Raw genomic sequence first — 57671 nt, forward strand, 5'->3', positions numbered from 1 at the left:
TGAGCTTCAAAGCCAAGATCAAGCATACGGTCTGCTTCATCAAGGATTAGCATTTCCAAGCCATCTAGGTACGTGCTGCGGTGTTCAAGGTGATCAGCCAAGCGGCCTGGTGTTGCAATCACAAACATCGGATCTTTGCGTAGCGCTTTGACCTGATCGTTAAAGTTCTCACCGCCCACAATCAGTGCACCATCATATGGCGTACCGGCATTCAAAGTACGTAACTGAGCAAAAACCTGTTTAGCCAGTTCACGGGTTGGCGTCAAAACCAATACACGAGGATCACGGCGTGTAAATGGTTTACTACGATACATACGCTGCATAGCTGGCAACAAAAATGCCAGTGTCTTACCAGAACCTGTTTTTGACGAGGCCAAGATATCTTTGCCTAGAAGACCTACAGGGATTGCTGCTTTTTGAATTTCAGTTGGTTTATCGAACGCCAAATGGTGAAGTTTTTTAATCAGGCGCTGGTCTAATCCAAGATCGTTAAATTGCAAAGTGATGCTCCGGTAATTGCCCAACTATGAGCAAGAATAATACAGTTCAAGCCTGTGTGACAGTAATCACACAGCGCTAAATTTGGTTAGCTGGCCATTATACCACATTTCAAATAGCTAGCACCTAATTGATATAGATTTATTGCCTTTTCATAAAGATAACCTTGTATACCTTCCGACCGACCAGTCAATTGCAGTCAAGAAGCATAACTTGTCGCTAAATGACCTACACTCTGGCAGCGGTTTCTTTTAACTTGTGCACTCAAATATACCAAGCAAAAACAACCCCTTGAAATGAAGCCGATGAAAACTGAAACACCTTGGAAAGATTTCCTTTTGGAAAAGGTACTTGAACCTGCCGAAAGAAAAAAACGTAGTCCTGGCAGGCCAAAACAGTCTTTTACTCAACGGCGCTTAATAGCTGCCAAATCAAGATTTGGCGAGTTGGCACACAAGCACCGTTTTTTAATCATCGAGACTGGGAAACCAGATATAGAGCTAAAATCACCACCGAAAAGCCGAGGCATTGCTGAAATTACTTTATATTATGAAGATTGTGTCGCGAGACTCGAAACCGCGGTAGCAGTCCTTCAAAGAACAAAGGAAGATAATATTAGTTTGGATTGTAGTCATACAAACTAGTCATCGGTTCAGTTTTCCGCCCCTTTCTTGTGCTAACCTTCAGAACAGATGCATTCATGTACGATACTGAATTAATGACACAAATTCGTAGCCATGCCATACCTGTCACAGCTTTTGTAGTTGTCACCCTGATCATCATTTGGTCTGGCTTGGATCCTGTATTCCCGGATGTTTGGCTGGCGGAAATCATTCCAGTTGTCCTTATCTTTGCCCCTTTGCTCATTACCTATCGCTTTTTCCAGTTTTCGAACACGGCTTATATCCTGATTGCCATTTGGATGGCTCTGCATACCATTGGTGCCCATTACACCTTTGCCAATGTTCCTTTTGATTGGTTTAACGATTTAATTGGCTCCCAGCGTAATAATTTCGACCGTGTCGCGCATTTTTCTATTGGCCTATATGCATTTCCAATCGCTGAGTTCATGGTTCGCAAAGGCCATTGCAAACCATTAGTGGCGACTATTTTTGCCCTAGCAACCATAATGGCCATTGCTGCCGGATACGAAATAATAGAATGGTGGTACGCTGCACTTGCCGGCGGTAATGCTGGCACAGAGTTTCTTGGCAGCCAGGGGGATATCTGGGACGCACAGAAAGACATGATGATGGATACACTTGGCGCAATCAGCAGTTTGATACTCTTTCATATCATCAAACCATACCATACTGACTCGCTGCAATCTAAATGAGCCTATGTTATTCCTTTGACCATATACAAAGAAGCCCGCTTATACAGCGGGCTTCTTATTTTTATAATTATTCTACGTGGTTACAAATCTGGATAACCTGTTGGGTTAGCAGACTGCCAACGCCAAGTATCTGCTGTCATATCTTCAATGGTACGTGTAGCTTCCCAATGCAGCTCTGCTTTGGCTTTAGCCGGATCTGCCCAGCATTCCGCGATATCACCAGGGCGACGCGGTGCAATTTGGTATGCTACCTCGACACCCGCAGCTGCAGAAAAGGCTTTGACCATTTGCAATACGCTAAACCCATTACCTGTACCTAGGTTATAGGTATGTAGACCGGCTTCTTTGCCTTTGTGGTTCAAAGCGGCCAGATGGCCATCCGCCAAATCAAGTACGTGGATATAATCACGAACACCGGTACCGTCTACTGTTGGGTAATCGTCACCGAAAACAGACAAGTATTCACGGCGGCCGACCGCTACCTGAGATATAAATGGCATCAGGTTATTTGGGATACCCTGTGGATCTTCACCCATCTCACCACTTTGGTGTGAGCCAACCGGATTGAAGTAGCGCAGCAGAGTAATGCTCATTTCAGGATGTGCTTTTTGAATATCAGTCAGGCACTCTTCAACCATCAACTTACTGCGGCCATATGGATTAGTCGCGCTAGTCGGAAAGTCCTCGGTAATTGGCACACTCGCCGGGTCGCCATAAACCGTAGCCGATGAGCTAAAGATCAAGCTATTCACACCGGCGGCACGCATTGCTTCAACAAGCACCAATGTCCCGTGAACATTGTTGTCATAGTATTCCAGTGGTTTTTCGACCGACTCACCCACCGCTTTTAGCCCCGCGAAGTGAATAACCGATTCTACTTCATTCTCAGCCAACACCTTGTCAAGAAAAGCACGATCACGAATATCGCCTTGATAGAACGCAGGGGTAACACCCGTTAGTTTTTCAATTCGAGCCAATACTGACTTCTTACTGTTGTATAGGTTATCGACAATGATTGGTGTCATACCTGCTTCAATCATCTGAACACAAGTGTGGCTGCCAATGTAACCCATACCACCGGTGACGAGAACTCGCATGCTTTTCTCCCTTTGAGTGAGGATTTACTCAAACAATCTTAGTTAAACTGGGCATAAAGTATCATAACTATCTGGAAAATAAAGCAAGGATCACATTACATGTGCAATTTGCGAGCAATAATTTTTTATACTTTAGCTGATAATAAAACAGCGTATAATAGATTCGTCCAAATTTCTGGGAATGGAGAAGTTCTCGTGCTCGCGCAGTTAAACCGCCAACTTATTAAGTTTATTACCATATTTCTTGCACTCATGATCCTCAATGGATGTGAGCTGGTGCAATGGAAAGAAAACCATGACCACGACCAACTGTATGCTCAAGGCTTTCAAGAGCATATCCTCAACCTAAATGAAGGTGGTCAACTCAAATACTGGGTTGGTGGTTCGGGTAAGCCTTTGTTGTTGATTCACGGATTTGGCGGTACTGCAGTCGCGACCTGGAAAGAAGAAATGCTTGAGTTAAGCAAACATTACCAAGTTATTGCCCCTGATCTTGCATGGTTTGGCCAATCTTACAGCATGGGCCCCCCTAACCTTACAACGCAAACTGACACCATTTGGCAATTACTGGATGCACTTAAGATTGATAAAGTGAATGTGGCGGGAATTTCTTACGGTGGCTTCATTACCTACAACATGATGATGCAACCAGAAAGAGTGGAAAAAGGGGTGATCATTGCCAGCCCAGGTCCACTCTTTAGCGATGAAGATCTCGAAGAGCTATGCCAAAGAGCTGGTGTAGAGAAACCTGAACAGCTTTTTGTTCCGACCAATAGTGATGAAGTTAGACGCCTGTTCGACAATGTTTTCTATGAGCCGAAAAAAATGCCTGATTTTGTCGCCAATCAAATTTACAGCAGCTATTTTTTCCCTTACAAAAAAGAAAAAGTAACTTTAATACAATCTCTTGTGGATGACAGAACGCGAATCGCCAATGCCAACACTGAAGACTTTCCGCCTACAATGATAATTTGGGGTGATAGCGATAATATATTCCCGCTGAAAAATGGTATCGAACTAAGTAAACATCTAAGTTCTGCCATTGTCGTTCTCCCTGAAACGGCTCATGGCGTCACAAACGAGCAACCCGGCACTGTATCTAAACTATTGAAAATATTCATTAGTTAGATAGCGCAAGCAAGGATTCTCACAGGTCAACAAATTACATTTTTTTCTATAAAAAATTAGACAGGGCTCTCACCTTCAATTAAGCTAACCCAGTCATTGCGCATGGTTGCGTATTGACTGGATTTTCGCTTTACCAAGGGATAACCTTTTGCCATGACTATGGTTTTCAAGAGCCACCAACTACAATCTGATAATCACGCCTATATCGAACTTAGCCAGGAAACACTGAAAAGGCCGTTGTCCATCCTCTTTCCCCTCGCAGGTATCATTTTTCTTATTATTGCCTTGAAACTCATACAAGAGCTCTAAAACTGGGGCAAAGATCAAATTGCGATCAGCTAACAAAGCACTTACGCTAGATACAATTTCAAAACGGGTACTCAATGATGACAACAAAAACCCTTTGCCAATGGAAATGTTTCTCTGTTGAACAATCTAGCCACACTTTACCCGACGGGAGGGAAATTGAATTTACCACTGTCATACATCCTGGAGCGGTGATCATCGTGCCCATTGATGAGGCGGGTAACTTGATTATGCTTAACCAATATCGCCCCGCGATCAAGGATTGGATACTCGAATTCCCTGCCGGCACACTCGAAAGCAATGAAGATATTTTAGGCTGCGCTCAGCGTGAACTGGCTGAAGAAACACAATTGAGTGCGCGACATTGGCATAACCTCGGTGAGCTTTTCCCTGTTCCAGGTTTCTGTGACGAGGTACAATATTTATTCTTAGCGACACAGTTGAAGCCTTGCCAAGCGCAATGTGATGATGATGAAGTTATCGAAGTGGTCAAAATGACACCGGCAGAATTTCTTAGTAAAGTCGCTGAAAATGAGATCAAAGACGCCAAAACATTAGCCGCTTTCCTCAAACTTCAATCCATGGGGTTATTACCTACTACGGCCTAGTTTGACTCTATCCGTCTCAAGGTGCCACAGCTTAGCGAATTATAATGAAACATTGCTAATGAGAATGCACTATCGCATTTTACTGCTAGCTGTGGCATCTTGCTGCCAAATACATTCTTATGATGATATCAGCTATGGATAAACTCTTTTCACTTCTCAATAAGTTCGCTTCGATCGTTGCAATGCTTATGTTCGTTATTGGCGGCGGCATGGCGCTATTCGTGTTCTTTTATGGCCCTTAAGTAACAGACACATTTTTAAGGCCACTACATCCGCATACCGCCATCAATTTCTAGAACACGTCCGGTAAAATAGTCGTTTTCAAAAATGTATTTCACTGCGTGGGCTATCTCACTTGCCTCCCCCATACGACCAACCGGTATCATGGATTTGAGCCTTTCAATGGCCTCAGGTTTAAGCTGAGTGGCCATTGCTGTTTCTACCACGCCAGGCGCAATCGCAGCAGCTCTGATCCCATAGCGAGCGAGCTCTTTCGCCCAGCAGACAGCCATGGTTGCAACCGCCGCTTTTGATGCTGCATAGTTGGTTTGTCCAATATTGCCTGCTCTTGCGACACTGGATATGTTAATGATTGCGCCCTGGTTACCCGCTTTCAACATGTTAGCGGCAGCTTCCCTTCCACACAAAAATGTCCCAGTGACATTGACATCCATGACAGTTGAAAACTGCTCGAGAGACATTTTCTCTATGTTGTCATCTTTGGCTTTAACCAGTAGCCCATCCCTCAGCACCCCGGCATTATTCACCAAGCCATTAAGCTGGCCAAAGTCCTCCATGATATTTTCAAACACCGCAATGACTTGCTGCTCATGGGTCACATCAGCCAAGTAGGTTAATGTTTTGGCACTGAGCATTTGGCACTGCTGTTTAGTTTCATGCAGCCCGTCTTCATTCATATCAATCAATGCAAGTTCGGCACCGGCCTGTGCTAGGCTTATCGCCATCATTTGACCAAGGCCTTGCCCTGCACCAGTAATGGCAATCACACTCTGTTTTAAGTCCATATATCCCCCCAAGCGCTTTATTCTTTTGATTGCTTGCGATAGAACTCAAACAAACTAGAGAAGTCTTTTAATTCGTTTCCTTCCGCGTTATGAAAAGCATATAAATTACGGGCTAGTGTCCCCATAGGAATGGGCGATTGACTGCTTGTTGCGGCTTCCAGCCCCAAACCTAGATCTTTGAGCATCAACTTAGCCATAAAACCGGGCTGAAATTGGTTCGAAGCGGGCGCTTTCTCCATAATTCCTGGGCATGGGTTATAGAGTTCGAGCGCCCAATTACGGCCTGAGCTTTGTAGCATGATCTCTGATAACACTTTAGGATCTAATCCGTTATCCATGCCCAAGCTCAATGCTTCACAAGTGCCAGACATTAAGATCCCCAACATCAAGTTGTTGCAAATCTTCGCCATCTGCCCATCACCCGCCTTACCGGCATGGAAAATATTCTTGCCGACAAACTGAAGCACAGCTTGTGCTTGTTTGAAACCATCATCCGTACCGCCAACGATGAAGGTTAGCGTACCTGCTTGCGCCCCAGCGACACCGCCGGATACCGGCGCATCAACAAATTCAAACCCTTTGGAGCGTGCTTCTTGAGCCACCAACCGTGCAGAAGCCGGGTCAATTGTGGATGAATCAATAAGGAAAGTGCCTTCATCAACCATTCTCAGTAAGCCAATACCACCATCATGGTCGCCAAGGTAAACCGCCCTGACATGCTCGCCCGCCGGCAACATAGTCATCACCGTTTCTGCCCCTTTGACACATTCTTCCATGGTGCTGGCAACCGCTGCGCCTTCAGCTTTCAATGACTCAGCCGCTACGGTATTGATATCAAACACTGACACCTGACAACCGGCTTTGAGCAAGTTCAACACCATTGGGTGGCCCATGTTGCCAAGGCCAATAAAAGCAATATTCATCATTATGCTCCTTCAAGTGAATCATCAAGCCCCAGACGATATAGCGGGTGCTCATTATCCGCCCATAGTGGGGTAAACAAAGTGTCAATCACTGCTGGATCAACACTGTCGATATTAGGGAAGAGCCATTCAGGTTGGTTCGTTTTCTCAATGAGCCGAGATTTAACGCCCTCATAGAATTCACCCAACTCTCCGCTGCGAACAGATAAAGTCAGTTCGAGCCTGAAGCAATCAGCCAACGATTCATAATGGAATTGAGTGAGTTGGCGGTAACAGATATGAGCCGTGATAGGACTCCCTTCTTTCAAAGTCTGTTTTGCCCTTCTAAGCCACTTTCCTTCCCCTTCATCAACGGGCTCAGCCATGGCTTGAATTTGGTCATAGATCTCCGATAAAGACCCGTATTGGCATGCAGCTTGGATCGCAGGCAAAAAAGGTATCAGCTCATTACTCGGGTGTGAGTACATCGCCTTCTTACCGAGCTGTTCGAGCAACTCAGTCACGCCTTGATGTGGTTCCACATCTTCCCAGCTCATTTTTTGAAGGTTTTCAAAAAGTGCCGCTTTCTGCTCAGGCAATAAAATATGCTCTGATAGTGACAGCGCAAGCGCATCGGTGGCATTGACGGTTGCCCCCGTTAAACCCAGAAATAAGCCGACGCCTTGCGGTAAATGATTAAGAAACCAAGTGCCACCAACATCTGGGTACAAGCCAATACTAATTTCTGGCATGGCGAGCTTTGTCGTCGGGGTAGTGATCCTGTGGCTAGCACCGATATATAACCCAATGCCGCCCCCCATCACGATCCCTTGCCCCCATACAATGACAGGTTTGCTATAGGTGTGAATGAGATAATCAGTCTGATACTCAACGGTGAAGTAATCCGTCAAATAACCAGTAGCATGAAACTTACTGTCAGGGTGATCGGAAGACTTTGCCTCATGCATAACGTGGTACATCGCCCTGACATCACCACCAGCACAAAAGGCTTTATCACCCACACCATGGATCACGACGCCAACAATATTATGATCATCCTGCCAATGGCGAAGAGCCTCATTGAGCACAACCAACATCTCATAAGTAAGTGCATTTAAAGATGCGGGATTGTCTAGTTCCGCCACACCAAACTTGAGCCCGCCACCACAATCCAATTCGCTGATATTCACCATGCCTGACATCTTTTTCCCCTTAAACTTGTCAATTCCCCTTAAACTTATAAATCGCCTCTGATTATTAGCGGTTCTTCCACTCAGGCTTTCGCTTCTCTAAAAACGCTTTCACCCCTTCGTTTTGATCCACTGTGTCAAACAGCTTCACAAATAACTCACGCTCTTTAACCAAGCCATGCGTCAATGGTGAATGGCGACAATTTTGAATAAGCGCCTTGCACGCTGCCACTGAAGACGGCGATTGATTTTCGACATCAGTAGCCATTTGCAGTGCACATTCCAGCGCCTGACCTGACGCCACCACTTCTTCGACCAAGCCGATCTCCAAAGCCTGTGACGCTGTCACTCTCTCACCACAAAGAATAATGCGTTTTGCCCAGCCTTCGCCGACTAACCAAGTCAGGTTTTGAGTCCCACCCGCACAGGGCAACAAACCAACTTTTGCTTCAGGCAATGCCAAGCTTGCATGTGCTTCTGCGATACGGATATCACACGCCAACGCCACTTCTAAGCCTCCCCCCATGGCGTAACCATTAATGGCGGCAATTGATACCCCGCGAAACTGGCTTAGCGATTCAAAAGCCTCACCGAATGCCTGCGCCATACCTAAGGCAACCGCTTTATCCCCATCAGCAAACAGGTTCAAATCCGCGCCAGCAGAGAAAAACTTCTCCCCTTTCCCCGTAATTACCAGTGCATAAACAGCCTTATCCTCATTAAGCTTGGAAACTGTGTCCCTCAAAAAGTTAAGGCTCTCTTTTGTCCAGGTATTGGCTGGTGGGTTATTCATGGTCAATACGGCAGTGTGGCCACGTATTTCAACGTCGATGACATTGTCTGAGTTAGCTTGATCTGACATGAGGTTTATCCCTCTTGTTAAGCAATTAAAGGAGTCGGCAGCCTTCGCTGAGTACCCGGCGGGCAATAATTAGCCGCATGATTTCGTTGGTACCTTCAAGGATTTGATGCACCCTGACATCTCGGAAGTAGCGTTCAAGCGGATATTCCTTAATGTAGCCGTAACCACCATAGAGCTGTAGAGCATGGTCACAGACTTTAAAGCCGACGTCGGTAGCAAACCGCTTAGCCATTGCACAGTAAGCCGTCGCTTCTGGCCCCTGTTGATCCAGTTGATAAGCGGCGTAACGCACTAACTGCCTGGCGGCAACTAGTTCTGTTGCCATATCTGCAAGCTTGAACTGTACCGACTGAAAATCTGATAATTTTTGGCCAAACTGTTTACGTTCACCCACATACTGAATGGCTTGGTCTAGTGCCTGCTGAGCAGTACCGATTGAGCAGGTTGCAATATTGATCCGCCCTCCATCCAACCCTTTCATTGCAAACTTAAAGCCATCCCCTTCATTACCGAGTAAATGGCTAGCGGGTATTCGGACATCATCAAAGGTCACGGCTCTGGTCGGCTGACTATTCCAACCTAATTTGGGCTCTTTGCGCCCATAGCTGATCCCCTTCGCATCCGCCGGTACCACAAAAGCTGAAACGCCAGACGCTCCCTTTTGGTTGATATCCGTTCTTGCCATCACAACTAGTACTTCGGTATCCCCCGCGCCAGAGATAAACGCTTTCGCTCCCCTAAGTACATACTCTCCACCTTGTTTAGTTGCCGTCGTTGTCAATGAAGCGGCATCTGAACCTGCATTTGCTTCTGTTAGGCAATAGGAGCCCAAGCTGTCACCTGTAACCAGCAACGGGCAATATTGTTGTTTGACTTCATCAGAGGCAAAACTGGCTATCATCCACGACACCATATTGTGGATGGTCATATAGGCGGTTGTTGATGTACAGCCCATCGCGAGCTGTTCAAAAATAATTGAGGCATCCAATCTAGGAAGCCCCATACCGCCATGCTCTTCAGGGACGTACAGACTTAAAAATCCCATTTCACCGGCTTCTTTAAGTACGTCTTTGGGAAAGATTTGCTTTTCATCCCACTGGGCAGCATTAGGGGCGAGTTTGTCTTGTGAAAACTGACTCGCAGCTTCTGCAAAGGCGCGTTGGTCTTCTGTCAACGAGAAATCCATATCAGCTCCTTATTAAAGGCACTATTGACTGGTTAAGAGTCAATGGAATTAGCGAAGGTGTATAGTCATGTTTGGCCCGTCAGGAATGTCTTCATCAAACCAGCGTGCAGTCACCGTTTTGGTTTCGGTGTAAAACCGTACGGCTTGTTTTCCGTAAGCGTGCAAATCGCCATAAAAGCTGCCTCTCCATCCTGTAAATGAAAAAAAAGGTAGAGGAACCGGGATCGGCACATTGACCCCAACTTGGCCTACTTGAATTCGATGCTGGAATTTTCTCGCCGCCGCGCCACAGGCCGTAAAAATCGATGTGCCGTTACCATAAGGGTTGTTGTTTATTAAGGTAATTGCTTCATCTAGGGTTTCGACGCCAATACAAACCAATACAGGTCCGAAGATTTCCTGCTGATAAATCGCCATATCCGTCGACACACCACTAAACAAGGTTGGCCCTAGCCAGTTACCGTCTGGGTATCCATCTACCTGACAATGTGAACCATCGACTTCACAGGTGGCACCTTGCTGCTTACCTTGTTCAATAAGATTTAGCACACGCTGTTTAGCTGCAGGGCTTATTAATGGCCCGTATGCTGCATTACTATCATCGGAGACACCCGGTTTGACTTTTTGCATCGCTGCTTTTAGTTCAGGAATGATTTCACTGGCATTACCCACCAGCACGGCAACTGAGATCGCCATACAACGCTGCCCCGCAGCGCCAACCGAAGAGCCAACCAAGTGATTGACGACCTGCTCCATTTTGGCATCAGGCATGACCACCATATGGTTCTTTGCACCTGCAAAAGCCTGAACCCGTTTAAGGTGCTGAGTGCCGGTTTGGTAGATGTGCTTCGCAACAGGTACCGACCCGACAAATGATATGGTGCGAATGTCCGGGTGTGCCAGCAGATAATCCACTTGCTCTTTGCTGCCGTGAACAATTTGCAGTACACCCTGCGGCGCTCCGGCTTGTTCAAACAGTTCAGCAAGACGCATCGCGGTAAGTGGAACTTGCTCTGACGGTTTTAGGACAAAGGTGTTACCTGCAGCAATTGCCATCGGGAACATCCATAGGGGGATCATTGCCGGGAAGTTGAACGGGGTAATACCGCAACACACCCCAAGCGGTTGGATCAAAGAGTAGCTGTCTATATCACTGGCAACATTCTCGACTGTTTCTCCCATCATCAAGCTGGCAATATTGGCAGCTTGTTCAACCACCTCAATTCCCCGCCAGACATCGCCCTTAGCATCAGCAAAATTTTTGCCGGTTTCACTGGAAAGCAGCTGCGCCAATTCATCATGATGGTCTTTCAACAGCTGCTGATATGACAACATCAGACGGGCACGATCGGGGACAGGTACTTCTTTCCATTGTTCGAATGTGGCACCCGCGCTGGAAATCGCGGATTCTATTTCAGATTCAGTCGTACATGGAACATTAGCGATAACAGCATTGGTTGCAGGGTTTGTCACCTCAATCCATTGATTAGAAGACGAATTAACGAATTCTCCGTTGATATACAGCGGAACAGGAGAAATAAGATTTGCATCGTTCATATCTGTTCCTCACTTACTCAGCGTTTCCGACCTCAATAGCAATCGCAGTCGCTTCCCCACCACCAATACAGCACGAAGCTATACCTCGTACCGGGCGTCCAATACTCTTGTGCAGCCGGTTCAAACGATGGATCAAGGTAACGATGATTCTGGCCCCACTCGCGCCAATTGGATGACCCAGAGCGCAGGCACCGCCGTCAGGGTTGACTCGCTCAGGGTCAATGCCTAGCTCTTTGGTCGCAATTTGAGTGACCACTGCAAAGGCTTCGTTTAACTCCCAACTATCCACCTGTTCTGGTGACCAGGCGAGCTTATCCAATAGCTGGCGAATGGCGTACACAGGGGCAATGGTAAATTCAGACGGAGCACGGGCATGGCTAGAATGCGCCGCTATAACCGCTAATGGCTTGTGCCCCTGCTGCTTTGCAAGGTCACCATCCATTAAAATAAGCGCTGCTGCCCCATCAGAAATGGAGCTGGAGTTACCCGCCGTGACCGTACCCCCTTCAGCAAACGCGGGGCGCAAAACCGGTAATTTGGTGAGGTTAATTTCGTTAGGATGTTCATCCCGGCTAACGACCACATCCCCCATTGGGTTTTCCACTTTAACGGGAATAATTTCACTCTCGAACCAGCCTTGCTCTTGAGCAATCAAAGCACGCTCGACAGATTTAACCGCCCACTTATCCATACTCTGACGGGTGTAATGACGCTCATCGGCAATTTTCTGAGCATAGACGCCCATCAAATCACCTTCATAGGCATCTTGCAGACCATCCAGGAACATATGATCGTGCAAGGTACTATGACCCAAACGTAGACCAGAGCGAATTTTGCTTTGTAGATACGGGGCATTACTCATGCTCTCCATCCCCCCCGCCACAACCGTTTGATTAGTCCCAACCAAAATCGCATCGTGGGCCAACATGACGGTTTTCATGCCCGAACCACACACTTTGTTAACGGTGGTACAGCCGATATTTTCTGGGATACCCGCTTTTAGTGCAGCCTGCCTTGCTGGAGCCTGTCCACAGCCGGCGAGCAATACATGCCCCATCAATACTTCATCAATCATTTCTGCCGAAAGACCGGAATGCTGTAGTGCGCCCTTAATGGCTACACTACCCAGCTCGGAAGCACTTAGTGACGATAGCTCTCCTTGAAAACTACCAATAGGTGTACGGTTTGCCGCGATGACCCACACTTCCTTACTCATAACAAAGCCCTCTTGGTGTGCTCTATCTCTGCAGGCGATTTCTTGACGTTTACGTAAGCATAGCACTAACATTTACGTAAACGTTAAGAAACAACTCTAATACACATTGCAGCTGTGAAGCCATTACCTAAGATTGGGGGCAAAGCAAGGTGGAAACGTTCAAAATAAGCGAGTTAGCCAGAGAATTTGACATCACCACCAGAAGCATCCGTTTCTATGAAGATGTGGGATTACTGCAGCCCCAAAGACAAGGTAGCACCCGTATCTATCATCGCCGCGACAAAATACGACTCAAGCTCATTTTGCGAGGCAAAAGGTTGGGGTTTTCCCTAGCAGAAATAAGAGAGCTATTTGATTTATACGACACCAACCAAAGCTCTTCACAGCTCAATAAAATGCTCATCATCATTGATACCAAGCAAGCTGCCCTGCAACGTCAGCTTGAAGACATCAATGTCGTGATGACCGAACTTCAAATTGCTAAGGACAGATGCAATCAAGCATTGAAGTCCCAGTCCCCTGGCGAGTAACACGAGTCCAACCTCGACAACTGGAGCGCTTATGAAAGATAGCTTCACCCCTTTAAATTATGGCCTAGGTGAGACCATTGACATGCTACGGGAGCAAGTTAATGGCTTTGCAGAGCAAGCTATTCTCCCTCTGGCCGCGGACATCGATAAAGACAATCAGTTTCCCAATCACCTGTGGCCATTAATGGGTGAAATGGGCTTGTTGGGTGTTACGGTCAGTGAGGAATATGGTGGTGCGAATATGGGTTATCTTGCCCATGTAATCGCCATGGAGGAAATCAGCCGCGCTTCAGCGTCTGTCGGGCTAAGTTATGGCGCTCACTCTAACCTTTGCGTCAATCAAATTTATCGCCATGGTACCAGTGAGCAAAAAGCCAAGTACCTACCAAAGCTGATCAGTGGTGAGCATATTGGCGCGTTGGCAATGAGCGAGCCCAATGCAGGCTCCGACGTGGTTAGCATGCAACTTAAGGCAGAACTTCAAGGGGATCACTTCGTGCTTAATGGTAGCAAGATGTGGATCACTAATGGCCCCGATGCCGATACCATCGTTGTATACGCAAAAACTGCTCCGGATGCAGGTTCACACGGTATCTCGGCCTTTATTCTCGAGAAACGCCTTCCCGGCTTCAGCCACGCTCAAAAGCTAGACAAACTCGGTATGCGAGGTTCAAACACCTGTGAGCTAGTGTTTAACGACTGTATCGTCCCAGCGGACAACCTACTCGGTGACCTCAATAAAGGTGTACAAGTTTTGATGAGCGGGTTGGATTACGAACGCGTCGTCCTTGCCGCAGGGCCGCTAGGGATCATGAGAGCCTGCCTGGATATCGTTTTGCCCTATGTGCATGACAGAAAACAGTTTGGCCGCTCGATTGGCGAATTCCAGTTAGTTCAAGCCAAAGTCGCTGATATGTACACCCGAACCAATGCCGCGCGTGCCTATGTCTATACCGTTGCAAAAGCCTGTGATCGGGGTGAAGCGACCCGTAAAGATGCTGCTGGTGTCATTCTATATGCAGCGGAATTGGCCACTCAACTTGCGCTAGACACAATCCAATTACTCGGTGGCAATGGCTATATCAATGAGTTTCCAGCAGGACGCCTGCTTCGAGATGCCAAGCTCTACGAAATCGGTGCTGGCACATCTGAAATCCGCAGAATGTTAATTGGACGCGAGCTATTCGAGGAATCCAAATAAGGAAAGGAAATGGCAATCATTAAGTCGACAGTCAATCGTGATGACACATTTTTCGCTAACAACTACAAAAATATGGCCGAAGTTGTCGACAAATTGCAGACAAACATTGAAGCCATAAAACTCGGCGGAGGTGCCAACGCACATAAAAAACAACAAGAGAAAGGCAAACAGCCTGTAAGATCTAGGATTCAATCACTATTGGACGCTGACAGTGAATTTCTTGAAGTAGGTCAGTTTGCGGCGTGGGATGTCTACGCTGAATCGATACCAAGTGCAGGCGTCGTTGCTGGTATTGGCCGCATTGAAGGGATTGAATGCATGGTGGTGGCCAATGATCCTTCAGTAAAGGGGGGAACCTATTACCCTCTGACAGTAAAGAAACACCTCAGAGCACAAGAGATTGCAGAAAGATGCCACCTTCCTTGTATCTATCTTGTCGACTCTGGCGGTGCCAACCTGCCCCATCAAGCCGATGTGTTCCCCGACCGTGATCATTTTGGGCGTATTTTCTATAACCAAGCCAGAATGTCCGCCAAAGGGATTCCGCAAATTGCGGTTGTGATGGGCTCTTGCACCGCAGGCGGGGCTTATGTTCCGGCCATGGCCGATGTCTCCATCATCATCAAAGAGCAAGGCACTATTTTTCTTGCCGGCCCCCCACTGGTAAAAGCGGCTACCGGCGAAGTCGTCACCGCTGAAGAGCTTGGTGGTGCCTATGTTCACTGTAAGACTTCTGGCGTTGCCGATTATTTTGCCAATGATGAGCAACATGCACTAGAGCTGGCAAGGCAAGCGGTGGCTAGCTGTGCCCTCTCTTCTTTTGATCCTTTGGACCAAACTGCAGCTGCTCCGAGGTATCCCGCTGACGAGATGTTTGGCATTGTAGGCACCGATTTGCGCACACCATTTAATGTTAGAGAGGTCATTGCCCGAATTGTCGATGACTCTGCATTCGACGAATTCAAAGCCCTGTATGGAACAACGTTAGTATGCGGCTTCGCCAGCATCTACGGTCAGCAAGTTGGGATTGTGGCCAATAACGGCATCCTGTTTTCAGAGTCGGCGCAAAAAGGCGCACATTTCATAGAATTGTGCTGCAAGCGAAAAATCCCGTTGTTATTTCTTCAAAACATCACCGGATTTATGGTGGGTAAGAAATGTGAATCAGAAGGCATTGCCAAACATGGTGCCAAAATGGTGATGGCGGTGGCATGCGCTGATGTGCCAAAGTTCACAGTCATAATCGGTGGCTCCTACGGTGCAGGAAACTATGGCATGTGCGGCCGCGCTTACAGCCCAACCATGATGTGGATGTGGCCGAACGCTCGTATATCAGTAATGGGCGGCGAACAAGCCGCAGGGGTATTGGCGCAGGTAAACGGAGACAGCAAACGACGGCAAGGTGAACAATGGACCCATGCAGACGAGGAGGCGTTCAAGCAGCCTATTCGTGATCTCTATGAGCAACAGGGCTCTCCCTATTATGCCAGTGCCAGGCTTTGGGATGATGGCATTATTGACCCAAGAGATACACGGCATATTGTCGGATTGGCACTGCATGCTAGCCAAAGAGCCCCCATCGCTGAAAGTACTTTTGGAATCTTCAGAATGTAGGGCTATAAATGAAGTGCGAGGCAAGTTTATGAATCAAATTATCAGTAATAGCTCAAGCACTAGTCCCACTCCCGAAAAACAAGGTGTACTTTTTCACATCGATGAAAACGGTATTGCCACTATTACTCTAAATCGCTCAGAAAAGAAAAATGCCTTCGACAACCATACTATTGAGGCTTTACTGGCTATTCTGCAGCAACTGAAAGAAAGCTCCGAAGCTAAAGCGCTTGTGTTACGGGCAAATGGGAGCCATTTCAGTGCTGGTGCCGATCTCAACTGGATGCAGTCTCTTGCCAATTTCAGCATGGACGAAAATATCAAGGATGCAGAAAACCTTGCTGAATTACTTCATCAACTAGACACAATACCTTTACCGAGCATCGCCTTAGTCCAGGGAGCAGCGTTTGGGGGAGCACTCGGTTTAATTTGCTGCTGTGATATCGCGATTGCCAGTAAAGATACCCTGTTTTGCTTAAGTGAAGTAAAGCTCGGCCTGGTACCGGCCACAATTGGACCTTATGTTTGCCGTGCCATGGGCCAACGCCAGGCCAGACGCTACATGCTAACCGCTGAGCTTATCAGTGCCTATCAAGCTAAAGAGCTCAATATCATTCATAAGCTGGTATCAACACCGCATGCCTTAGCGCCATGCCTACAAGAGCTGCTAAAACAACTTTCACGAAATAGCCCTAATGCCATCAGAGAAGCCAAAGCACTCTGCCAGCTTTGTGAGTCATCCCTCTTAGACGCATCGTTGAGGAAACAAACATCTGAGCTCATTGCGGCGCTGAGAGTCTCACCTGAAGGGCAAGAAGGTATTGGCGCATTTTTGGATAAGCGCAAGCCCAACTGGAAAATCTCATATGATTAAAAGGCCCGATTGTTCAACCGACTTTCCCGAAAAAGTCACTCTCTATGAAGTGGGTGCACGTGACGGCCTGCAAAATGAAGCGCCTTTACCTTCGCAGACCAAAGTTGATTTCATCAACTTGCTCTCTCTGTCAGGACTAACCCATATTGAAGCGGGGTCATTTGTCTCTGCCAAACGCGTTCCGCAAATGGCAGACTCTCTCAACGTCATGCGTGCAATATCACGCAAAGAAGGTATTACCTATTCTGCCCTCACCCCAAATATTCAAGGTTTCGAAATGGCACTCAGTGCCCAAGCCGATGAGGTTGCTATTTTTGGATCTGCTTCTGAAGGATTCAGCCAACACAATATTAATTGCTCAATCGATGAAAGTCTCAAACGCTTTGAACCGGTTATGGCTTTGGCACAACTGCACAATATTCCAGTTAGAGGCTACCTATCATGTGTTATTGACTGCCCTTATGACGGTCCTACTGATGCAAATCAGGTAATGGACGTCGCAAGAGCGCTCATAGACATGGGGTGCTACGAAGTTTCACTGGGGGATACTATTGGCACGGGAACCCCAATTAAAGTTGCCCGGCTCATTGAAACAATCAATAGCCATATTCCGCACCATCAGATAGCGGTTCATTTCCACAATACTTGGGGGCAAGCTCTACCGAACATCTATCAAGCTTTATCGATGGGTATAGGCACGATTGATGCCAGCGTTGCCGGATTAGGAGGCTGCCCTTATGCGCCGGGAGCAAGTGGGAATGTGGCAACTGAAGATGTTATCTATCTTTGCCAGCAACTCGGGATTGAAACAGGCGTTAAGCTAGAAAAAATAGCAGAGGCCGGTTGGTTAATTACAGAAGCTTTGGGTATCCTCCCTCGCTCAAATGTATCGCTAGCAATGAAAGCAAAGAAACTCCAGTAGCTTTGAAATAAATTTATTTATGTGAAGACAAAGAAAAAGAGTGGTAACTACCCGTGAAATGATAATTACCACTAACTCACCAAAAGCTACATTCCTATCCTCTCAGCACCTTTCAATAAGCTAATAGGTTTCAGATCGAAGAAATCGTTGTTCTGCCTCGAGCTCATTTACCGCACGCCAAAGCTTTTGCTCTCGCTCTTGCAATTTATCGTACAATACGCTGCCAGGCTTGACCTTTAACGTTTCACTAGGGCCAATATACTGGTCTGCCTCATTATTGAATAATTGCCGAAACTCTTCCATTGTCGGTAAACGGTTGTTGTCCTCCTCAAAAGACTCAAAGATATCAACGACTTTATGTGACACATCCCTTTTGATCCCTTCAACATCGACACTATCCATCAGTTTCTCCAAATTTTTAGTCTGAGGTGTTGATCAATCTAGACATCTAAAGTGTAGCTGAAGATGTTTAGTTTATTCGCCAATAGGAAAATCATGTGTAACAAAATATTCTTGATACTAAACTTATGTTTTATAAAAATTTCGCTCCAATCGAACACCTTACATATAATATCTGTGCCTGTTTTGTTTCAAATTTTTAGAATTAGATCTCATTTTCATAAAAACCCTTTATTTGTATGTCACCGATATATCTGCAGTCTATACTTATCAGTATAAATAATTACTTATTCGTCATATGGTTATAGGGGATATGGGATGTGGCTGTACTCAATTATCTTTGACTACATGCGCAAGCCTATTTCCTTTATGGCAATCCCTTGTGCAATATTCCTCACTCCGCTAAGTATTTTTGCTGGTGAAGTAAAAGAAGATGCCTATGATATTCATTACGACAGATTGCATTCTGATCTGAATAACGAAGATGGCTTTCAGGATTGGGTGGACGATACTCAAGATTTTATTTCAGACTCGGTACACGACTATAGCTCATCGATTGATCACTTTATGTCAAAAGACGACGATGAACTCCCCATGCTGAATAGCAGCTATCTCAAAATAAAGCTCGAAGGCCGTTACACCCACAGAGAAAACTTTGACCCTGATGGTAGTGTTAAGCTCAAGATCGATCTTCCCCATACCGAAAAGAACTGGAAAATTATTCTCGACACAGACCCCTCTGATTTCGACCGACTTGAGGACAAACAGCGTGGTATTAGCAACCGCTCGGATGATGGCTTGTCTGGTGCTCTGGGAGGGTTTCGGCTCCAGGGGCAACAGTTAGGAAAATGGAAAACCAATTTAGATCTTGGTTTAAAAATAAAACTTCCAATTGATCCCTTTGCACGTGCCAATTTATGGCGTGTCGATAAACTCAGTCATACTTGGACTAGCCGTATCAACCAGGAAGTGTTTTATTTCGATTCAAGGGGGCCAGGCGCACTCACCGAATTGGATTTTTATTTTTCATCCCTTGAAGACCCAACAACTATTTTAAAATTAGGCTCAAGTGCACAATATTTAGATAACGATGACAATTGGGAATTCGTTCAGCAAGCTGAGGTATTTGACAGAATTAATGATGATAATTTATTGAGATATGCTATTGGCATCAGTGCTGACTCAACACCCAATTACTCTATTACAAACTCTTGGCTAGAAGTTGCTTGGACCCACCGTCTGTATAGCAATTGGCTCTTCATGACGATTACCCCTGAACTCGATTTTCAAAGTGAATTTCAGTACAAAGTTAATCCCGGCATTATGGTTGAACTAGAGCTATTTTTCACCGCCAATCGGGGAATTGACAGGCTAATGAGGTCTATTCCTTTGCCGACAAATTGATAACATCACAAGCATAAAAAACTCGGTAAGCCCATTTCAGACTATCCGAGTTAATTATCTTTAAACTGCTTGCTCGTTAAAGATCTATTTCCCATCGGGAAAACGGATTATCTTTGCTAATTCCCTTTTTTCCCCAGCGATCGATAGGATCAATGATCATAACCCGATGAGAGTTGGGTAATTGGGCCTTTAGTGTTTTACTCAACTTACGAGTTGTTAATATCCAAACGCTCTCATCTTCTGTTAATGTCTTTACAAGCGCTTGTTTTTCATCTTCTGTCCAGTCCATTTCAGGCTTGGTATAACGCCCGACAACAAACAATTGGTTGCCTGAGGCAAAATCTTCAAGCTCCTGGGACAGTAATATCACCGTATCAACTTCAGCATCAAACAACGCTGCTTGCTGCTTGTTGATGAGTGCGCGGACATCAATCATCAGCGTCTGTTGGTTTTCAGCAATCTTGGCTGCATGCTCAGGCCACAATTGTTGAAGATCCTGGCTGACAATCGCCGCCATTCGGGTCAAGTTTGCAGGATTAAGCCAAGGGAATGGTGATAAAACACCATTCTCTAACCTCAGAGCTGCCACTCCCTGCGCCCTTGGTGAAATGGACTGTGAGGCATCAATTTCTACAATGCGGATATTTCCCTGCCGAGTATGGACATAGAGTGGGTCTTGTGGCCATACCGCACCAATAGTCACAACAGCAGTGGCATTATTGGCAGCACGCGCAGTACTTTCTGCCCCTTTACTAGAAAACCAGTTTGGTAAACGCATCATACCGTATCGTTTGGGCGGCAAGTATTGCGTTTCAATCCCTGTTCCCTTCGTCAGTTCAGACGAGATCATATAAGTCACTGGTGTCGCTGTTAGGATATCTTTTGCTTCAACCATCGCCGCAGAGAACATTACTGAGCAAAGCCCAAGTAAACCCAGGGCATTTTTCGCCTTTATATTCATCGGAATCCCCATCTCATTACTAGCTTTTACGTACAATGCGGTAGCTTGTCGCTACCAAGAAGAAGAAAGCTGAAACAATAATGATTGCCGCGCCAGAAGGTACGGGCAATTCTAGCTCCATCGGCAAAATCGTTCCGACCAAACAGCTCACCGTTGCCAGTAACGCCGATACCAACACAAAATCACCCATATTTTTAGTCAGTAAACGTGCCGTCGCCCCCGGGATCAGCAACAAAGCACCGACCAGCACAGCACCGATAATCTTGACTGAAGCAATAGTGACCAAGGTGATCATCATGACAAACAGGTAATCATAAAAGTGCGTTACATGGCCGCGAACACGGGCGATATCCGGGCTTATGCATGTCAGCAAAATGCGATTGAAGGTCGGGATCAATACCAAGATGATCAGCAGGCAACTCAGTCCCAAAATCATAATATCTTGGTCGGTAACCGTTAGGATCGAACCAAACAGTACATTCTCCAACATATGGATATTGATCTTGCGCGCAACGTACATCAGCAATGCAGCACCCACAGCAAGAGCTAAGGCCAAGAATACCCCAACCAAGGTATCGTAAGGTACATTGGTGCGGTTTCTCACAAAATGCAGCAGTAACGCGAATACCATACAGAAACAGAACAAGCCAATAATAGGGTTTTCAGGCGGCTCGCCCAATAACACGCCCAAGGCAATACCGGTCAACGCAGCGTGACCAACAGCCTCGGAAAAAAAAGCCAAGCGCTTGGCAATGACCAAGGTCCCCAAGCCACCTAACAACGGGCCGACCAGCAATGCAGCCACAACCGCATTAACCACAAAGGCATAAGAGAAGCTTTCACTTAACCAACCAGCTTCAACGCAAGACAATGCCAATTGACGAATTGATTCCATCATGCTGCTTTACCTTTTTTCGCCTTTACATCATTGTTTGAACAGGAGTAATGATTAAATAGCCTCTCGATTTTTTCAGGAGTCAATACATCCTGTACCGTACCGCTATCAATCAATTGGCGGTTAACAACATGTACTTGGGCTTTTAGACGCCTAACGGCAGAAACATCATGGTGTACTGCCAATAAGGTTTTGCCTTCAGAAACCAAGTCCAAGATCAGCGATTCCAAATAGCGGACACCCTGCTCGTCCATACCTGTGGTTGGTTCATCCAATACAAGCAAATCTGGGTTGTCCAACAGAGCTTGTGCGAATAGCACACGCTGCTGCTCGCCACCTGAGAGCTGTCCCATCCGGCGGTCAGCACGCTCCGCCATACCCACACGGTCAAGTTGCTCAAGAGCAAAGCGACGTTGCTTAGACAAATTACGCCAGCGTGCCCAAAACAATGGTGTTCGGCTCTGGTTGAGCAATATAAAGTCCATTACCGTCAGCGGTAAGCTTGATTCAAATACCGCTTTTTGTGGTACGTAACCCACTTTCCCCTTGCTATCAGGCCAGTGAATATTGATATCACCTGTGAATGGCGTTAAGCCAAGAATCGATCGCAGCAGCGACGTTTTACCGCCACCGTTGGGCCCCATGACAACATGGCATTGCCCAGCTTCAAATTGGTGGTTTATGTCATGAAGGATTTGATTGTCGCCATACTGCAAATTAACGTTTTGAAGTGAAATGCTCGGTCCAACCATTAGCTTGCCTTCCTTGTCGCGACAAACTGCATGGCTTCAATTAAGGTATCCAGGTTTTCTTTCATTTCCTTTTCGACCTTGCCTGCTTCATATGGGCCGTGCGTCATGTGCGAAAAGCGGTAAAGCTGGACGCCTGTTGCTTTCTCAATGGTGTCAACATAGCGGTTAGGCATGTTCAGTTCATAGAACAACACATCGATACCTGAATGGCGGATCTTTTCAATTGTTTCTTGAAGCTGGCTGGCACTTGGCTCCACACCGTGCGCGGGTTCGATAACCGCAGCAACATCAACGCCAAACTCTTGCAGCAGGTAACCATACGCATTGTGCGTAGTTGCCACGACCATACCGCTAGTGTTCAAATCACCCAGTTGAACCATCGCCTCGTGTTTGAACTTACGGAAAGCGATGGAGTATTTGCGGGCATTAGCTCGATAGAAGCGTGCATTTTCAGGGTCTAGTTTGGATATCTCATTGGCAATGGTATAGACCTTCTGAATCGTAGTAGAGAGGCCAACAAAGGTATGAGGGTTCACAGCACCATCCCCTACCGATTGTCCCATCGCTGGAAGCAAAGGCACATCTTTGTTTGCCTCGATAACAACCAAGTCTTTTCGATTTGCTGCGGCAATCACCTTCAATGCAAAATCATCGTGGCCAATGCCATTAACGACAATGGCATCCATCTGTTTCAAACGGCGCAAATCATTTGGCTGTGGTTGATAGTTATGTGGATTGAAACCGGCATCAACAAGAGGAATGATACTGGCTTTATCGCCTACAACAGCTTTAACGTAGCTATAGTAAGGCTGCAGTGTAATACCAATGTTCATTTTTTCAGCGGCATAACCCTGTGCCGATACAGCTAGCATCAATGCTGCTGATAAAAGCCCTTTTAGGCTGATATTTACTATTTTCATCATTTATTCCAAATAGTCAGTTGCTCGCTATTTAGTGGGAATGCTGTTGCTTGTTTTCTACAAAAGACACTTGAAACCAGCCAGATTTCGCCAGTGCTGAAGAAGAGAATTTAGAAGGTGTTTCAATAGCATTTGGGGCTGGGAATGGCTTAAACCAAATGTTAGGTTCAATCTCTGTGCTGATTAACAGTACCGCAATTACAGTGTCATCAGAGCCCTTCACCTCAGGAACACCTATGTACGCGCCGCCTTCAACGAGCTGCCAGCGATGTCGGCCTTTGTGCTCCCAGCTTTTGTCTTTGATAAAAGGGGGTAACCAGAGAGATTCTAGTTCTGCCACCTGTGGCCAGAGCGGGTCATCACTGGAAGTTTTATCTGCAGGAAGTAACTCTGAATTATCATGAAACACATTCCGGATTTCCTCATGAGCCAGCCGTAGCTCGGCTATCATAGAGAGTTCATTTGCAGGCATATCCTTGATTGAAACCTGATACGCTTCAAGGTCGAGCTCACTATGGCCGGCTTGGTGAAAAGGCAATGAAAGAAAACCGATAGCTAAAATAACCGCAATTGCTAGGGCAACCCACTTGCCTTCGGTACCACCGTCATCTGCTTTTACTGCTTCAGTGATCATTTCTCTTCAATCTCAACAACATCGACTTCAACTGGGCTCTCATGCCCTGCATCGAATACCAGATAAAAGTCATCTTCAGGCATAGAAAACTCTGCAATAGAGCGTTTATCTGTTGTCACGCGATCTATTAGGTTGTCATCGTAATCAAACATCTCGACGTCATAGTCAACTGCCTCACTGCCATCACTGTATCCAGCTTGGCATACCACCTTTTCAGCTTCGAACCAACAGCTCATTAAAGGGAAATGTGCGTAAGCACTGCCAACATTCATTAAACTAGCGGAAACGGCTGCACCAATAAGTAGGTTTTTGGGTAATTTCTTCATTACAATTTCATCTCAAGAAGAATGGCCTGCAATGAGATACAGACCATAACTAATACTTTATTGCTCAGTTTTAAGGCCTATAACTGCACTTACTGCAACACGGCTTCAAATGTCAGGTGAACATTGACGCTGGCACGATCAGCTAGCGCATTGTTTTCAAGATCACCTTTATAATTGGCCTTCATCAACCAACGGCCCGCATGTTCAGGGACAAAGGTCACCATGCCCTGCTCGTCACTCACAACATCAATCTGCTCTTGGTGGTTGCGGTAAAGCGTACCCTCACGCGTAATTTCGGCTGTTACGCCCTGCTGAGGTTCACCGTTGAAGAAAAACTGGAAGGTCACCTCTTCACCCTCAACGATATCTGCAGGGTGTGTGACAGGTACAAGCTCAAGGTACTTGCCTTCAATCTCAAACGCTTTTTCTGTTGGCTTACCTACGGTCACATACGTTTCAGCACGCGTATAACTGATTTGCGTAATAACATCGCGAGATTTCTTAGGTAGCACTTCATCACGCTCGGCTTTGTGCGCCTTGATCCACTTAACGGTATCGCGTCGGCCGGCTTTATATTGGGTGTAGTATGAAGGCACGTTATTTACGCGAACTTTGTGGGTACCTTCCTCTTCAAAGTAGAAATCAAATACCGAGCGGCGCTTTCCCTTTGTTACATAAGACGGGTACTGGATACGACCATCTGGCATGACGATTTGGCCTGTTTCACTACCTGCCGGCTTATCAAACACAAAAGTGCCGTGTGACGCGGTCACATCAAAAGTCAGCCAATCACCACCTTCTTTTGAAACCGTAAAGTGGGAAGGCAAAATCCAGCGTGGGTGGGCATTAGCCGTGGCACTTACTGCCATGCCAGCGACTAAAGCACAGGCAATAGTTGCTGCCTTAACTTGCGAAGATTTAATCATTTTATAATTCTCGAATTGTGTTGAATCTTTATTTCACTGTGTACTGAAGTCGGATATCTCCCGTCTCTTCAGTAGGCTTGAGGTGATGAGTAAAACTGGCTTCAGCCAAATTGATTTTTTGGCGTAGGTAATTACGACCACCGTGTTCACGTACAACTTCGACGTAAAAGGTGTAATCGCCCTGCTCAACTCGGTTGCCAGCATCATCCAGGCCATCCCAGACAAAACGATATTCACCAGCAGGCCTTGTGGCCGATGTGACGGCATCGACTAACTCGCGGTCATAGCGTCCGACTTTACGCCACCAGCTTCTCAAGTCCTTAAGCCATTCATCCTTGCCCACCCATAACTGGACCGTGCGTACCGGTTTACGGTTGCTGTCTTCGATCCAAACAGCAACATAAGGTCGCGCATACATAGAGGTTTCAATTTTTGGCAATTGAAACTCAATATCCATCGAGGCTGATTCTGGGAGTGGTTTGGCGAAAGCCGTAAATGCAATCGGCATAGCCAGACTCAAGCCAGCAAGCGATTTAGCAAAAGCATTCATGGGTGTTCCTTGTCAAATAGCCTGTTAAGGCACAGCGAAAATAAAAATTAATAGCGTGGTGAGCGAGCCCAGTGCCATCCATTTCATTGACGTATTCAATGTTTTCTTTTTAGGAAGCAGCAGACATACACCGGTTAAAACGAAGAAGACCATCAACAAAGCGGTGATATCGATAAACCATTTCCAAACCTCACCGCTGTTCCTGCCCTTGTGGAGGTCGTTCAGTACAGCAACAATGCCGTAATGGTTCTTTTCTATTTCGGCTTCTTGGCTGACCAAATCAATAAAGACTGTGGCATTGTAGCCAGGGCCTTTGTAATCAAGGGCAATTTCGCCTTCGATCAACTCGCCACCTTCAAGTTCAGTAAACACTTCCATCGCTGATGGCATACCAGACAAGTCAGCATTCGTCTTCAGAAACGCTAATAACGCATGCTCTTCTGGCACGAAAGCATTGTTTCCGCTTGCCATTAATGAATGTGGCAAGGTAATGGTTAGCGACTCTACGTTCGGCTGGCTTTTTACGAACAGTTCAGGGCGGTTTAGGGTTATCCCTGTTACTGAGAAAAACAGTACAACGAGCAGCAGAGCCATAGACACGTAGATATGCAGGCGTCGGGCCCAGAGCTGAACCGCTTTACTTTTCAATAGCATGGTCAATTCAATGTATAGTGACTATCTTATGCCGCACAACATAACTGATAATCGTTTTCATTGGCATTAAATTTACATTGTTTACGAATGTAAGCTTTTTGACAGGGGGAATTTATTGATGATTGATGTTTCTTATCATGACATGCAATGTTTTTTGTTTTCCTAGGTAATAGTGATAACCAATCACTGAAACCTTATGCGGCTAGCTATCTCAAAGAATTAACTAAGTCTAACAATTGCCTATTTAAATGAATTAGCCGTATCGAAACAATAGGTCTTACTTGAAGGCTTCAATCAAATAATTGTCGACAACATATGACCATAAGTGACCATAGTTATAGAAAACCTCATGCCCTGAAACACCCGGGCCTAATTGATAGAACTTAAAGTCGACCTGTCCACCAGCATCCTCATAAGCTGTAACGAAGCTTTGTATTGTCAAATCAGAATAGTAAGGATCGTTGTGGCCATAGATAAACAGTGTCGGTATTTTTAGCTTATGGGCTGCATTCTTAAATATCTCGATATTTTGCGATAGAGCCCCAGTATTACAAGTGTCCCCTACCCATCCACCGGAAAAGTTAATCACCCCGGCAAAGTCTTCTGGGTGTTGTGAGGCATAAACGAGCGAAAGGATCCCGCCTCTAGAATTACCTGATAACAGTATTTTATTTTTATCTACCCATGGTTGCTCGATTAAATAGTCATACGTAGCATCTAAAGATTGCAGAGCATAATCCAACCCTTTGTTAATCCCTTCACGGTCACAAGTATATAACTCGTTATAACTTCCTTCGGACTTACCCCGACCTCTTCTCATCGGGATAATCAGCGCAATATCTTTACTGACTAAATACTTGCCGAAGCCCCAAGGGTTGATGGTGTAGTCTGTGGGAATAACATATGGCCCTGTTGAACCATGGTTAAATATAACAGTGGGGAAAGGTCCTTCCCCCTCAGGTTTGTATACTGTCGCTTCTAAGTTAATAGTGCTCTTACCAAAAAAGCCACTTTCGACCAATGGAACCTTAACACTTTCACCGTAATAATTAGCCAATGAGCCCGTTGAAAAGCAAAGCACGAAACAACCTAAAGCGAGACGACGACTCATTACAAACTCCAAATCAATATATTGTTTTTATACTCATGTAACTTGGATACATGATAAACACAGCACTGCCTATACGGTTTGTGATCGATGAAGCAGTTTCATGCCACAAACAAAACAGCGTGTTCGACTTGAATTGTTTAACCGAATTTAACCAACACATGCCACAGCAATTTCAATTGCTGAAGTTCTGCCTGTATTTCTTCAGGAGATAAGCTTCGTTGACTATTAGCCACTCTCTGCGCCGCTTGCCCTATCGCGAAGGCCGTAATTTCACCATCAATGGCAATATGTTTGGCAAGCTCGACCATATTTGGCCCGCGAAAATCATCAGGAACGCTTTCTACCGCTAATCTATACGCTGGTCGCCAACACAGCTTCATTTCATGTGTGTTCGCTAATAGCTCAAGAGCATTGCCAACCTCTGTACCCTTGAATGACACATCAGCAATGAGGCTTTCGACATCATTGGTTAAGCTGATATCACCGTGAACTTGTGCTTCAACATAATGATCGAGGTTTCTTGCCTTCGATTGAGCCAACCGTAAATCTATATTTCCTTCGTGCTTGGTTAGATCGCCTCTTAGGTAGCTTTCCAAAAACGCCTTAGGCCGGATATTGGTTAAGCCCAAAACAGCATCTCTTTCAAAGCACTCTAATAATGTTGCTGCGAGAATAGGCTTGAAAGCGTCAAGCGTCCCTCTAATTTCTGGTGTTTGATAAGAATCACCAAAACAAAATGTCGCTCGGTGACTGACTTCGGGTTTGAAAACAAAATAACATGAACCGAACCTCGGACATGGGCCGTCCATGTGCTTTGCGATATCTAGCGCGCCGTACTTGGGGCGTTGATTTAGCGGTGCGTTTGTAAATACATCACCAAATAAAAGGTTTTCCCACTGGGCACGCTCGCCTTCTTGGTGTGGGTCTAGTTTGCCGTTCGATACTAAAGATTCAAACTGGTTGAGGTAACGACCTGAGCCTTGCATCGATTCGACAACGGTTAAACCATTTGCTGTTATACGGTCTGGGTGAAAGTGTGCTGCAATCTGAACGTTTTGTTGAATCTTGGCAATTAACTGTTTCACAAGCTGTTCATCAATATTGGACATTTCCAATACGTGCCCTAGTACCTTAAGCTCATTGCTATGTAAAGTTTGGGCATATTCGCTGACATAGCGAATCGCATTTAGCGCTGCAGTGCTATGATTCATCAAAACTCCATGATAGATTTTCAAGCTATTCAATAATCTACCATGGAAATTGAGACCGACAAGATACTATTGCGGAAGATCTATTTGAATAAGGCCGCCATCATTCACTTCGAAATATAAAGACACGGTACCCTGTTGCTGGGTTTGCTTAATGATTTTTACTTCCCGATCCGGAAAACGGCTCATCACGACTGCCTTGAGTTCTGACAATAGCTTTTGTCTATCATCAACTGATAGGTTTACTCCAAGAGACATCCAACCTCCAAACAAAACAATTCTGTATGAATTAAGCGACCAAGCGGAAAGGAACTTAAACCTCTCGTCGTGACTATCTGATTGGAGCAAATAACTCACTAATTCTATGTTGATTTACCTATCAGCCTATACCTGATCTGCGGTTGTTTTACTGTATACCGCAGTGTGCCCTAGTTCTCCTGATGGTAAGCGTCTTTCATTTTTCTTGAGGCATTCAAACTTAAACCCACAACGCTCGGCAACAGCCCGGCTAGGGTAATTTTGCTCTGCCGCGGTGATTTCAACACGGTTAGCTTTCAACTCATTAAATGCATAATCTGTAAGGCAATTAACTGCCTCTGTCATGTAGCCGCATCCATAAGCCGAGGTTCTCAACCAGTAGCCAATCTCAAAATACGGTACGGCTTTATCTCTGACGAGAAGTCCTATGGCACCAATAAACTGTCCAGTTTCCTTTTCAAGGATGGAGTATCGCAACTCTCCCTCAAAAGCTTCAAAATTAGCTATCGCTTGCTTGGTATTCTCAATAGAGGCTTCTTCGGTCAAGGCATAGGGTACCCAAGGTAAAAACACTGCGAGTTCGTCGCGGCTCTCCACTATGGCTTCAAGCATCATTGATGCCCTTTCTAGCGATGGTGGTACCAGCTTCAGCCTTTTCGTTTCCATTTATCATGACCTCCCAAAAGGTTTCCTATCAAAATAGGAACATATCACCTTGTTTTTAAACGCTCAATAAATAGGCTCCTGATTTCAGGAGCCTTTAATTAGTCAAAGGTGCTGGCTATATAATTTTGCTAACACGTTTCTTCAGCAGCACTGCATACCTTTTTCTGTACAGTGTTGGGGGCTGGTTCGTAGTGACTCAATACCATACTGAAACTGCCCTCACCGCCAGTCATCGCCCTCAAACGCTGAGAGTAATCTAACAGCTCATTTTGCGGGATCCGCGCTTTAAGTGAGGTGAAATTGTTCTCTTCAGATTGAGTACCCAATATCACGCCTCGGTTTGCTGCCAAATCACCGCTAATGTCACCGACAGAGTCGGTAGGGATTTGTAGATTAAGCTCCACGATAGGCTCAAGAACAATAGGGTTGGCATTGTTCACTGCATCAAGGAACGCTTTCTTGCCAGCAATCACAAACGCGATTTCCTTGGAATCAACTGAATGGTACTTACCATCATAAACAGTGACTTCTATGTCATGAATAGGGTTACCAGAAATGGCACCTTCCTCTACCGCCTGTCTAATACCCTTTTCAACTGCTGGGATCAAGGATGTAGGAATGGCTCCCCCTACTACTTTATTGATAAATACGAAGCCATCACCACGGTCTAAAGGTCGCACCTTAAGCTGAACTTCACCAAACTGCCCCGCGCCACCACTTTGTTTTTTGTGGCGATAATGGCCTTCAGCCTGCTGAGTGATTGTTTCAAAGTACTCGATACTCGGCTGTTCGGTGTTTACATTGAGCTTATACACCGATGCCATTTTCTCCAGCGCAATTTTCAAGTGGAATTCACCTTGCCCACCCAATACCGTTTCATTAGTGCGGGTACGGTGCTCAAGGCGTAAAGAAGGGTCTTCAGCCGCTATCTTATTCAGCACTTCCGATAGCTTCTGCTCGTCTCCCCTTTTAGTTGTTTGCAGCGCCAAGCTATACATGGGCGCAGGGAATTCGATGGTTTTCATGATGACATCATCTTCATCATGGGAGTCATGGACTACCGAATCAAAATTCAAATCATCCACTTTTGCCAATACACAAAAATCTCCTGCTCTCGCACTAGCGATTTCTAATCGTTTCTTCCCTTGCAACTGATATAAGTGTCCAACTTTAAACGCCTTACTATTTTCACCGATGTAAAGATGAGAGCCGGCATTTATTTCACCCTGGAATACCCGCAAATACGCCAGTTTTCCTAAATACGGATCGACACTGACTTTGTAGACATGAGCTACCGTATGATCCAACTGTTCACAGTCAACTCGAATTTGCTGGCCGTTTTTCTCTAACATCGGTGGATTACCTTCAGAAGGCATCGGCATGATTTCCGCTAAAGTTCGGAGCAATAGTGAAATGCCCTGCCCAGTTTCTGCTGATACGAAACATACCGGGATCACATGCCCCGTTCTTAAAGCTTCCTCGAAGGGATCATGAAGTTGCTCTGGTGTAAGAGAAGAGCCTTGCTCTAAATAAAGCTCCATAAGATTTTCGTCAACTTCGATAACCTGATCAATAAGCTGCTCATGCGCTGCTTCAACGCTATCCCACAAGGTGTCTGCGTCATACTCGGGTGAGAAATAGCAGTCAACAATGGATTGGCCATCTGCTGAAGGTAAATTGATCGGTAGACACTCCTGACCAAAGTGCGCTTGGATTTCCCGAAGGAGCTGAGGTGTTTTATCAGGGTTCAGATCGACCTTGTTGATGATGATCATCTGGCACTTTTTCTGCGACTGGGCAAAAGAATATAACTTTTCTGAAACTTGGTTAAGCGGTGTGTTGGCATCAAAAACTAAAGCAGAAGTTTCAACAGCAGGATAGATACTGAGTGTACGACCCAACAACTCGGGTAAACCGGGGGTATCAATAACATTCATGCGGTGTTTTTGCCAACAGAGTGCGGCGGGGGTAGCTTCAATACTGTGTTGATAGTGGATTGACTGGTCATCAAAGTCTGTAACTGTGTCACCTTCTTTGACATTTCCGAGATGAGTGGTGCATTCTGACTCAAACAACAGACGCTCAATCAAGGTCGTTTTACCTACCCCGCTTTGACCGACTATTGCAACATTACGAATTTCATTCATAGACATAACAGCCTCCGAAGATCAGAAAGACAAACGCTATTTTTCAGCATAAATGGCGGTTTCCCGCCTTCTCGTCTTCCAGGTCAATTTTCGGATGGGTACGTCCATAAGCAGAGGCCCAAATCGCCGCAAGAGTATTAGTAAGAATAACCAAACTTTAAAATTTCATTGTCTCGAATAGCTTGCGCCCATTGACTTCGATTTAATGTGAGTTATTTCATAGGGATGAAGATTGTCTGTTTTTTGTTATAAAAAAAGGCCACATTTGTGACATTCAACGTAAGTGTAGATATCACAACTGCAGCCATTTACTAATCAGGTCTGGTTAAGTACGCTTGTAAGCCTAATAACTTAGCTTGCCATTTCTCTTTTTTGAGACAGATACTTAATCCAGCTTTTTGATGCTGTAGTGGACTCAATGTTGTCTGCTTGCTTAGCAAAGATAATCGCCTTCTCGAGGTTATCGAGCTTGTAATAAGCGCGCACCTTGGCAAGGGCAACATCTGCTTCATGATCTTTATCTTTGACTTTATCAAGCTCAGCAATCGCTTTCTGGTAGTAACCTTGTTGGAGAAGTAATTGCGCCAAAGGCCAACGGTATTTATTGTTCAATGCAGCCGCTTTATGCCATACCGCAATGGACTTATCCCACTCTTTCGCGATTTGCCAATATTGTGCCTGAAGCACTATGAGCTCAACATCTGAATCAGCATCATCAAGCTGTGAATACAAAATTGCTGCACGCTCGGGGATACCACGCTGGGCATAAAGCTGAGCCAGTGTTTTCAAGTCTTGCTGAGTTAACTCTACACCTTGCCTACGCGCCAACGCCAACGTATCTAGCGCCGATTTGGACTGGCCTAAACGCAGTTGGATCCCGGCAGTCTGCTGCCACCATACAAGTTTGTTCGGCTCAAGCGCAATTAGGCTTTCCAATGTAGGTAATGACGCTTTCCATTGCTTAAGCTGCAATTGCGCACCAAGCTTGATGGTCAAAGGTTGCACATCTAGTTTGCCTGCATACTTGACATAAGAGTTGATAGCACTCAACGTTTGTTGCCATTCAGAGATCTGATAGTGTGACTGGGCAATGCGAAGCCAGAGCTCATCCGCTTTCTGATTTTCAGGGATGTTCTTGCTCAAGGCATAGTAATGCGGCAGAGCCTGCTTGAACTGTTCACTTGAGAGTAAAATGTCAGCCAGCATGCGCTGAGTCACCCACGCCTGCTCGTCTTGCAGCAAGCCTGAATTGACGGCATCAGTTAGATTTGCAATTGCCTTGGCAGTGTTATCTTGCTGCCAATAGAACACTCCTAACATACGTTGGACATAGGCTTTGTCGTATGCACGAGATGGGTTCAACCCCTCAAGCATTTCAATCGCCTCTCCCAACTTCTCATCTTGCTGGAGGTTGTGAGCACGTTGCACTCGCCCCGCCGTGTACTGAGAAAGTTCTGCTGAAACAGCCTGTTCAGGAATCAAGCCAAGCGGTAGCGATAAGGCAACAAGTAATGTCAGTTTCTTGATCATTTCTGTATTTTAAACTCCAGTCTTACCGTTTGACCAACCTGAGCAATCGACTTGCCATCGACAACTTTAGGCTGGTACTTCCATTTTCTCAGTGCTTGAATAGCCTCACGCTCAAATAAACGACGCGGCTTAGCATCCAGTACACTGATATCCGTTGGCCGACCTTGCGGGTCAATGGTAAATGACATGACAACGTAACCTTCCGCACCCTGCTTCATCGCCCTTGAAGGATACTTTGGCTCAACACGGTAGAGCGGCATCGCCTGTTGGTTCGCACCAAAATCGGAAAACGTTGGCATATTGATCGCCAAGCCCGATACCGACGCGTCCAAATTCAAGTTCGGCATTGAAGGTGAGATGGTATTGGTCACGGCCTGGTTCGTCGCCTGTGGCATTGCCTGCGGCGGCGGTTCTGGCGTTTCAGGTTTCTCCGGTACCGCGCGCAGCCTGCGCTGGGCTTCACGTTCCTGCTCTACCATCACCATATCAAACGCTAATAGCTGTTTTTCAGCCTCAGGTCGGTGGTTGCCGTTATCGACCATCCACGCCATGAAAGTGAACAAGCCTAACGCCATCGCGAAAGCAGCTGGAATTGCAATGAGTATACGCAGCATTAGCGCTTCTCCGCAGCCAGCGCTATTTTCTGTACACCCGCGCCTTTAGCGGCATCCATCACTCTAACAACGGTACCGTTATAGGCGTGTTCATCAGCCTGAATCACCAAAGAGGCTTCTGGTTGCTCAAGAAGTAAGTGTTCAAGTGTTGCCTGAACGCGCTCTACATCAACAACGCGCTTATCGATATAGACATCGTTGGCAGAAGTAATAGCAATAAAGATACCCGCATCTTTCTGGCTAACAACATTACTCGCTTGGGGACGATTCACTTCGACACCGGACTCTCGAACAAACGAGCTGGTTACAATGAAGAAAATCAACATGATAAATACGATATCCAGCATAGACGTCAGGTCTACCTGGGCATCTTCACGGGCTGAAGAAGGACGACTCAGTCTCATTACTGACTCCTCAATAATTTTTCTAACTTAATTTCGCGCTTGTGGCAGGACTTGGATAAACGAGAATGCACAAACATCCCTGATAGCGCAGCAACCATACCGGCCATCGTCGGTAATGTGGCAAGAGAAATCCCTGATGCCATCAGCCTTGGTTGACTACTACCCTGTGTCGCCATCACATCAAATACTGAAATCATGCCGGTTACCGTACCCAACAGGCCAAGCATTGGACAAATCGCAACCAGTACCTTTATCAGGTTCAGGTTTTGGTTGAGTGCGATATGCGCTTGGCTCAACCAACCATCGCGCATTGACCGTGCATACCAAGATGAATGATCATCCCTCGCCTGCCACTTTTCCAACCAAAGTTGGCGCTGTTTTGGGTAGGTAATGAGCAGGTACAACACCCGCTCAATGACCAGAATCCAGCAAAACATCACTACCGCGGCCAACCACCAGAGAACCTGACCACCTTGGTTCATAAAGGTCTCAAGTGAATATTTCCAAGCATCAAAGAATGAAGCTTGCACTAGCGGAACTTCATACAGATTGCTTTCCATTATGCGGTCGTTCCTGCTTTTTCAGCTTGCTCAGCAACTAGGCTAATACCTTGTTTTTCAAGGATGCTACGGATTGTTTCAGCCTGCGTCGTCAACATATTGTGTGCCAATAGCAGTGGCATTGCTGCTACCAGGCCAAGTACCGTTGTTACAAGTGCCATTGAAATACCACCAGCCATCACGGTTGGGTCACCGTTACCAAACTGAGTGATCACCTGGAAGGTTTCAATCATGCCGGTCACTGTACCCAGAAGACCTAGCATTGGCGCGAGAGCAGCCAGAAGCTTCAGCATTGAAAGACCTTTCTCAAGACCTTGTTGCTCATCAACAATAGTTTCAAGCAAACGTAGCTCAAGCGCTTCTACACTGCGGTTATGTTCTTTGCTGTAAACACTTAGTACGCGACCCAGTGGGTTGTTGCCTGGGTTTTCGGGTGTTTTAAGCTGCTTTTTGATTTGTTGACGGATAGCAAATAACTTAGCACCCCGGAAAAGGCCAATGGACAGACCAATTGCCAATAGGCCAAGAATGATCTTACCAACCACACCACCATGCTCGATGCGATCTTTCAGTTCGGGCGCATTAGCAAGTTGTTCAAGCATGATACCGCGTGATGGGTCGACAACCATTGACTGCATACCGCTTTGCTCAAGCTGAGAAAGCTGGTTGCTAACAGGGCCGTTTTGCGGCTGTTTCAAGTACGGTTTAGCCGACTCGCGCTTGCCGTCCCAAGCTAAGTAGCCTTGGTCACCAATTAGACCAAGACTGCCCAAACGGTATGCATCAACGTTTGCGCTCTTACCCTGGCCATCGATGAATGGTACAGATACCGCACGCAGTTCACGGCTTGCTTGAATTTGCTCTTCAAGCCCTTTCCACAGGCCGTTCAGTTCTTCTAATGAAGGTAGAGTTCGAGCTTCAACAATGCTGTCGATAACCTGGCGGTATTCATTTCGGTCAACGCCCGTTACTGAGAAACCCATTTCTGAATCAAGATCTTTGGCGGCTTGACGAACAACACCAAACAATTCACCTAGGCTGCCCGTTTCCAGTCGAAGCTGCTCTTCCAGCTTCGCCAGTTTGTTTTCATTTGAGCTGAACGTCGTACTTAGTTTGTCTGTTTCTGCTTGTAGCTTCTGACGTTGTTTGATTAAGGCATCACGCTGAGCTTTGAATTCTTGCTCAGTCATCTTGAAGCCTTGTTCACGCTCAGCATTGTGTTGCTGCTGAACTTTTGCTTCCTGGCGTGTCTCTTGAACTAATGAGGTGTTGGCAGAAACAACGGGAACCGTAAATAAGCACAATGCTGCCACTAACGCTTTGATTTTCATGTTACTTAGTCTCCACGTTAACTGAAACTGGCAGTGTGATCAGGCTTGGTGCAGCTTGCTTAGAAGCAATCGCAAAAGCTTTGTTGATGTCTGAAGCAAAAGAGTGGTCAAGTGATTGCCACACCGACTCTTTCTCGTTCCAAGACCAGTAGTTGGTGCCATCTAGGCTACGAGCAACAAGGGAGATTCGACCTAGGTAAAGCATATCTGCTTCGATTGCACCATTATCAAGAGCAACCTGACCTTGGTAGATACCCATCTTGGTACCGTAATCTAGCTCGATTTGGTAAGCCTCAAGGATTCGACGGTATTTCTCAGCATCACTGATATCAGCCTGCACCATCATTTTTTCCAGCTTTTCTATACGCGCCAAACGTTGCTCTTTGCGGATAGGCTTGTCTGATTCGACATTGGCCTTTAGCCCATTAAGCATGCTGTACATCAATGGCACCACACCCTGCCGGGTATCTTTAATGCCATCAATCTGCTGGTTTAGGCTCGCCATTTCATCGTTCTGGTTGTGAACCAAATTGGCTAGGTGATCACGATAAACTTGCAGGTTCTGTACTTCTTCCTGAAGCTGTTCGATTTCCGCTTTCATAGAAAGCGTCTTTTCTGCGCTACGGTCAATTTTCTTCTGGCTGTTAGCTGAGGCCGCATTCATCGAGCTTTCAAGGCTGCGAGCGTCACCTAGTGTACTGGCTTGTACGCCAGCTGTGAGGCTAAGTACCAATAGCGCTAGGCTAGTTTTCTTGATATTCATTTTAAAATCAATGCACTAATAAACGTTAAAAATCTTCAATCTATGAAGGCTATACCAAAAACAAATAAACTCATCGAGTACTAGTCAATGAGTGATAACCAATATACAACAAATGAAAATCAATATCATTTGGATTTACATTATTTAATTAAACAGTAAAAGGGAGAGCACACAGCCCTCCCCCTTTATTAATCAATTAGTAACGTACTTGCAACGTAGCCATGTAGTTGCGGCCTTCGCCAAGGGTTACATTGGTGTTATCACCACCCATCATGTAATCCGTATCAAAGACATTTTCCACATTGAAGCGAGCGATAAAATCTAGGTTCTGATCATAATGGATAGTATGAGAAATACCCATATCTACACGCGTGTAAGCATCTTTCTTAAACGTGTTAGCATCATCACCGTAACGCTCACCAACATATGTCAACCCAAGGTTAATATTGGTATTGTTCTCAAATGCATATCGAGACCAAACTGTCGCACCAAACTCAGGCACGTTTGCCGGACGATTACCCTGATAATCCGCATGACTCTTGTACTCAGCGTCTAGGTACATGGCATTACCGTGCAGAGAGAAGCGTTCTGTTAAATAGCCTTGCATCGCCAATTCAGCACCGCGGTGTACTTGCTCACCACCTTGCGTTTTGGTGTAAGTGCCGTCAGAGTTTTCGATATCCAGTGCTACATCTTCCAGTGCAATATCAAACACCGCACCAGTGACATACAAACGCTCATCGAACAACTCCCACTTAGTACCCACTTCATACTGCTTACCAGTACGTGGTTTCAGGTGCTCACCATCATTGCGGTAAACTTTACCTCGGCCACTTGTTACTTCGCCTTGTGGCTCAAAACTTTCAGAGTACGAGGCGTAAACTGAGCCGTTACTTTTTGGATGGTAGATAACCGCTACTTTAGGAGTCAATGCATCCTCGACTACATCGCTACCCTTGGTTTCTTCGCGATCATAGCGAAGTCCAGCCAAAGCCTGCCACTGGTCGTTAAACGTTACCATATCTTGAATATAGAAACCGTATGAGTCACGCTCAGTTGGTGTGCCTTTCTCCTGTGTGGTGTAATCTAAACCATCCGGTTTTGGCATTGGTTTACCCACTTGAGCAGTGTAGTAATTGCACACCTTATCTCCGTTAGCATCTGTGCTGCAATTGCTATCCGAGTGTTGCTGCCTCTGGTAGAAATAACCAAGCCAGTTACTGCCGACAAGTAGCTGATGGTCCACACCCAAAGCCGAAAACTCACCGACGAAGTCTAAGTACGCCGTATCATATTGCCAGTCATCGTGACGGTCGTAGCCTTGGTATAGGAACTCCCCTGTCTCAGGGTTATAGGTTTCTGGCTGCGAGAAACTTTCAGTATCGTGGCGCAAAAAGTTCTGGTGGTTATAGCTCGCAGTCATACGCCAAACGTCATTAAGCTGAGCATTTACGTCAATGCCGTAGTTTTCAACGTTATTTTCAATCTCTGACCACTGGGCATCCCAGATATGCTCGTTGCCCAGAACCACCTGACCATCCTTAACGTACGCACCAGAGTCTACGTTGCCTTTGTCGCGGGTTTTGTCGTAGTGAACAGACACAGTGACATTGTCGTTAACATCATAATCAACAAACAAGCCACCGACAAAACGTTCTGTTGATGGCGTGCTACCGTCAGTATAAGTACGCCAGTTGTCATAAGTTTGCAGCGAAACAATTGCACGTGCTCGCAATGTCTGCGCTTCGTTCAAAGCACCACTGACATCAACAACAGTACGTGACTCGTTGTCAGAACCGATATCCTGGCTAACATTCACTTGGGTGTCGTAAGTTGGTTTCTTCGAAACCATGTTGATCAAACCACCAGGAGCCGATTTACCATACAGCAAACCTGAAGGGCCTTTAACGACTTCTACTCGCTCTAATAGCTCGATCGGCTGACGGTAATGAGACCAATGTTGTTTGCCGTCACGCAAAAAACCACTGCCGCTTTGGATCTCAAAACCACGCAAAGAATATGTCACTCGGTTACGGGTTTTGTCACCAACAGATACGCTTGAATCGTTTTGCAGCACTTTATCTAAAGAGCTCGCGCGCTGTTCGTCAATCAACTGCTCATCAATAACAGAGACCTGCCCCGCTGTTTCCAACTGGCTCGCTTCAATACGCATCGCAGAGGCATTGGTATCTGCCTTGTAACCGTAATCACGACCGGTTACCACCATGTGTTCATCAACATCGGTTGTCGCAGTGTGCTCTTGGGCATACACAGTTGGTGCAGCTAGGATGGCACCAATAAGTAAAGTCAGCTGACTTTTGTTAAACATATTCCGTTACTCCAAATCGTTTGAGATACAGCGCCTTGTAGTTGATTTATTGATAGGCAGCCTTGTTGTACCCACATGCATTTTTGTGCCGGGAGGAATATAAGTGATAACCATTACCATTTGCAGTTAATTTACATTCTTTGCATTCGTAAAGGAGTGTAAAGTTACGTCAAGCTGACTCTTCACTGTGCCCCATGCAGGAAATGTGTCATTTTCATGGCAGGCAGGTATAATGCGATGTTTTTTAAAATTATCGGTACATTTGAAGTGACAGAAGTAAACCTAGATAACGTTCGTCAGCAACTGACAGCCCTTAACCTAAAAGCAGACAAAATGCGCATTGTCACCGTTTCTGCCTTGGATGAGGATGTACTTGAGTCGTGTACATCGACTGAGGGTGAATGTTTCTATAACAGCTATATGAACGTCATTTACGGAAAAGGCGATCGCTACGTACTTGGCTATCGCTGCGGTGAAGAGGTTGTAGACCATGCAATTATCCGTAAAGGCGATAAATACTATGACCCAACCCTACAAGCTGAAGGTGACTTCAAAGAATACCAGTACGCTGTGATGACTGAATTCACAGTGTTTGACATGATGAAACACGCTAAAAGCAATAAAGACTTCCCGCCAGACGTAGATTACATTTTCAGTAAGGCAGGCAAATTCAAAAACGTTATTGATGTCGAGCGTTTAAAAAAATAACACCAAGCCCGATGCACTGCATCGGGCTTTTTCAATTATACAGCTCTCGGCAGTTGAACGCTTACACGAAAACCATCAGCTAGGTTTTCTGCTTCAACTTTACCATTCATGATGGTTGCCGCTTCTTTCACAATCGCCAGCCCTAGCCCATAGCCACCAGCTTGCTTTTCACGCGATGATTCAATCCGGGTAAACGGGTCAAAGATTGTGGCGATATTCTTTGTTGAGATGCCTTTTCCAGTGTCTTCCACCCACATTTCAATCGCTTCCTTCCCCAAAGCCCTAACAGAAACACTGATAATTGCCTGCTCACCCGCATACTTGATGGCATTGCCAATTAAATTATTCAAAATACGAAGTACTAAGCTATTATCCGCTACCGCCAACATTTCACTCTGATCATTATAAAATTGTAATGACTGTCCGCTGAGCAATGCAGCTTCCATCTTTTCAACTTGATAAACGCATAGACTAGACAGATCAGTTGGGTGCAGTTTCAACTGGTAGCAGGCATTTTCCAACCGGCTATATTCAAGGATCTCACTGATCAGCTCGTTCATTTCACAAGACTCTCGCTCAAGACGATCCAATAAACCTTGCTGCTCATCAGACAGCTTTCTTCTCAATAAGTGCAAAGCCAAATCATGCCGTGCTAATGGCGTTTTAAGTTCATGCGACACATCCCTTATCAAACTTTTTTGCTTTTCCGATAAAGCATCAATCCGCCGGGTCATATGATCAAAACTGTTAGCCAGGGCAGAAAACTCAGTAACTGTATCACCAACTTCATGGCTCACTCTGACCGAAAAGTCCCCCTCAGCTAATCGCTGGCTTGCCACCTGAAGTTTGTTCAACGGCTGCTGTAAATGCCTAGCAAGGATCAGAGACAGAACTCCTAATATTAGCCCCGCAATCACCACTTTTATGACTGTAAAATAGTAAGTAAAAAATCGCGCCGGATGATGATGATGGGGAAATTGAATAAAAATCGTATGTCCGGTCTGTAACGGTATGGCAATGATCGGTTGATTAACCTCATTATCAAAAATCGTGTCAATGTCACGGGCATACTGCAACTTAAATTCAAAATGTGGGTGCATGTCCCTTCCGCTAATTGCTTGTTGTTTTTCATCTAACACAAACAAATAGTATTTCTGCCCCCTCTCCCAATCAGCAAGTTCATCCATATCCCCTTCACGGATATTAACTTCGGCCTGATGGGCCATTTCGACCATATCCGCCTTTATCTTTTCTGGAACATGCAGCATCACTCTTACCATTGCCGCTTCAGCAAGGTTCTGTAACAAGAGAATGATAAACAAGCTGATCGCAAATGAAGAAAATAACCTGAACGCTAATCCATCTCGATCACCGAGACAAAAAGCAGACTTTATCTTTTGAATTACAATGAGACTCATTACAGTTTACGGTTAATTTTTTGCCAGAGTAGCACAAGCTGTATGTCAAGTTTCAATTTATCCTACTTTACGAACAAAAATGTGCCATTTCAGGCTAATCTATTCGTTGATTCACTAATTTCATGTACCTAATTAACAAATTTTGTTTACATAACTGTCTTATTCGCTATGTATCGTGTTAAATAGCAAATAAGGTTATACAACGCACTCGGTATGATCGGCGACGCCATTGCAAGGACGCAACACATGAAACGCTTCATCACACTTACATTTTGCTTGTTTATCTGGGGATGCAGCTCTGGTATCTATATCAATGTGCCAGACACTATCGCTAATAAAACCGGTGCAACTGGCTATCTTGCTGGTAGCTTGGGTGTGACGACAGTATGGCCCTCAACGGGCGAAGGTATCATCACTACCCTCTCAATCCGCCCAGTCGGCAAGACAGGTGAAATCACATTAACCAACACTCAAGCCAAGTCTGACTTTGAAAACGAGCATAACAAAGGCCAACTGTTCGTTGCAGAGCTTCCTATCGGGCGCTATGAAATCAACCAAGTACAATTTAAGGGGAGCAATGGCCGTAAAACCGTCCGTTCTACGTCTAATCAAAATCTTGCTATTTATTTTGATATCACTGAAGACGAAGTGACTTATATTGGGCAGTTCATTACGTCTAGCCTAGTTGCTAATAGTCAATTGTGGAATACGCCGTACCCGAGCGGGTTTGGTGTCATCCACCATAGTTACGCGACAAGTAGAGATCATGAACTTTTGGCTGAACGCTTCCCTGATCTAGAGGCTCTTTCATTCCATGAAGTAGAGCTGCAAGGATATGACACGAATAAATTAGCATCAAAAGTTATTGAGTATTAAATGAAATGGCTTATTGGAAAGGTATTTCCACTTGAATGAAGACATCCTCTAAGTCGCGATCTTCATGCCAGCGATAATCAAAACGCAAGCGTGGCGATTGGCCGTTTTCGCCACCAATACCAAAACTCATCTGCAGTCCGTATTTCTTTATCAGCTCTTTGACTTCTTCAAAATCCATTAAGTCGTCTTCGGCAAACTTATCAGGCATCCACACACCCAGGCCATAGAAGCTTGACGAAACATTGGAGGAGACAAACGGAGAGTCAAATTGGCGTGCCCAGTTATCCCAAAAGCTATCTTTTTGCTTTTCACTGGCATTCCACTCAAAAAGAGGTTCAGAGAATACGTCTGCGGAATTGTAGCCACTATCTGCAGGCATTGCATAAACAGCCGAGCACTCAATTGGTTGGATATATTGAGGTTCTGCTTCTAGTTGAGACCGTCCACCATCAACAGGCGCGATACATGTAGAGCTGTTAAAATATATTGCTGACAACAATAATCCAGAGGAAAAATTCAACACAACCATTCAAAACAACCAAGGTGACGACTTAATCAAACCCACGACAAGTTAAGTTAGCGACTCATTTGCCTAACTGGCATACCACTTATATTTATCCAGCATTGTAGCAACCTTCTTGGTTGTTAAATGTGAAATTGCGCGATTATTGATAATTTGCTCACGAATTTGGGTACTGCGAACTTTGACAGTTTCAGGGCAGGCAAGCACTTGCCATCGCTGCATGATTTCTTCTGCCTTGAAGAACTTATTGAAGTTTAGGAAATTGTCTGGACCAACAACGAAAGTCAGGTTGGCGTCCGGGTATTTTTTTTCAAGTGCTTCAAATACGGCAAACGTTGTGATGGCTTCATCCCCTACCGCGATCTCTTCTTCCAGTCTCGACAGTTCTAGGTTGCTCTGTTCTAGATCCTCAATGAAAGCTTGTACCAGTTTGCACCGCGCATCGTAGTCCAACATCTGCTTTCCCCAAGCGTGACTATAGCTTGGTAGTAAAATCACTTTGTCAAAATGCGTTAGTCGTTCGATAACTGACTGGTGGCCTAGACTCGGTGGGTTAAAAGCACTGCCGAAGATGGCAATTGATGCAGTCATGACTGGAATGTCCTTTTTTTATGCCGTTTTACTGTTTATTTTACTTATTTAACGTAAGAGGATTGATCCTTACATAGAGTTATCGCATATTTTGCAAAAGGTTTAATGCATTTCATCTCTTTTTTGCATTAAATGACGCTATATGGTTACAAATTGGGCAAGCCCCTGAGGATCGATTCATTATGGAACAGTTAATTCGCGAAGAAATGCGCGTATTACCGGAAATTGATGTGGACTTTGAAATTAAACGCCGTATTGCGTTTATTCAAAAGAAGCTCAAACAGTCAGGATGCAAATCACTGGTTTTGGGTATCAGTGGTGGTGTTGATTCAACCACGCTTGGCCGCCTTTCACAACTGGCTGTTGAAGACCTGAACGCAGCGGAAAATACCAACGAATACCAATTTATCGCTGTACGTTTACCATACGGTGAACAAAAAGACGAAGATGAAGCTCAGCTTGCCCTGTCTTTTATCAAGCCAAGCCATTCTGTAAGCGTCAATATCAAAGACGGCGTAGATGGCACTCACGCCAGCACGCTAATGGCACTTGAAGGCACAGGCTTGGTTCCTCAGAGCGAAGGAGCCATTGACTTCGTTAAGGGTAACGTTAAAGCCCGTACCCGTATGATTGCCCAGTATGAAATCGCTGGATTAGTTGGCGGCTTGGTTCTTGGGACTGACCATTCAGCTGAAAACATTACCGGTTTTTACACCAAGTTCGGTGATGGTGCTTGCGATCTTGCTCCATTGTTTGGCTTAAACAAGCGTCAAGTTCGCCAAGTAGCAGCCAAACTGGGCGCTCCAGAGCTGCTTGTGAAAAAAGTACCAACAGCCGATCTTGAAGAGCTGGCACCACAGAAAGCAGACGAAGATGCGCTTAACGTTAGCTATGACCAAATCGACGACTTTCTTGAAGGCAAACCAGTTGACCCGGCTGTATCAGACCGCCTGATCGGTATCTATAAAGCAACACAGCACAAGCGCCAGCCTATTCCGACGATTTACGACGAAGAGTAATGCCCCCGAACAGGGTTGTTGCTATACGCCACTCAATGAAAAGGGCTCAGTTGAGCCCTTTTCTTATGATGCTTCTGAATAACGCAGTAGATTATCTAATTCCCACCAAATCGCTTCACAAAGCCCTTTTCGATATACAGATTGTTTAAAAGCTTGATGCTCTTCTTGATAGAGTTGATAGTAATGATGATTGCTGTATAAGCTCGCACGAACATTTGCTAGCCGATCACACGCTTTTACTATTAAAGCGATTCTGGCTGCCTCTTCTACGGTGTCTAATGTTGCCAATCTTTGGTTGATTTGATGTTTCCTATCTTGCCGAGTTTCTAGCTTATCATCTGTCATATAACAAACTGCATCAGCAACGAGGAAACCGAAATCAGCCGCTAATTCGTCGACAGTAGTTTCAGTGTCTTCAAGTACGTCATGCAGTTGGGCCACAATCATGGCATCTGTACCAAAGGGGCTGGCTAAACGAGAAACTGCATCGAGATGGATATAATATGGAACGTCACCGTACATCTGTCCTGTGTGCTTGGCCCGGGCCAATGTACGAGCCTTGAGGTAACGGTTATTCATCCTTCCCTCCTTCATCTAAATTTGACAAGACCACACCCAAACAAAATTAGGCCAAATTGAAATCAGGATGTGATTCACTCTTTCAAAGAATGATTTTACTCAATCCCACATAAACAACTGGGATTTATTGCACGATTTGATGAAAAAACGGGCACCAACTGGCGCCCGTTTCATAGATTCGTATCAGGGATAAGACAAATTATTCCTGCTCGTCTTCCGACTCAGCTTTTTTAGCCTCAGCTTCACGAATAGCATTAGCCACCATCATAATCGCTTCACCGCTGCTAATCCCCTGTGCCATCAGCTCATGAATTTTTTCTGCCGCTTCTTGTTGCTGCGCGTGAGTCAGTGTCGGAGTGTTGTTAAACATAAATCATCTTACCCGAAATAATAGAGCGCATAGTTTATTGACTTGCGCTCTTGTTGTCACCTGCTAATTATCGTTAGCCTGGACGTCCGTCTACACGGGGTTCAGACAAAATGGGATAATACACTGCCGTAAAAATAGCGAACGAGAAGGCCCATAAGCCTGCTGAAACAACATATGCCTGAATTGTCAGTGCTGGATGAATAGCAATCAACAACGTGCGGGATAGAGTCGCCAGTACCAACGCAGCAAAAGCAACTACCATCAGCGGTTTAATCTGTAACGCTCTGCCTGTATGGCCTAATGACACACGGGCAATCATCGCTAAGATCATGCAGCCGATCCCACCCACCGTTAGAGTATGTAAAGCTAAGCTATACCCCACACTGTCTGACCAGAAATGCAGCCCTAGTAATAACATACCAATCACCATGGCCAAGTATGCAAAATGAAGCAACCATAGCAATGGGACTTTTACCGTAGATAAGCTGCGCCAACGGATGAAACGGACTAAGTTCATCAAACCTGTAACCACAAGCAATGTCGGTAGGGTGAATGCAGAGATGGCTGCTGGAAGAGGTAAAAGTACATTTAGCAACAGCAACCAACTAGGTACTAAAGCTGCATATTCCAACCATTTAATACGTGTTATTTGCTCAGTTTGAGTACCGCGCCACGTAAAGAACGGAATTACCCGGCCCCCAACCACAAGTACAATCACACTGATAACCATAACTGTTGCAAAAGAAACCGTTCGCAATGGAGTGTGGATTAATCCAAGAGCAATTAGGTGGAATAAAGCGTTTAATACTGTCATCAATATGATTAACGGGGCAAAAAACAAATTGTTCCATTGACGACGTATGATAATCGGATGAGCTAGAAACCCTGCAGCCAACGGCATCCAGGTTAAATCAATCAGCATCCAAATTAGATGAGGCGAACTTGAAAACATCGCCAATCGTGAGACTAACCAAAAAGCAAAGATGACCGCAAGCTTCCACCCTCTAACACCTGGGTTACCCGTCCAATTTTGAACCGCCGTCAGCAGGAATCCTATTATGATGGCTCCGGTAAAACCAAACAACATTTCATGGCTGTGCCACCAAACAGGGTTGCTGTACATGTAACTGGCTAAGGAAACATTCCCTGCCCAGAACAGCCCCCAAAGAAGCATAGAAACGACAGACAGTAAGCTAGCTGCTAGAAAAAAAGGTCGGAAGGCTAAACGAAATAACGGCAGGATCTTCTGCTCTTTTTCGCTATCAAGAATTTGCATCATGGTTTCATCACCCACTTTAAAGATGCATCAATAATACACCTTTAAAGTTGCAATGAAAATACATCTTTATATCTAACTTAAGATCTCCAAGAAAACCAATTACATTTCAGAATGCTCTACTGGCCTCGTTATACTTTGAATATCACGTACCGCGATTTCACCCTGCCATCGGCTATGGATTATACCGACACTTAGCCAATAGCGCCCATCAGGCAGGTCAATATCTGGCAGCGTTGTAGGTAGCTTACCATCGACATTTTCCGTCCATAACGGCGTCCATGACGTATCATTGAGATCATAAATATTCATTGATAACACAGGAGATGGGCATACCTTATCTGGTAAACCGTTTCGCTCTATGCGCCAATTTTGACTATCAACCCAACCAATTCGTTGCTTATTTTGAGGACGGGTTAAGATCACCCAGGTTTTATAGCTCTCCTCACCGTCAGCACTGATAATGATTTGATATAAGCCTTCACTGCTTGCTTTTTCTAATCGCTTGGTTTCAAGGGAAAAGTAGCCACCTTTATCCGTTTTAGGTGTAGCTGATAGGATTGACTGTTCAGGCCAACGAATAAAATCAATGTTGGTAATACGCTGTTCCGAAGTCCCCGTAATCACAAGGCGAGGCAAAACCTGGTTCTGGTTTTGGACCATTTCTCGCTGAATGACTAAAGTGGACAGCCAAGGCGGTAAAGCGGTTGTATCAAGGCTACGCCCACAATCTTCAGTAATCGCAAGCTGGATTAAATCATTAAGGTTGTTCTGCTGTTCAATATTCGGTGACTGCTGCCAAGCTTGCACCATAGCGCCAAAACTCTCATTGGTTTTACCCTCGAGTAATTTTTGATGGGCCAAAGTGAACACATCTTGCGATACAAACCAATTAGCAAATGCATTCGGCGCCCACAGCGCCGAATGCAAAACGAAAAGAGAACAAGCGATCGAAAAATGAGACATCTTATGCCGATTTCATTCGATAGCCCACACCACGGAGGGTCTCAATCTCAATACCTGGAAGCTTCTGTCGCAACTGTAGAATATGGGTATCTACAGTTCGAGTTGTCGGGTAATGGTTATAACCCCATACCTGATCAAGAAGTTCATCACGGGTAAACACACGCCCCGCATTCTTTGCTAAAAAGACCAAGAGTTCGAATTCAGTACGCGTTAAAGTGACAGCGTCACCCCCCTGAATTACCTCACGGCTATCCAGATCAATAGTAATATCGCCAACTGAGACTGAATTACTCGGTGCAGCCTCTGGCGCACCTGAACGAAGGTGAAGACGAATGCGAGCCAATAACTCTTCCTCAGCAAAAGGCTTGGTGAGGTAGTCTTTAGCACCAGAATCTAAACCAATGACTTTATCTGACACTGACACCATCGCCGTCAGCAAAATCACAGGCACATGTTTAATCTTCAACCAGTCACCCAAATAACTCAAGGAGTCACCCTCAGGTAACTGACGGTCAAGTACAACGAGATCAGCCTGAGCCCACTGCTCAGCAACATTCGACGCGCAATCAGCATATAGGCAGTGATATCCTGCCCCTTTTAAGCTCTCGAGTAAACCATCAGCAAGGTTGCGGTCATCTTCAACCAGAAGCAGAGTTTGATTCACACGGTATCTCCAATATAAAAGTGGTAGGAGGGCCAACTAACTTCATTCGTCCCCCCATTCTTCGGATCATCGATTCAACGATTGTAAGCCCAAGCCCTAGTCCGCGTTCGCTTACAAATGGCTTTCTTAATCTTGCCCAGTCTTTTGCACCAAGCTGACCGTTATCTGAAACGCTTACAATAAGTTTTCCGTTCGAATACGATGATGTTAATTTTACAGGCTTAACGCCATACTTATGGGCATTAGACAACAGATTGTCGATACAAGTGCCCAACCAATAAATATTTACATCTACAGGGCGATCCTCAGCAAGCTCCAGTGTTACCTCATACGGTTCGCTCAGGTACTCAACCCACTCATTAAACGAATCAACATGTTGAACACTCAGTTCCTGTTGATTCGCCTGTAAGTAATCTTTACTTGCCTCTGCAAGTTGTCTTAGGCGCCTTGAATCTTCAGTCAGACGCCTGAACTCATCATATAAGGTTTCTGGCAAGGCATCAAAATGTCTGCGAAACCCTTCTACTGTCATAGCCAAACTCGCGATAGGTGTTCTCAGTTCGTGAGTCAGGATCTGCAGCACCAACATCCTCTCTTGCATGGCCCGACGGCGAATACGCCATCGATAGAAAACCCAGCCAAATAACAAGCTTACATTAACAACCAACAACCCGACTAAAAGATAGAATGTCAGATGCGATTTATCTTCTTCTTCCCAACAAATATTACCGCTTTTCAAAATACAAAAACTGGTTGTATTGAGTCGCGTAAAGTTCACATCAAAATGGCTTAGAACCGGTGACCACCTTGGCTGATCATAGATGTTGTATTCGTTACCATTACGAATCCAAAGCTCACCATTTGAAATGAAAACTTCCGCTCCAGCGATATAAACCTGAATTTCATCACGACTCATTCGCTGCAAACGTCCCAGCACTGTATTCGTTGGTGCTAGGTCGCGTTCTTGAATATGGAGGAAGTCCCCTAATTTATCTTTTAAATCAGGATGCTTTTCCAAATACCTAAAGGCATAACTTCCTCCCCCTGGGTGGATATATCCCGCTCTTGCAAACCATCCGATAGGTAACACAGTGTTATTACAAATAGCACGTGTAAACACCAATGGCTGAGTGAGCAATGGCGTGACAGGCCACGGACCTTTACAAGTCAACGAACTGTTATAAAGCCGCTGAAGCGATTTCAGAGGATATGTCGCTGACTGCGGTAACAGAGAAGAAGGTAACAGCAGCTGCGTTGGAAACTGGCCTTGTAGCTGTCTGAAATCATACGTCGCTACTGCCTCGCTTGCCAACAGCTCTGCCCGAACACCATTAAGGCGCTCAGGTAAGTTCTCTGCCGACGCAGTATTTGTGCCAGTAAGCAGCAATGAGATCAGTAAGACGAATTTTTTCATAAGTGAAGTCTATCACCCCGCTATTGGAATATGTCAGGGCTTTGTCATTAGCCTGATGGATAAATGTGCATTCAAATCGCGTCTATCACCTTCGATATTCAAACGGCGATAAAAGGTGAGAACTTAATAATATTGGTAAAATATGTTAACTAACAAGCAATTATAGCTAATCCTTCATTGGGTTTAACTATATCCATACATTCCAGACAATAGAAAGGGAGCACATGGCTCCCTTTTAACTCGTTAGTTCTAGCTATCTCAGCAGTTAGATGTGCTCAAGGATCTTATTACAAGAATCTTTCGCATCACCAAACAGCATTTGCGAGTTCTCTTTGAAGAACAGTGGGTTCTGAACACCTGCATAACCTGTATTCATCGAACGCTTGAAGACGATAACATGCTTGGATTTCCACACTTCCAACACTGGCATGCCCGCAATCGGGCTGTTCGGATCTTCCATTGCAGCGGGGTTAACCGTATCGTTAGCACCGATAACCAAGACAACATCTGTTTCGCTGAAGTCGTCATTGATTTCGTCCATCTCTAGCACGATGTCGTAAGGCACTTTCGCTTCAGCCAAAAGAACGTTCATGTGACCCGGCAAACGACCCGCTACAGGGTGAATACCAAAGCGCACATCAACGCCTTTTTTGCGGAGCTTCTCTGTGATTTCATGAACAGGATACTGAGCTTGTGCAACCGCCATACCGTATCCTGGAGTGATAACCACTGAGCGCGCATCTTTTAGCATTTCAGCCACTTCTTCCGCCGATGCTTCCTGATGTTCGCCATGATCTTCATCGGCTGCAGCTGATGAGCCATCAGTACCGAAACCGCCCGCGATCACACTGATAAATGAACGGTTCATGGCCTTACACATGATGTAAGACAGGATGGCACCTGAAGAGCCCACCAAAGCACCCGTTACAATAAGCAGATCATTGGCCAACATAAAGCCTGCCGCCGCTGCTGCCCAGCCTGAATATGAGTTCAGCATGGAAACAACAACTGGCATATCGGCACCACCAATTGATGCAACCAAGTGGTAACCGAATGCAAAAGCGATCAAAGCGACGACGATCAGTGCAATTGTCGAACCTTCAGCCTTAACAAATGCAACCATCAACAAGAATGAAACCACCACCGCAGCCAAGTTCAACTTGTGACGGTGAGGGAGCATTAATGGCTTAGATGAAATACTGCCACGAAGCTTACCGAACGCAACCACCGATCCAGTAAAGGTTACTGCACCAATGAACACGCCTAGGAAAATTTCCACCAAGTGGATATTCAGCATTACCCCGCTAAGGTCGCCATGGTCAAAGTAGGTATTGAAACCAACCAGCACTGCCGCCATACCCACAAAGCTGTGAAGGATAGCAACCAGCTCAGGCATCTCGGTCATTTCAACGCGTCTTGCGTAGTACATACCGATAGCACCACCAATAATCATCGCGATAATGACCCACACAGTTCCCTGCGATTCTGGGCCAAAAATAGTCGCGATCAAGGCGATTGCCATACCGGCAATACCATAGTAGTTGCCCGAACGTGCCGTTTCCTGCTTAGAAAGACCCGCCAGTGACATGATAAATAATACCGCAGCAACAATATAAGCTGCTTGTACGATTCCTGCAGACATTTGTTACTCCTTTATCTATCTTTGCGGAACATTTCAAGCATGCGCTTGGTTACTGTGAAGCCACCAAATATATTGATACTGGCTATCAACACAGCAATAAACGCGAGGAAGGTGACTAAGCCACTTCCCTGCCCTATCTGCAGCAGTGCACCGACAATAATAATGCCCGAAATCGCATTAGTTACTGACATAAGTGGTGTGTGCAGCGCGTGTGTTACGTTCCATACCACGTAGTAACCCACCACACAGGCCAAGACAAATACCGTAAAGTGAGAAAGGAATTCAGCTGGTGCATAGTTAGCAACCCAACCGAACGCGGCAATACCCGCAGCCATAATGCCATACTTTTTAGCAGGCGAAGCTGGCTTCTCTTCCTGCTTAACAGGCGCTTCAACAGGCTTAGCCTCAGGTGCTGGCGCAGCAGAAACCTTGATTGGTGGCGCAGGCCAAGTCACTTCACCTTCTTTAATGACGGTCAAACCACGTAGGACTTCATCATCAAAATCGATGTCGATAGTACCGTCTTTTTCTTTACATAGCAGTTTGAACAGGTTGACTAGGTTAGTACCGTAGAGCTGGGATGACTGAGTCGGCAAGCGGCCTACCATGTCGGTATAGCCAATGACTTTGACCCCATTTGCAGTTGTGATTACTTTGCCTGCTTCAGCGTATTCGCAGTTACCGCCATTGGCAGCAGCCAAATCTACAATCACACTACCCGGTTTCATTGAATCAACCATTTCTTTGGTGATCAATTTCGGCGCCGGACGGCCAGGAATCAAAGCGGTAGTGATAATAATATCGACGTCTTTTGCTTGCTCTGCGTAGAGTTTCTCAGCCGCTTTATTGAAGTCATCAGACATCTCTTTGGCATAGCCATCGCCAGTCGTCGTGTCTTCCTTAAAGTCAACTTCAAGGAACTCAGCGCCCATCGATTCAACCTGCTCTTTAACTTCAGGTCGAACGTCAAATGAACGAACAATAGCACCTAAGCTTCCTGCCGCACCGATAGCAGCAAGACCAGCAACACCTGCACCAGCAACCAGTACTTTAGCTGGCGGTACTTTACCCGCAGCGGTTATTTGACCGGTGAAAAAACGACCAAATTCATGAGCAGCCTCAACAACTGCACGGTATCCCGCAATGTTTGCCATCGAGCTCAATGCATCCAGTGCCTGCGCTCGAGAAATACGGGGAACAGAGTCCATCGCCATTACATTGATTTTTTTACCAGACAGCTTCTCTAGCAAGTCTTCATTCTGCGCTGGCCAAATAAAACTGACTAAGCTTGCCCCTTCTTTGATCAGGTCAAACTCATCAACACCCGTTTGATCATTAACCTGTGGAGCATTTACCTTCAGAATAATATCCGAAGCCCACACATCCTCTAATCCAACAACAGTGGCGCCAGCTGCTTCATAGGCGGCATCATCAAAGCTTGCATGAATACCGGCACTCTGTTCAACAGCAACACTGAACCCCATCTTTATAAACTGCTCAACCGTTTTCGGCGTTGCAGCTACTCGCGTTTCATTTGCGAGTATTTCCTTAGGCACACCAATTTGCATTATTAATCCCTAAATTACGGCAAATAAGTAACAATTTTTTATCCAACCACAAACATAATATCAAGCGGTTTGTAGTCAGAATACAAAATAAAATTACACAAGCGTCGTTATGATTAACAAATGTTACCTTCTAACAGTAAGAAAATAACGCTTACAACACCTGGACAGAGGTCAAACCACAAATAAAATTAATAATGCATGCACTCAAGAGTGCATAAATCACTAATATTACTTGATTTAACTTTATAAATGCCCATCTTCAGCATCCTGAATAGTGTCTTTATCGTTTAAAACATCAATGGAATGAGGTTGCCCTGAAAGGAAAAACAGTCATCATTCCCTGATGAGTGTTGCACTACATACATTCGCTGCAGCTCTCTCTACCTTTCATCAATTACCCGCTAGCGGTAGAGATAACTAGCAGGTAAACAAAAACAAGTTAACCGAACATCTTGTCGCCAGTCTGTTCAATAAACATCTTTGCCTTGTTGATCATGAATGACTCAGCATCGGCTTTGGAAGACAACAAATCAGAACGGACGAATACATGCGTTTTCACTTCATCTCCGAACTGTTTGCAAATACGTCCGGCAATTCGAAATTGTCCCCCCTCGGCCTTTGGCTCCGGGTAGATCAAATATCCTTCATATTCAATCGGCTCTACGTCTGTAGCTTTAGTTTCTTGCTTACCTAGTCCAAATAATTTTGATAAGAAACCCACTTCAATTATCTCCAAAAAGCGTTCTGATACAGTGACATCTTGCCATAATCTAATAAAAAAAAATGAAAGCAAGATTAAATTCTTGGAAATCTATTACTAAAGCGCAGAACCCTCTGCCACAGGATGGGAGCGGCCTAGGGTGAAACCAATATTTTGCACAGCATTCAGATAAGCAAAATTTATCTTGTATGAGTTTTAAAATTGTAAATAAAGCTTCAAGCTTTGCAATCAACTGCAGAACGTTGTGTTTTGTTCTTCAGATACAAAAAAGCGCCGGTAATCCAGCGCTTTAGTATTCGAAACTCTCAGACTCTTAACGGTACATACCGATATCTTTCTGAAGGTGTACCGGTAAATCTGAAACATTATATTGCTTAGCTGTAGCCTTGCGACCAAAAGCAATATCAAATGCGTGTGCAATCAATCCTTTGAAATTTACCGCATAGGCTTTTTTGTCCATTGCGGTTGGGGTTGCGATGGTGTCAAAGTTCATTGCCTGTGCCATGATTGCCTCTCGTTTGTATTTTTATCAACTGCAGACATTTTAAGCTGATCAGATCACAACCAAAAATGACAATATTTCGACAGGAGGATTAGTTTTCCTAATGTGTAAATTATACGTTAAATTGATATCTCCCATTGCGAAATAACATGCAAGCCTTTTGAATAAATCTACAGTTATTGATTGATTTATGCTTGAGCGTCAATTTCCTTGCATATCACGCGGATTTCCCGTAACAATAACTCAACAAAAATATTTTCGGAATTGTGTGATGTTATCGTTTTTGGCTAAACATTCGTCTATTTTACTAATCGTTGCGACCTTGCTCGGTTTTCTATGGCCAGAGGCATCTCACGCTGTTTTCCCAACCCTTCCCTATGTTCTGTTCTTCTTGATGCTGTTTACCCTTGTTGGAATTGAACAAACATCTCTATTGAAAACCTTGAAACAAAAGCAATGTTGGGGATATGCGCTACTGCATAGCTTGGGTATGACGATTATCGCCGCTTCACTGGCTATTGCTTTTAATGCATCCGAGCCTTTGTTAATTGCCATCGTTGCCGTGACCGCTACAGGCTCTCTTTTCGCAACGCCTGCGATAGCTCGCTCTGTAGGACTAGACGCTTTATCAGCCATGGCCATGACCATAGCGACAACGTTGATGATGCCATTGGTGCTGTATATCAACCTGCTCATTTTTCAAAGTGATGGTTTCACATTAGATATGGCTAGCTATAGCCTTCGCCTGTTGATCTTCATTGTTTGTCCTATGGCCTTTTCAGCCCTTGTCTATCGCTTTATACCAAGACAAACCTTAAAAAGAGTGCACGGCAAGCTTTCTCATTTAACCATTATTCTCGTTTTTGCATTTCCTTTCGGCTTAATCGGCCCGTTCAGGGATATTTTTGATACCAGCCCTACTCTCGCTGGTCAATATTTAGCCATCGCTACGGGACTGTGCTTTCTTTTCTTCATCGCCATTGCTGCGCTCTATTTCCGCCAGGGAAAAGACGCAGCTTTGCTCACTGCCATAACCTCAGCTAACCGGAATGTCTTACTTACTTTTACCGTCGCGGGAAGCTACCTTGGCCCAGACTTTCTTATCTTGCTCGGCGCTCTTCAAATGCCAACCTATGCATTGCCTTTATTCATCAGATGGATAAACAACACCATTACAACTCGCGATTATTCACCTCAAACCCATCAACATAAATAACAAGCACAGGTGTTTTAACTGCTTGATGTCAAAAATATCAAATAAAGAAGTCTGATCTTCTTGCACGTGAATTTTCTTTTCCTTATAGTTCAAAAGAATTCTCAGGGCGGGGCGAAATTCCCCACCGGCGGTAATCCTTACACAGGAAAGCCCGCGAGCGCTTATATTTTGTTCTTTCAAGATATAAGGTCAGCAGATCTGGTGAAAAAGCATAGTCTTTCAGTCCAGAGCCGACGGTCATAGTCCGGATGAAAGAGGATCTCAGTACAGTACTTGTCTATCTCTATCAAAGAGACAAGGATTTTTTTATGCAGTGCTATCTCCCCCCGAGAGCCTTGTATATTTTTTCTTGCCGGTTGTTTGAGTGACTGTGCTTGCTGACTTTCCATGCCCTGATTCTGGTAAATGTTTATTTTAGGAGTTTATTACCATGAATCAGTCTCTACTTACCCCTTACGGCTCAGCTTTTGAACGCGTTGAAGCTGGCCTTGAAGCCATTCGCCAAGGTCGTGGCGTGTTGGTTGTCGATGATGAAGATCGCGAAAACGAAGGTGATATCATTTTCGCTGCAGAAACGTTGACCAACGAGCAAATGGCGCTGATGATCCGTGAATGTTCGGGAATTGTTTGTCTATGCCTGACTGATGAGCGAGTCAAACAACTCGAACTACCCATGATGGTTGAGAACAATACCAGCGCTAACCAAACAGGCTTTACCGTTACTATTGAAGCGGCAAAAGGTGTGACAACAGGTGTCTCAGCTGCTGATCGTGTTACCACTATCAAAACCGCTATTGCTGACAACGCCGTGCCTGCAGATCTGAGTCGTCCTGGTCATGTTTTCCCTCTGAAAGCCAACCCAGAAGGCGTATTGGGCCGTCGCGGTCATACCGAGGCAACCATTGACCTGATGCGCTTATCCGGCATGAAACCTTATGGCGTACTGTGTGAATTGACAAACCCTGATGGTACGATGGCGCGTCTGCCAGAAGTTATTGAGTTTGGAAAAGCGCACAACATGCCAGTTCTGACAATTGAAGACTTAGCGGCTTACCGTTTGGCGAAAGAAGTAGCAAATTCGGAGTCAGTTGAAACGCTAACAGCTTAACCTTTAGTTTAAAAGAAACTAAAAGAGTTATCTGCATATTGCCGAGTATAAGAAATACTCGGCAATTAAATACGACAAAATAATATAATTATGCTGCTGGCATAAGGTGCATGAGTAACGCCCAAGCTGATACCCACCCCGTTATAACTGCGATATCGCTCCAATCTTTGTTCATCCTTGGCTCCAGACTCTGACATATACACTCTGTCGTTATGACAATCAGGTATTCAACTAATTCACATAACGATAAATTAAAAACTATCTATTGTGATATAGCGTCAGAAAAGCCGATTTCTTTAAATAAAAAACCGGTGCGACGAAGCTACCGGTTTTTTATCGTTTGCATTTACAAGGCTATTTAAGCCACATCTTCCTGCTCACAATGACAAGGGATGTAATTAATCATCACCTCTTCAAACGCACCGAATGTCCCTCTGTGTCTTGCATACTCTTCAAAAGCATCAGCCATAGTAATGTTTAAAGAGATCGGGTCCACATTATGATTAACCAGCGCGTCGTACCCTTCTTTACCTGTTGCGGTATAACCAGAAGATACGGAAAGATAGACCGACTCATCATTGATATCTTCCCAGTTACCATTTTTATAGAGTTTTAACACCTCTATACGTTGCCCCTGAGGAGCGCAACAACGGTAGGTGTACTTCAAGCGGGATGTATATGGGAAGCTTCCGCTTCCTGTACCTTCAACACCGTTATCAATCGCATTATTAATCGCACCTTCTAGCGCGGAGCGAAGTTGCTTGCCACTCACCTCATAAACCATAAGACCAATTGCAAATGGCAGTAACCTACCAGAAATATCTGCAGCGGTAATGGGTCCAGCATGCAAAGATGCCCTTACGCCACCAGCATTGTGAATACCAAAGTCCACGGCATGACCACGTTGCCTTGAAGACCAAACGAAGCTATCAACAACCAAGGGAGCTATTTGACTCGGTCCAATTTGATCAGGCACACGGATATGACGGAGCGACTCTGTTAAATCAGCGACTTTTTGCGTTTGCAGCTCTCTTACCGCTGGTCGGTAATCTTGATTGAGCAGATTTTCAATATGAGGGTCTTTAATACAAAACCTAACATTGCCTTGGTCAAGAAGGT

General features: G+C 45.3%; 60 protein-coding genes and 1 riboswitch (2 of these 61 running past the window's edge). Of the genes, 15 read left to right on the forward strand and 45 right to left on the reverse strand.

The window, feature by feature from the left end; genetic code table 11:
• On the reverse strand, nt 1–500 hold the 5' portion of the coding sequence (locus R2X38_RS01035) for a DEAD/DEAH box helicase (protein ID WP_317520145.1). Its footprint begins 841 nt before the window's first position; only the first 500 of its 1341 coding nucleotides appear in the window; it begins with the start codon at nt 498–500; the stop codon falls past the left edge of the window.
• A gap of 303 nt (nt 501–803) precedes the next feature.
• Here R2X38_RS01035 and R2X38_RS01040 point away from each other — a divergent pair, with 303 nt between their 5' ends.
• Together R2X38_RS01040 and R2X38_RS01045 are read left to right on the forward strand one after the other, a co-directional pair.
• Nucleotides 804–1142: a hypothetical protein gene (locus R2X38_RS01040; RefSeq protein ID WP_317520146.1), complete on the forward strand. Its 339-nt coding sequence runs from the start codon at nt 804–806 to the stop codon at nt 1140–1142.
• Between the two features lie 74 nt (nt 1143–1216).
• Complete coding sequence (locus R2X38_RS01045) at nt 1217–1834, forward strand: DUF2238 domain-containing protein (RefSeq protein ID WP_317520881.1); 618 nt, start codon at nt 1217–1219, stop codon at nt 1832–1834.
• A gap of 80 nt (nt 1835–1914) precedes the next feature.
• On the opposite strand, the gene galE is transcribed toward R2X38_RS01045, so the two are convergent.
• Nucleotides 1915–2931: a UDP-glucose 4-epimerase GalE gene (gene galE, locus R2X38_RS01050; RefSeq protein WP_317520147.1), complete on the reverse strand. Its 1017-nt coding sequence runs from the start codon at nt 2929–2931 to the stop codon at nt 1915–1917.
• Between the two features lie 195 nt (nt 2932–3126).
• Between galE and R2X38_RS01055 the strand changes: the two genes are divergently transcribed.
• Both R2X38_RS01055 and R2X38_RS01060 read left to right on the forward strand, forming a co-directional pair.
• On the forward strand, nt 3127–4059 hold the full coding sequence (locus R2X38_RS01055; RefSeq protein ID WP_317520149.1) for an alpha/beta hydrolase: 933 nt from the start codon (nt 3127–3129) through the stop codon (nt 4057–4059).
• Between the two features lie 383 nt (nt 4060–4442).
• Nucleotides 4443–4973 carry an NUDIX hydrolase gene (locus R2X38_RS01060; protein ID WP_411184386.1) on the forward strand — a complete coding sequence of 177 codons (531 nt, stop codon included), beginning with the start codon at nt 4443–4445 and terminating at the stop codon, nt 4971–4973.
• A 266-nt stretch (nt 4974–5239) separates the two neighbouring features.
• On the opposite strand, the gene R2X38_RS01065 is transcribed toward R2X38_RS01060, so the two are convergent.
• From R2X38_RS01065 to R2X38_RS01095, 7 genes are read right to left on the reverse strand one after another with little or no spacing between them, the layout of a single operon-like run.
• Nucleotides 5240–5998: an SDR family oxidoreductase gene (locus R2X38_RS01065; RefSeq protein WP_317520150.1), complete on the reverse strand. Its 759-nt coding sequence runs from the start codon at nt 5996–5998 to the stop codon at nt 5240–5242.
• A 17-nt stretch (nt 5999–6015) separates the two neighbouring features.
• Complete coding sequence (mmsB, locus tag R2X38_RS01070; protein ID WP_317520151.1) at nt 6016–6924, reverse strand: 3-hydroxyisobutyrate dehydrogenase; 909 nt, start codon at nt 6922–6924, stop codon at nt 6016–6018.
• Nucleotides 6924–8102: an enoyl-CoA hydratase/isomerase family protein gene (locus tag R2X38_RS01075; RefSeq protein WP_317520152.1), complete on the reverse strand. Its 1179-nt coding sequence runs from the start codon at nt 8100–8102 to the stop codon at nt 6924–6926. The genes mmsB and R2X38_RS01075 overlap by 1 nt, the downstream gene beginning before the upstream one ends.
• 55 nt (nt 8103–8157) lie before the next feature.
• On the reverse strand, nt 8158–8952 hold the full coding sequence (locus tag R2X38_RS01080) for an enoyl-CoA hydratase (protein WP_317520153.1): 795 nt from the start codon (nt 8950–8952) through the stop codon (nt 8158–8160).
• 25 nt (nt 8953–8977) lie between these two features.
• Nucleotides 8978–10138: an acyl-CoA dehydrogenase family protein gene (locus R2X38_RS01085; RefSeq protein WP_317520154.1), complete on the reverse strand. Its 1161-nt coding sequence runs from the start codon at nt 10136–10138 to the stop codon at nt 8978–8980.
• Nucleotides 10139–10186: 48 nt separating this feature from the next.
• Complete coding sequence (locus R2X38_RS01090) at nt 10187–11695, reverse strand: CoA-acylating methylmalonate-semialdehyde dehydrogenase (protein ID WP_317520155.1); 1509 nt, start codon at nt 11693–11695, stop codon at nt 10187–10189.
• A 13-nt stretch (nt 11696–11708) separates the two neighbouring features.
• Nucleotides 11709–12911: a thiolase family protein gene (locus R2X38_RS01095; RefSeq protein ID WP_317520156.1), complete on the reverse strand. Its 1203-nt coding sequence runs from the start codon at nt 12909–12911 to the stop codon at nt 11709–11711.
• A 149-nt stretch (nt 12912–13060) separates the two neighbouring features.
• Between R2X38_RS01095 and R2X38_RS01100 the strand changes: the two genes are divergently transcribed.
• Genes R2X38_RS01100 through R2X38_RS01120 form a run of 5 tightly spaced genes read left to right on the forward strand, consistent with a single transcriptional unit; the run spans nt 13061 to nt 18049 of the window.
• Nucleotides 13061–13441, forward strand: coding sequence for a MerR family DNA-binding transcriptional regulator (locus tag R2X38_RS01100; protein ID WP_317520157.1), 381 nt, complete (start codon nt 13061–13063; stop codon nt 13439–13441).
• Nucleotides 13442–13472: 31 nt separating this feature from the next.
• Entirely contained in the window at nt 13473–14642 is a 1170-nt protein-coding gene (locus R2X38_RS01105) for an isovaleryl-CoA dehydrogenase (RefSeq protein ID WP_317520158.1), read from the forward strand.
• A gap of 9 nt (nt 14643–14651) precedes the next feature.
• Complete coding sequence (locus tag R2X38_RS01110; RefSeq protein WP_317520159.1) at nt 14652–16256, forward strand: carboxyl transferase domain-containing protein; 1605 nt, start codon at nt 14652–14654, stop codon at nt 16254–16256.
• A 37-nt stretch (nt 16257–16293) separates the two neighbouring features.
• Entirely contained in the window at nt 16294–17127 is an 834-nt protein-coding gene (locus R2X38_RS01115) for an enoyl-CoA hydratase-related protein (RefSeq protein WP_411184584.1), read from the forward strand.
• Nucleotides 17120–18049 carry a hydroxymethylglutaryl-CoA lyase gene (locus tag R2X38_RS01120; protein WP_317520160.1) on the forward strand — a complete coding sequence of 310 codons (930 nt, stop codon included), beginning with the start codon at nt 17120–17122 and terminating at the stop codon, nt 18047–18049. Before R2X38_RS01115 ends, R2X38_RS01120 begins: the two co-directional genes overlap by 8 nt.
• 120 nt (nt 18050–18169) lie before the next feature.
• Here the strand turns inward: R2X38_RS01120 and R2X38_RS01125 are convergent, their stop codons facing one another.
• Complete coding sequence (locus R2X38_RS01125; protein WP_317520161.1) at nt 18170–18451, reverse strand: hypothetical protein; 282 nt, start codon at nt 18449–18451, stop codon at nt 18170–18172.
• 315 nt (nt 18452–18766) lie between these two features.
• On the opposite strand from R2X38_RS01125, the gene R2X38_RS01130 reads away from it, so the two are divergent.
• Entirely contained in the window at nt 18767–19852 is a 1086-nt protein-coding gene (locus R2X38_RS01130; protein WP_317520162.1) for a hypothetical protein, read from the forward strand.
• A 76-nt stretch (nt 19853–19928) separates the two neighbouring features.
• Here R2X38_RS01130 and R2X38_RS01135 read toward each other — a convergent pair whose 3' ends face one another.
• The 21 genes from R2X38_RS01135 to R2X38_RS01235 form a co-directional block, all read right to left on the reverse strand.
• Nucleotides 19929–20807 (reverse strand): metal ABC transporter solute-binding protein, Zn/Mn family, encoded by an 879-nt coding sequence (locus R2X38_RS01135; RefSeq protein WP_411184586.1) that lies wholly within the window; start codon nt 20805–20807, stop codon nt 19929–19931.
• 25 nt (nt 20808–20832) lie between these two features.
• A complete protein-coding gene (locus R2X38_RS01140) occupies nt 20833–21708 on the reverse strand; it encodes a metal ABC transporter permease (protein WP_317520885.1) in 876 nt (291 codons plus the stop codon).
• A complete protein-coding gene (locus tag R2X38_RS01145; protein ID WP_317520163.1) occupies nt 21708–22460 on the reverse strand; it encodes a metal ABC transporter ATP-binding protein in 753 nt (250 codons plus the stop codon). The genes R2X38_RS01140 and R2X38_RS01145 overlap by 1 nt, the downstream gene beginning before the upstream one ends.
• Nucleotides 22460–23383 carry a metal ABC transporter solute-binding protein, Zn/Mn family gene (locus R2X38_RS01150; protein ID WP_411184392.1) on the reverse strand — a complete coding sequence of 308 codons (924 nt, stop codon included), beginning with the start codon at nt 23381–23383 and terminating at the stop codon, nt 22460–22462. The genes R2X38_RS01145 and R2X38_RS01150 overlap by 1 nt, the downstream gene beginning before the upstream one ends.
• A 28-nt stretch (nt 23384–23411) precedes the next feature.
• Complete coding sequence (locus R2X38_RS01155) at nt 23412–24014, reverse strand: DUF6162 family protein (protein WP_317520165.1); 603 nt, start codon at nt 24012–24014, stop codon at nt 23412–23414.
• Nucleotides 24011–24286, reverse strand: coding sequence for a hypothetical protein (locus tag R2X38_RS01160; protein WP_317520886.1), 276 nt, complete (start codon nt 24284–24286; stop codon nt 24011–24013). The genes R2X38_RS01155 and R2X38_RS01160 overlap by 4 nt, the downstream gene beginning before the upstream one ends.
• Before the next feature lie 143 nt (nt 24287–24429).
• The gene (locus R2X38_RS01165) at nt 24430–25266 is read right to left on the reverse strand and encodes a DUF4198 domain-containing protein (RefSeq protein WP_317520166.1); all 837 of its coding nucleotides are present in this window, start codon (nt 25264–25266) and stop codon (nt 24430–24432) included.
• Nucleotides 25267–25294: 28 nt separating this feature from the next.
• Nucleotides 25295–25774 (reverse strand): DUF2271 domain-containing protein, encoded by a 480-nt coding sequence (locus tag R2X38_RS01170; protein ID WP_317520887.1) that lies wholly within the window; start codon nt 25772–25774, stop codon nt 25295–25297.
• A 66-nt stretch (nt 25775–25840) separates the two neighbouring features.
• Nucleotides 25841–26470 carry a PepSY-associated TM helix domain-containing protein gene (locus R2X38_RS01175; protein WP_317520167.1) on the reverse strand — a complete coding sequence of 210 codons (630 nt, stop codon included), beginning with the start codon at nt 26468–26470 and terminating at the stop codon, nt 25841–25843.
• 277 nt (nt 26471–26747) lie between these two features.
• Nucleotides 26748–27581 (reverse strand): alpha/beta hydrolase family protein, encoded by an 834-nt coding sequence (locus tag R2X38_RS01180; protein WP_317520168.1) that lies wholly within the window; start codon nt 27579–27581, stop codon nt 26748–26750.
• Between the two features lie 137 nt (nt 27582–27718).
• Complete coding sequence (locus tag R2X38_RS01185) at nt 27719–28792, reverse strand: DUF3626 domain-containing protein (protein WP_317520170.1); 1074 nt, start codon at nt 28790–28792, stop codon at nt 27719–27721.
• 66 nt (nt 28793–28858) lie between these two features.
• Complete coding sequence (locus R2X38_RS01190; RefSeq protein ID WP_317520172.1) at nt 28859–29047, reverse strand: hypothetical protein; 189 nt, start codon at nt 29045–29047, stop codon at nt 28859–28861.
• A gap of 126 nt (nt 29048–29173) precedes the next feature.
• Nucleotides 29174–29713, reverse strand: coding sequence for a GNAT family N-acetyltransferase (locus R2X38_RS01195; RefSeq protein WP_317520173.1), 540 nt, complete (start codon nt 29711–29713; stop codon nt 29174–29176).
• Between the two features lie 128 nt (nt 29714–29841).
• Complete coding sequence (gene fusA, locus R2X38_RS01200) at nt 29842–31866, reverse strand: elongation factor G (protein WP_317520174.1); 2025 nt, start codon at nt 31864–31866, stop codon at nt 29842–29844.
• Between the two features lie 345 nt (nt 31867–32211).
• Complete coding sequence (locus tag R2X38_RS01205; RefSeq protein WP_317520175.1) at nt 32212–33390, reverse strand: hypothetical protein; 1179 nt, start codon at nt 33388–33390, stop codon at nt 32212–32214.
• Complete coding sequence (locus tag R2X38_RS01210) at nt 33387–34004, reverse strand: energy transducer TonB (protein ID WP_317520176.1); 618 nt, start codon at nt 34002–34004, stop codon at nt 33387–33389. Before R2X38_RS01210 ends, R2X38_RS01205 begins: the two co-directional genes overlap by 4 nt.
• On the reverse strand, nt 34004–34408 hold the full coding sequence (locus R2X38_RS01215) for an ExbD/TolR family protein (RefSeq protein ID WP_107296501.1): 405 nt from the start codon (nt 34406–34408) through the stop codon (nt 34004–34006). The genes R2X38_RS01210 and R2X38_RS01215 overlap by 1 nt, the downstream gene beginning before the upstream one ends.
• On the reverse strand, nt 34408–34968 hold the full coding sequence (locus tag R2X38_RS01220; protein WP_317520177.1) for a MotA/TolQ/ExbB proton channel family protein: 561 nt from the start codon (nt 34966–34968) through the stop codon (nt 34408–34410). The genes R2X38_RS01215 and R2X38_RS01220 overlap by 1 nt, the downstream gene beginning before the upstream one ends.
• On the reverse strand, nt 34968–36299 hold the full coding sequence (locus tag R2X38_RS01225; protein WP_317520178.1) for a MotA/TolQ/ExbB proton channel family protein: 1332 nt from the start codon (nt 36297–36299) through the stop codon (nt 34968–34970). Before R2X38_RS01225 ends, R2X38_RS01220 begins: the two co-directional genes overlap by 1 nt.
• A 1-nt stretch (nt 36300) precedes the next feature.
• A complete protein-coding gene (locus tag R2X38_RS01230) occupies nt 36301–37062 on the reverse strand; it encodes a DUF3450 domain-containing protein (protein WP_317520179.1) in 762 nt (253 codons plus the stop codon).
• 196 nt (nt 37063–37258) lie between these two features.
• Nucleotides 37259–39391: a TonB-dependent siderophore receptor gene (locus tag R2X38_RS01235; protein WP_317520181.1), complete on the reverse strand. Its 2133-nt coding sequence runs from the start codon at nt 39389–39391 to the stop codon at nt 37259–37261.
• Nucleotides 39392–39628: 237 nt separating this feature from the next.
• On the opposite strand from R2X38_RS01235, the gene R2X38_RS01240 reads away from it, so the two are divergent.
• Complete coding sequence (locus tag R2X38_RS01240) at nt 39629–40099, forward strand: hypothetical protein (protein WP_317520182.1); 471 nt, start codon at nt 39629–39631, stop codon at nt 40097–40099.
• A 35-nt stretch (nt 40100–40134) separates the two neighbouring features.
• Here the strand turns inward: R2X38_RS01240 and R2X38_RS01245 are convergent, their stop codons facing one another.
• Nucleotides 40135–41517, reverse strand: coding sequence for a histidine kinase sensor domain-containing protein (locus R2X38_RS01245; RefSeq protein WP_317520183.1), 1383 nt, complete (start codon nt 41515–41517; stop codon nt 40135–40137).
• 246 nt (nt 41518–41763) lie between these two features.
• Between R2X38_RS01245 and R2X38_RS01250 the strand changes: the two genes are divergently transcribed.
• Complete coding sequence (locus R2X38_RS01250; RefSeq protein ID WP_317520184.1) at nt 41764–42393, forward strand: hypothetical protein; 630 nt, start codon at nt 41764–41766, stop codon at nt 42391–42393.
• Between the two features lie 10 nt (nt 42394–42403).
• Here the strand turns inward: R2X38_RS01250 and R2X38_RS01255 are convergent, their stop codons facing one another.
• Nucleotides 42404–42922, reverse strand: a complete 519-nt coding sequence (locus tag R2X38_RS01255) for a hypothetical protein (protein ID WP_317520185.1) — start codon at nt 42920–42922, stop codon at nt 42404–42406.
• A gap of 63 nt (nt 42923–42985) precedes the next feature.
• On the reverse strand, nt 42986–43507 hold the full coding sequence (locus tag R2X38_RS01260; protein WP_317520186.1) for a nicotinate-nicotinamide nucleotide adenylyltransferase: 522 nt from the start codon (nt 43505–43507) through the stop codon (nt 42986–42988).
• A 182-nt stretch (nt 43508–43689) separates the two neighbouring features.
• Between R2X38_RS01260 and nadE the strand changes: the two genes are divergently transcribed.
• The gene (nadE, locus tag R2X38_RS01265) at nt 43690–44526 is read left to right on the forward strand and encodes an ammonia-dependent NAD(+) synthetase (protein ID WP_317520187.1); all 837 of its coding nucleotides are present in this window, start codon (nt 43690–43692) and stop codon (nt 44524–44526) included.
• A gap of 63 nt (nt 44527–44589) precedes the next feature.
• Here nadE and R2X38_RS01270 read toward each other — a convergent pair whose 3' ends face one another.
• From R2X38_RS01270 to R2X38_RS01315, 10 genes are all read right to left on the reverse strand, one after another.
• Nucleotides 44590–45105, reverse strand: a complete 516-nt coding sequence (locus R2X38_RS01270) for an HD domain-containing protein (protein ID WP_317520188.1) — start codon at nt 45103–45105, stop codon at nt 44590–44592.
• A gap of 199 nt (nt 45106–45304) precedes the next feature.
• Nucleotides 45305–45475 (reverse strand): YoaH family protein, encoded by a 171-nt coding sequence (locus R2X38_RS01275; RefSeq protein ID WP_317520189.1) that lies wholly within the window; start codon nt 45473–45475, stop codon nt 45305–45307.
• Between the two features lie 73 nt (nt 45476–45548).
• Nucleotides 45549–46754, reverse strand: a complete 1206-nt coding sequence (locus R2X38_RS01280; protein WP_317520190.1) for an NnrS family protein — start codon at nt 46752–46754, stop codon at nt 45549–45551.
• Between the two features lie 99 nt (nt 46755–46853).
• Nucleotides 46854–47717, reverse strand: a complete 864-nt coding sequence (locus tag R2X38_RS01285; RefSeq protein WP_317520191.1) for a DUF2861 family protein — start codon at nt 47715–47717, stop codon at nt 46854–46856.
• A 1-nt stretch (nt 47718) separates the two neighbouring features.
• Entirely contained in the window at nt 47719–48381 is a 663-nt protein-coding gene (locus R2X38_RS01290; RefSeq protein ID WP_317520192.1) for a response regulator transcription factor, read from the reverse strand.
• A complete protein-coding gene (gene vxrA, locus R2X38_RS01295) occupies nt 48356–49795 on the reverse strand; it encodes a sensor histidine kinase VxrA (RefSeq protein ID WP_317520193.1) in 1440 nt (479 codons plus the stop codon). Before vxrA ends, R2X38_RS01290 begins: the two co-directional genes overlap by 26 nt.
• 265 nt (nt 49796–50060) lie before the next feature.
• On the reverse strand, nt 50061–51437 hold the full coding sequence (gene pntB, locus R2X38_RS01300) for a Re/Si-specific NAD(P)(+) transhydrogenase subunit beta (RefSeq protein WP_317520194.1): 1377 nt from the start codon (nt 51435–51437) through the stop codon (nt 50061–50063).
• 11 nt (nt 51438–51448) lie between these two features.
• The gene (locus R2X38_RS01305) at nt 51449–53005 is read right to left on the reverse strand and encodes a Re/Si-specific NAD(P)(+) transhydrogenase subunit alpha (RefSeq protein ID WP_317520195.1); all 1557 of its coding nucleotides are present in this window, start codon (nt 53003–53005) and stop codon (nt 51449–51451) included.
• 439 nt (nt 53006–53444) lie between these two features.
• A complete protein-coding gene (locus tag R2X38_RS01310; protein WP_317520888.1) occupies nt 53445–53726 on the reverse strand; it encodes an HlyU family transcriptional regulator in 282 nt (93 codons plus the stop codon).
• A gap of 313 nt (nt 53727–54039) precedes the next feature.
• Nucleotides 54040–54231: a hypothetical protein gene (locus R2X38_RS01315; protein WP_317520196.1), complete on the reverse strand. Its 192-nt coding sequence runs from the start codon at nt 54229–54231 to the stop codon at nt 54040–54042.
• Nucleotides 54232–54499: 268 nt separating this feature from the next.
• Between R2X38_RS01315 and R2X38_RS01320 the strand changes: the two genes are divergently transcribed.
• Complete coding sequence (locus tag R2X38_RS01320) at nt 54500–55444, forward strand: hypothetical protein (RefSeq protein ID WP_317520197.1); 945 nt, start codon at nt 54500–54502, stop codon at nt 55442–55444.
• 93 nt (nt 55445–55537) lie between these two features.
• A riboswitch (FMN riboswitch) is annotated at nt 55538–55708 on the forward strand.
• A 166-nt stretch (nt 55709–55874) separates the two neighbouring features.
• A complete protein-coding gene (gene ribB, locus R2X38_RS01325; RefSeq protein WP_317520198.1) occupies nt 55875–56552 on the forward strand; it encodes a 3,4-dihydroxy-2-butanone-4-phosphate synthase in 678 nt (225 codons plus the stop codon).
• A 358-nt stretch (nt 56553–56910) separates the two neighbouring features.
• Here ribB and R2X38_RS01330 read toward each other — a convergent pair whose 3' ends face one another.
• Nucleotides 56911–57671 carry the end of a bifunctional UDP-sugar hydrolase/5'-nucleotidase gene (locus tag R2X38_RS01330; RefSeq protein WP_317520199.1) on the reverse strand. The gene runs 1000 nt beyond the window's last position, so the window shows 761 of its 1761 coding nt (coding positions 1001–1761); the start codon falls outside the window, past its right edge; the stop codon is at nt 56911–56913.

The organism is Photobacterium rosenbergii (assembly GCF_033022775.1).
Lineage (GTDB): Bacteria > Pseudomonadota > Gammaproteobacteria > Enterobacterales > Vibrionaceae > Photobacterium > Photobacterium rosenbergii_A.

What these genes read in the sequence shown, in the direction of transcription:
- pntB (WP_317520194.1), bottom strand. Translation starts at nt 51,437, where the DNA reads ATGTCTGCAGGAATCGTACAAGCAGCTTATATTGTTGCTGCGGTATTA.
- R2X38_RS01140 (WP_317520885.1), bottom strand. Translation starts at nt 21,708, where the DNA reads ATGGAATCAATTCGTCAATTGGCATTGTCTTGCGTTGAAGCTGGTTGG.
- R2X38_RS01195 (WP_317520173.1), bottom strand. Translation starts at nt 29,713, where the DNA reads ATGGAAACGAAAAGGCTGAAGCTGGTACCACCATCGCTAGAAAGGGCA.
- R2X38_RS01185 (WP_317520170.1), bottom strand. Translation starts at nt 28,792, where the DNA reads ATGAATCATAGCACTGCAGCGCTAAATGCGATTCGCTATGTCAGCGAA.
- R2X38_RS01085 (WP_317520154.1), bottom strand. Translation starts at nt 10,138, where the DNA reads ATGGATTTCTCGTTGACAGAAGACCAACGCGCCTTTGCAGAAGCTGCG.
- fusA (WP_317520174.1), bottom strand. Translation starts at nt 31,866, where the DNA reads ATGTCTATGAATGAAATTCGTAATGTTGCAATAGTCGGTCAAAGCGGG.
- R2X38_RS01205 (WP_317520175.1), bottom strand. Translation starts at nt 33,390, where the DNA reads ATGATCAAGAAACTGACATTACTTGTTGCCTTATCGCTACCGCTTGGC.
- R2X38_RS01160 (WP_317520886.1), bottom strand. Translation starts at nt 24,286, where the DNA reads ATGAATGTTGGCAGTGCTTACGCACATTTCCCTTTAATGAGCTGTTGG.
- R2X38_RS01105 (WP_317520158.1), top strand. Translation starts at nt 13,473, where the DNA reads ATGAAAGATAGCTTCACCCCTTTAAATTATGGCCTAGGTGAGACCATT.
- R2X38_RS01280 (WP_317520190.1), bottom strand. Translation starts at nt 46,754, where the DNA reads ATGATGCAAATTCTTGATAGCGAAAAAGAGCAGAAGATCCTGCCGTTA.
- R2X38_RS01145 (WP_317520163.1), bottom strand. Translation starts at nt 22,460, where the DNA reads ATGGTTGGACCGAGCATTTCACTTCAAAACGTTAATTTGCAGTATGGC.
- nadE (WP_317520187.1), top strand. Translation starts at nt 43,690, where the DNA reads ATGGAACAGTTAATTCGCGAAGAAATGCGCGTATTACCGGAAATTGAT.
- R2X38_RS01285 (WP_317520191.1), bottom strand. Translation starts at nt 47,717, where the DNA reads ATGTCTCATTTTTCGATCGCTTGTTCTCTTTTCGTTTTGCATTCGGCG.
- galE (WP_317520147.1), bottom strand. Translation starts at nt 2,931, where the DNA reads ATGCGAGTTCTCGTCACCGGTGGTATGGGTTACATTGGCAGCCACACT.
- R2X38_RS01150 (WP_411184392.1), bottom strand. Translation starts at nt 23,383, where the DNA reads ATGATGAAAATAGTAAATATCAGCCTAAAAGGGCTTTTATCAGCAGCA.
- R2X38_RS01230 (WP_317520179.1), bottom strand. Translation starts at nt 37,062, where the DNA reads ATGAATATCAAGAAAACTAGCCTAGCGCTATTGGTACTTAGCCTCACA.
- R2X38_RS01060 (WP_411184386.1), top strand. Translation starts at nt 4,443, where the DNA reads ATGATGACAACAAAAACCCTTTGCCAATGGAAATGTTTCTCTGTTGAA.
- R2X38_RS01190 (WP_317520172.1), bottom strand. Translation starts at nt 29,047, where the DNA reads ATGTCTCTTGGAGTAAACCTATCAGTTGATGATAGACAAAAGCTATTG.
- R2X38_RS01220 (WP_317520177.1), bottom strand. Translation starts at nt 34,968, where the DNA reads ATGGAAAGCAATCTGTATGAAGTTCCGCTAGTGCAAGCTTCATTCTTT.
- R2X38_RS01045 (WP_317520881.1), top strand. Translation starts at nt 1,217, where the DNA reads ATGACACAAATTCGTAGCCATGCCATACCTGTCACAGCTTTTGTAGTT.
- R2X38_RS01110 (WP_317520159.1), top strand. Translation starts at nt 14,652, where the DNA reads ATGGCAATCATTAAGTCGACAGTCAATCGTGATGACACATTTTTCGCT.
- R2X38_RS01095 (WP_317520156.1), bottom strand. Translation starts at nt 12,911, where the DNA reads ATGAGTAAGGAAGTGTGGGTCATCGCGGCAAACCGTACACCTATTGGT.
- R2X38_RS01175 (WP_317520167.1), bottom strand. Translation starts at nt 26,470, where the DNA reads ATGCTATTGAAAAGTAAAGCGGTTCAGCTCTGGGCCCGACGCCTGCAT.
- R2X38_RS01165 (WP_317520166.1), bottom strand. Translation starts at nt 25,266, where the DNA reads ATGATTAAATCTTCGCAAGTTAAGGCAGCAACTATTGCCTGTGCTTTA.
- R2X38_RS01275 (WP_317520189.1), bottom strand. Translation starts at nt 45,475, where the DNA reads ATGTTTAACAACACTCCGACACTGACTCACGCGCAGCAACAAGAAGCG.
- vxrA (WP_317520193.1), bottom strand. Translation starts at nt 49,795, where the DNA reads ATGAAAAAATTCGTCTTACTGATCTCATTGCTGCTTACTGGCACAAAT.
- R2X38_RS01210 (WP_317520176.1), bottom strand. Translation starts at nt 34,004, where the DNA reads ATGCTGCGTATACTCATTGCAATTCCAGCTGCTTTCGCGATGGCGTTA.
- ribB (WP_317520198.1), top strand. Translation starts at nt 55,875, where the DNA reads ATGAATCAGTCTCTACTTACCCCTTACGGCTCAGCTTTTGAACGCGTT.
- R2X38_RS01040 (WP_317520146.1), top strand. Translation starts at nt 804, where the DNA reads ATGAAAACTGAAACACCTTGGAAAGATTTCCTTTTGGAAAAGGTACTT.
- R2X38_RS01315 (WP_317520196.1), bottom strand. Translation starts at nt 54,231, where the DNA reads ATGGCACAGGCAATGAACTTTGACACCATCGCAACCCCAACCGCAATG.
- R2X38_RS01260 (WP_317520186.1), bottom strand. Translation starts at nt 43,507, where the DNA reads ATGACTGCATCAATTGCCATCTTCGGCAGTGCTTTTAACCCACCGAGT.
- R2X38_RS01065 (WP_317520150.1), bottom strand. Translation starts at nt 5,998, where the DNA reads ATGGACTTAAAACAGAGTGTGATTGCCATTACTGGTGCAGGGCAAGGC.
- R2X38_RS01235 (WP_317520181.1), bottom strand. Translation starts at nt 39,391, where the DNA reads ATGTTTAACAAAAGTCAGCTGACTTTACTTATTGGTGCCATCCTAGCT.
- R2X38_RS01215 (WP_107296501.1), bottom strand. Translation starts at nt 34,408, where the DNA reads ATGAGACTGAGTCGTCCTTCTTCAGCCCGTGAAGATGCCCAGGTAGAC.
- R2X38_RS01090 (WP_317520155.1), bottom strand. Translation starts at nt 11,695, where the DNA reads ATGAACGATGCAAATCTTATTTCTCCTGTTCCGCTGTATATCAACGGA.
- R2X38_RS01225 (WP_317520178.1), bottom strand. Translation starts at nt 36,299, where the DNA reads ATGAAAATCAAAGCGTTAGTGGCAGCATTGTGCTTATTTACGGTTCCC.
- R2X38_RS01075 (WP_317520152.1), bottom strand. Translation starts at nt 8,102, where the DNA reads ATGTCAGGCATGGTGAATATCAGCGAATTGGATTGTGGTGGCGGGCTC.
- R2X38_RS01170 (WP_317520887.1), bottom strand. Translation starts at nt 25,774, where the DNA reads ATGCCGATTGCATTTACGGCTTTCGCCAAACCACTCCCAGAATCAGCC.
- R2X38_RS01305 (WP_317520195.1), bottom strand. Translation starts at nt 53,005, where the DNA reads ATGCAAATTGGTGTGCCTAAGGAAATACTCGCAAATGAAACGCGAGTA.
- R2X38_RS01245 (WP_317520183.1), bottom strand. Translation starts at nt 41,517, where the DNA reads ATGAGTCTCATTGTAATTCAAAAGATAAAGTCTGCTTTTTGTCTCGGT.
- R2X38_RS01250 (WP_317520184.1), top strand. Translation starts at nt 41,764, where the DNA reads ATGAAACGCTTCATCACACTTACATTTTGCTTGTTTATCTGGGGATGC.
- R2X38_RS01125 (WP_317520161.1), bottom strand. Translation starts at nt 18,451, where the DNA reads ATGGATAGTGTCGATGTTGAAGGGATCAAAAGGGATGTGTCACATAAA.
- R2X38_RS01130 (WP_317520162.1), top strand. Translation starts at nt 18,767, where the DNA reads ATGTGGCTGTACTCAATTATCTTTGACTACATGCGCAAGCCTATTTCC.
- R2X38_RS01270 (WP_317520188.1), bottom strand. Translation starts at nt 45,105, where the DNA reads ATGAATAACCGTTACCTCAAGGCTCGTACATTGGCCCGGGCCAAGCAC.
- R2X38_RS01255 (WP_317520185.1), bottom strand. Translation starts at nt 42,922, where the DNA reads ATGGTTGTGTTGAATTTTTCCTCTGGATTATTGTTGTCAGCAATATAT.
- R2X38_RS01240 (WP_317520182.1), top strand. Translation starts at nt 39,629, where the DNA reads ATGTTTTTTAAAATTATCGGTACATTTGAAGTGACAGAAGTAAACCTA.
- mmsB (WP_317520151.1), bottom strand. Translation starts at nt 6,924, where the DNA reads ATGATGAATATTGCTTTTATTGGCCTTGGCAACATGGGCCACCCAATG.
- R2X38_RS01080 (WP_317520153.1), bottom strand. Translation starts at nt 8,952, where the DNA reads ATGTCAGATCAAGCTAACTCAGACAATGTCATCGACGTTGAAATACGT.
- R2X38_RS01155 (WP_317520165.1), bottom strand. Translation starts at nt 24,014, where the DNA reads ATGATCACTGAAGCAGTAAAAGCAGATGACGGTGGTACCGAAGGCAAG.
- R2X38_RS01120 (WP_317520160.1), top strand. Translation starts at nt 17,120, where the DNA reads ATGATTAAAAGGCCCGATTGTTCAACCGACTTTCCCGAAAAAGTCACT.
- R2X38_RS01180 (WP_317520168.1), bottom strand. Translation starts at nt 27,581, where the DNA reads ATGAGTCGTCGTCTCGCTTTAGGTTGTTTCGTGCTTTGCTTTTCAACG.
- R2X38_RS01320 (WP_317520197.1), top strand. Translation starts at nt 54,500, where the DNA reads ATGTTATCGTTTTTGGCTAAACATTCGTCTATTTTACTAATCGTTGCG.